We start from the raw sequence: 56506 nt of genomic DNA, 5'->3' as shown, positions 1-56506 counted from the left end.
AATATTCTGGGGGCGAATGAAGCCGGAGGGTGGCAGGCAGCGCCCTTTACTTGTAGTACTCGAAGAAGCGCATTTATATCTTAGCCCGCAGACAAAAAGCCGAGCTGCTACTGCCGCAAAACGTATTGCGAAAGAAGGGCGCAAGTATGGTGTAGGTTTAATGCTTGTTAGCCAGCGTCCATCTGAGGTGGATAGCACAATCCTCTCGCAGTGCGGTACTGTAATTTCCTTACGTTTAACAAATGACTCGGACCGATCACAGGTTACCTCGTGCGCATCTGATAATCTAAAAGGGCTATTTTCGATGCTTCCGGTTCTCCGTACTGGGGAGGCGTTGATAGTGGGCGAGGCCGTTAATATGCCGATACGAGCTATCATAGATCGCCCTCCTGAAGGGAGACGTCCTGAAAGCGACGATCCTTTAATCGTCGTACCGAAGGGAGAAGACGGTGAGCGTGTAAGAAGCGGTGGATGGACTGAGTCTGTCCAAAGTGAGAACTATAAGCCTCTGACCGAAGCTTGGCGCAAACAGGATCCTACTGCAGGTTAAGTACATCCAATAAAACAACTGGAGACACAAACGATGGAACGTACGCCTGTAATATCTAGTAATGTGAGTTCGATTGGTTATGATGCCGACGAGCAAATCCTTGAGGTGGAGTTCAATAATGGGGCTGTGTATCAGTATTCATCTGTTCCAGAACACGAGTATGCTGGATTAATAGATGCAGCCTCTAAAGGGTCGTATCTCCATTCGCAGATTAAAAATAGATATTCGTGTATCAAACTTTGAGCTGATTTTTCCGAATTCTACTGAATGAGCCAGTGGTACTCCCGCGACTCTAATCCACAGGATCAGAGGCGCGGGATTTAAGCAGGAAAGACGACTCATCTACTCCCGATTAAAAATGAGGTGTCGCGTGCAGTGACGTACACTTTAACGAAATATCTACTTTTAATGCTACCCCTGCGGTCGCCTCTGCATCCAAAAGCCTAACTTACGTTCCCAAGCGGTCTTAGTCTTGACATTCGACTGTTTGGAAATAGCCAATTCCAATATTTTTATAGCTTCATCTATGTTGCAGTCGAGCAAAATTTCTGCCTTGTCGTTTAAAAAGCTTGTTAAAAAATGCTCTACATTTTCTTCGGTCGCTAACTTATCAATTGCCAAATCAATTTGATTTGTCGCGAGCGTAAATTTTTTCTGCCCTCTCAACTGTTTAGCTCGAGCTTGATGGAAAAATGCATCACAATTTTCAACCTCGTCGAGCAATCGGCCTGCCTCGTCGAAATCGCCAATTTCAATATAGAATTTTGCTACCTTTACTCTGGCGTAATCATTGCCATCACGAAGTGCATGACTGTAGTAATGTTTGGCCAAGCCCGAAGCGTAATCAAGTTTAGCTTCCCTTCCTTCAAATTTTTTATATTTAAACAGACGATAGAGGGCGGCTTGAATATCTGCGTAGGCCATCATAAGTTTTTGATTAGTGTCAATATTGTCAGGTGGCGGCAACGCTTCGCTGAGTTCTTTAAAAGCGTCCGGCAACTCAAAACCGAGATAGCTAGACAATCGACTCAGTATCCGATATGGATGATCAAAAGATGATCTTAAATTTATTGATATATCTGACAAGAAATTATCAAGCCTTGCCTCTATGTATTTAGCCCGAAGATTCTTATACTTCGAGTTTGCCATTAAGTCGTAAAAAGATAGGATAATTGAGTAGGACGCTTCGTTCGCTCTTGAATCTAGCACCATGCTTACATAGCGCTCCACTTCGGCTAAATTTTTTGAATTGTCAGCGATTCTCGCCAATTGTAAGATACATTGCTCACTTCCCGGATAGTCCTTGAGAAGGTTTTCAAATAGCAGCTTGGCTCTCTCCGAATTACCATCCCAATACTCAAGCTTGGCAATATGATGTCTAACAAGAAGCATCGATGCGGTACCCTCTTGGAGACTTTTCTCAATACTTCCTAGCCTCTCAATAGAACGCCTTGCTTCAACGTGATAATCTTCAGGAGATGCGGGGCGATCAATAGAGATTAACTTAAGCTCCATCGACTCTATAAGTAGGAGAAGATCCTCTAGGGAATTGCCGCTTAAATCAAAGGAATCGATCTCACGAACAAGCGCACCTTTATGAACCAGGTTGTCTGTAACTTGAACAATTGCGTACAAAATGGCTTTTTTATGGCGCTCATTCAACGTTGAATAGTAAAGTGACTCTAAAGTCTGTCTGTGTAGTACGCAAAAGCTATAATAGCCGCTATTTTTAAACTCATTCTGCTCTAGAAGTAACTCGCCTATTTTGACTGTGAGTTTGTCAGTTTCGGGGCTGTTTGCAATTGCTTTCTTAACAGATAGTAGTACTATTGAGTGAATCGTAGAGTAATTTGGGTTAGATCTGACTACTAAGGCGGTCTTCTCCAAATTTCTTAAGGCCTTGCTTCCTAGTAGTTTATTAAATACGAAGTTGCTCACCATTTCAGCGTCTAAAAGCGCAATCAAAGAGAGTTCGGTTTTAAATTTATCGAGATATTTGCCGATTACCAAATCGGAGATCGTCTGCGAGCGCCCGGCTACGATTTCATCTGGAATCTGTTCGATCTCACCTAAAAACTCCTCAACCTCTTCGGGATCAAATTCTTCTTCTTTAATGATTTGGCATACCAACCCTAAACATAGAGGGTGCCCGCCCACTTGGCTGATGATTCGTTCGACAAAACTTTCATTTAAATCGATTAAACTCTTGATCAATTCTCGAGACTCGGCACCGCTCATCTCTGAGACCTGGTAAGATCGCGACTTATCCAGAACTCTCTCAATTGACGTTATAAGAAGCCGACTCCCTTCGCTTGCGAAAGCGTTGAATTTGTTTTCCAGTTCGCCTGCATCGCCGGAGATATTGTCGAGAATTACTAAAACTGAAAATTTTTCGCAAATATAAGCAAGATTTAGATTTTTATCATACCCGCTGACTTTTACAGATCCAAAGTCAAAAGCTTCAGCTGCTGATGCGTCTATCCAAACTACAGAATCAAATTTATTTTTCAAACGATGGCTAATAGATAGAGCTAACTTACTTTTGCCGATACCGCTCAAACCATACAGCGCTGTCGTTTTGCTTCCCTGTACCAGATCAATTATGTCCTCTTCAGGTTGGCGAGATATGTATTCTGCGGGAAGTACAGGAAGCTCGTTGGCTTTCGAAATGGCCGAATATAGGGCGGAGGCACGAGGTAAATAAGTTAGCACGTTTACGATAAATCTTTGGTCGCCTACATTGTCTGATACAATTTCGGCGATCTTCTCGGAGTCATAAACTTTTACTTGCCTGCCCAGCGCCAAATGCCGAATCAACTTGTTAACTTTATCAAGGCGCCCTGCTTTTGCCTCTTGATTTGCAAATAGATATATCTCTTGGCATTGGGTGCTGTTCTTAATTGCTGAGTTAATATCCTTGATAGGTTTGGTGATCTCGATTTTGAGTTTTAGAATCTCATCAAAATCACTAGCAAATGAATCGAAATATCCTTCATCAGTCCCGCATTGCCCCACGATATTAAAATTATCTGTAGAGAAATCGACCGTCCGACTGATCGGCTTTGCGTAAAGGTTACTCCCCTTGTGCGTCGCTACCTCTCCCACGAGTTTCTCAAATATAGGGAGGCAAAAATATTCGAACTCAGTTCCGTTCAGCGTTATCAGATCCTGAACTATACTGTTTATAAAAGCCCGCTTTAGCAGTTCCAAACTTACCCCCTTAATCTAGAAAACACAAACTTAATGTATTTATGATCCCGTTAGGATCAGTCGCAGATCGAGTCTTACGTCAGTTATACCGCAGAGTCGTCCCATGAGTAGAACAGAAAATGGTGCAAAGCGGGACCGCAGTCATTAACCCTCGATAGCAGATAGTCACTGCTTCGTTCATGGGTTATGGATCAGCAAAGAACGTACCGTGGTGATCATTTAGAGCTGTCCATCGCACAGCGCCATTCACGCTGCATTGGCAGACGCTTGAGTGGCGGCTACGGTCGTTTTCTGCCTCCTGCTTGGTGGTTGAAGCTCCATGATTTGTCTAATCGATGAGTGAGCAGTTGCACGGTTAGGAAATAGTAATAGCGCGTCGACTCACTGTGCCGGTTTAGGTGGTGATTGAGAAACCAAGCGAGGTGTTTTCTCTGCCAAGCCCAAGGGGTGTCGCGTTTCCAGCGCTCCGAAATTGCGGATTGGATAGCCTTCGCCTGATGCAGATGGCGTTGGCGCGTGGCATGTGACCCGGTCAAAACGCCCGTCAGAAATAGCTCCATATTGAATGGCTTGCTCATGCTCGACCACCAATGTATGCCGACACCACGTCAATACGACCGTGTCCCAGCTCATAGCTGACTTGCCTCCGGGCCTCACGATCTAGGTTCTTATCTACCTGGCAACATTGGCCGCCGTTGATAGGTGCACAGTGCTGGGTGATTTGCTTATAGCGCTCACATGCGTATGCAGCTCGTAGCTCATGGAAGCCTTTGAGGTTGTGTGCATGCAGGGTTTTCCGCGCAGGACTGACGATTTCTTGCAGAAGATGTAGGTAGCTTTCATTTGGCGCAATCAGGTTGCGACTACCGAAAGGCGACACCTGCCGTGCAAACCCAAGCGCCTCACGAACATAGTCGTCCACCGCAATCCAACGGGGCGCCGAAGCTCCAGCGCGGCCGCCTTTGGTGCCATCCTGAATATTTATCCTGTGTAGGTCGTTAGCCTCACGGCTTAGCCGTGGCAGGTCCGCCAAGATGGTCTCACGCAGGCGCATGCCGGTGGCTCGCGCCAATAGAACAATCGCGGCAGCCCGTTGCTGATGATGGCGGCAAAGTGCATCGACGATCTGCTTAACCTGTTCGCGATCTTGGGCCTGCGGCACTGAGTGTCGAACCCCGCTGCGCTGCATTCCCAACGCCTTGCTCGGGCTGGGCAATTTCACGTACTGATCACCGCGAAGCGCTGCCATGGTCCTGTTAACGCTGGATAGCCGGTTTTGTGCGGTGCTGACGGCGAGATCACCGCGCCCAACCAGGTCACGCAGATACGCCGCATAGTCTGCCAACAACTTCCGATCAACCCGCCGCGCATCATTGATACCGGGGCCCTGATCGGAGCGGCACCACTTCACGAATGCCTGCCACCGATCACTGTGCGCCTTGACCGTGCCGTAGTGGCCACCGCCGAACATGTCTTTCAGCGCCTGCGGCCCTGCATAGCTCAATTGCCTGCCGTACCCGAAATTGCGGCCGTCGCGTCTACCCACCAATGCCATATCGGTCACCTCATCTCTCGCTCTCCAGTCCTCGCCCCACGTCATCCCGCCAAGAATGTTGAGTGTTATCAGGGATCAAGGCCCCTGCGACCTGTGGGGATGTCCTCTAACGCGGGACTGGCGGCTCTTTACGACCAAGAGCAAGGGCATCTCATGATTTGGCCTCCTGAGCACCGTTACCGGTGGGCGGGTGGAGGCAGCATTGGCTGACGAGACCAGTGCCTGAAGATCCTGAGCCAGGTGCAAGTAGCAATGCGATGACCGGGGCATGCCTGACTGTCAGTCAGGTGCAGTCCATTCCTTGGTCTGCGGCACCATCATCTGCATGGCTGTTGCTGGTGACATCGGCGTTTGTCACGCCGATTGTCACGAGGGGGAATGCCGCAAAGCCTTGTGCGATCAGGGCTGCAGCAGTGGTAGAAGTGCCCGTCTCTTTCCAGAAGAAAGAGACGGGCACAGGTTGGCGCAATATTTCGGCCAAGCGGATAGGTTGCTGCAGGGCAGCGAGGTACGGAGTATCTGGCGCACGAGCGCTATATGTGTAAGAGCATTCATCACATGGGTAGTGACCGGGCGAGCTGCCGAATGCTAATCGCCCTTGGGGAGAACCACCGCGAGAGCGGCGTGGCCTTGAAGGTTCGGGCCACCTGGGGTGCTGTCATCGACAGCTCTTGCAACTCCCGGTCTACGCCTGTGGACAATATTCGTCAAGCAGAGCGATTTCAGGTATTTAGCGCCTGTGGATAAAACTATCCCCCGGTGGACATCAGTGGTTTTCCACAGACGTACTCTGTGCCAGCAGTTTTTTTCTAAGGTATGGTCCATTCAAACGGGGCGGCTATGCAGCCCCGTTTGAATGGACCCGCGCGGAGGAGCTTCATGCGGTGCTGTGGGTAACTTCACAGCGAGTTGAGGTGGTGGTGCGGCGGGTTACTCGGTCCTCTTGGCACTGCGAAGGCGCGTGACGTTCTCGCCCGCCTGCTTGGCAAACTCATGCGGCGTCACATGGTCCTCGCGGTTCGCCTCCAGAAACCGGCTCCACCAGGTCATGATCATCCGGCGCTCTTCGAGGAACTCGGCCTTATGGGTATAAGCGGCCCGTACGTTGTTGCGTTCCTTGTGACTCATCTGCCGCTCGATAGCCGTCTCCGACCACAACCCGGACTCGACCAGCGCACTGCACGCCATGGCCCGGAACCCGTGGCCGCAGATATCCACCTTGGTGTCGTAGCCCATCGTCCTGAGCGCCGCGTTCACCGTGTTCTCGGACATCGGTTTCCACGGCTTGGCATCCCCCGCGAACACCAGCTCGAACTTGCCGGTGATCGCGTGGATCTGCTCAAGCAAGGCCACTGCCTGCGGCGATAAGGGTACAACGTGGATATCCCCGGCCATTTTTGTACCCCTTGTGGAAAAGGGTACTCCGTCCAGCGCCGGGCGGGTGTCGGGGATCTCCCAGATGCCACGCTTGAGGTCAAACTCGTTCCAACGGGCGAAGCGCAGTTCACTGGAGCGCACGAACACGTGCAGCGATAGCATCACCGTGAGGCGCGTGAGCGGGCGACCTTTGTAGCCGTCGATACGCGCCTGTAGCTCAGGCAACCGCGATAAGGGTAGTGCGGGTCGATGTGTAACCCGTGGCGTTTTGATCGAGCCATCGAGATCGTGAGCCGGGTTCGCCGTGATCAGTCGCAGCCGTTTGGCTTCGCGCATGATGCTTTGCAGGTAGTTCTTGATCCTGAGCGCCACGTCGATGGTGCCGCGCTTCGTCACAGCCTCCAGTGGCTGCATGAGGTCGTGGGTGTCCAACTCAACGATTGCCCTGGCACCTAACAAAGGGAATACGTGAGTCTTCAACCGGCTGAGCACAGTCTTAGCGTGGCCCGGCGCCCACTTCGGCACCATCCCGGCATACCAATCGAGCGCAACGCTTTCGAAGGTTCGGCCATTGATCACGGCTTGCACCTTGGCCTGCTGCTTGGACTGGATAGGGTCAATGCCGTTGGCGAGCTGCTGTTTGAGCTCGAAGCGCTTGTGGCGAGCGTCAGCCAGCCCGACCACCGGGTAATTGCCGAGTGAGGTCAGGCCCTCGCGACCATCGGGCTTCACATACCTGAGCCGCCAGCCTTTGCGACCGTTGGGCTTCACGAGCAGGTAAAGGCCATCGCCGTCAAAAAGCTTGTACTCACGTTCGCGAGCCTTTGCAGTGCGGCAGGCGTTGTCGGTAAGGGGAGCTGTTGTGCGAGCCATAAGGGTACTTTCCAATGTCGAATTGGTAGGTATCCTTAAAAGTACCCTTATTAACGCTGGCTACCCTCGGAATCCGACGGAACGCCAAAACGAAAAAACCCGCCAGAAGGCGGGTTTTTCGGGGGTTCCAGAGATTTTGAAAGCCTTCTCTGGAACCTTGTATGGTGCCGGCACCAGGAATCGAACCCGGGACCTACTGATTACAAGTCAGTTGCTCTACCATCTGAGCTATACCGGCAATGGGGCGTCATTATAGCGATCGTTTGGCGCCTGTAAACCACTTCCTTGCGAATGTTCGCAAAAGACCTAAGTCACCGGCCTAAAAGAAGAATTTTCCTACCAGCCGCGGTGCATGGTGGTGACGCTAGGCTCGCTTTTACCCGGGTTGAAGAACAGCTTGTCGTTGTCGCAGCCGCGCTTGCGGCATGGGGCTTCTGTGCGCAGGGGCAGGCCTTTGTCGCCGCCTAGCTGCATGCCAGGGTGGTTCCAGCCCAGGTTGCTGTTGGGGTGGGGCGAGGTGCCGCCGGCGCAGCCGGTCAGGGCCAGGGCGAAGGTCAGCAGGGCAAGGGGGTTGGCTCGGGTCACGATGCTCAGGTCCGGTGGTCCATTGTCGGTTCTGGCGCAACGCCAGAAGGTCGCGGGGCTGGCGGGCAGCGCGCGACGTCACTTTTTAATGATTTGGGGGGCGGATGATACACCGTTGCGGCGGTGGAGCATTAGCCTTGTGTTGTCTGGTATGGCCTCTTCGCGGGTGAACCCGCTCCTACACGGGGGCGGGTAAGCCGGGTTATCTGTGTAAGGGAATTCTGAACCATGGGGTCAAAAGCTTCAGGGTTTGGATGCTTCGGAAGTATCCTACGCGCGCCGCCGAAGTAACGCTGTTGTCGGGGAAGTGGCTCACGGATACCGTTCTCGGGTCGCTCTGGCGACTGGGTGTGAGAACCCGACTTGAATAAGCGCTACCCGCCATGGTGGTCGTACGTGGGCAGACCTCGGTCTGGCCGGGCTTCCTTATTCACTCGGTTTCTCACCCTGCGTACGGCTGCCGCCCCAAATCCGTGAGAAAGATTTTTGGCAGTCTCCTTCCGTGAATAAGGATTTGCCATGAAAAAAGATGTTTCTGAGCCAATCACAACCGCAGGCGTGGAAACCTTCCTCGCAGCCGGTAACCCATCCCTCAATCTGCTACGCGTAGAGCCCGGCGTCCCTGTCGATGCTGCCTACGAGCATGTCTCGATCCTGATGGGCTACATCAAGCACCTGGTGCGCGAGGGGGATATGGAGGACGACCATAAATTTCTGGGTGCAGCCGATTACCTGTGCGACATGGCCAAGGCGCTGATGAACGATATCGAAATTGCCAAGGGCAAGGCGCATTAGGCATTGACGCGGTCATTTGTGGGAGCGGCCTTGCGTCGCGAAAGGGCTGCAAAGCAGCCCCGGCGATTTCAGAGATTGCGCCGAAAACGGGGGCCGCTTTGCGGCCCTTTCGCGACGCAAGGCCTCTCCCACAAAAGCCGCTTGCGCTAACCACAAGAAATGTTTATGCACAAGTGGCATCGGCGACCTGAGCGAAAGGCATGCCGGATCGCTACGCCGCTGGTCTTTGCGCAAACGCCTGTTTTTACTGGGCTGTAGCCGCAAGTAGGAATAAGCCAAGCGCTTGAAATAGCGCTTGGATCCAACAGGTAATCACAAGCTTGTTCACAGACTTATCCACAGGTTGTGCTGCGGCTAACCGTCGCGTTCCGCGAGAATGAGCAGGTTGCGCGGGGTCAGTGGGTAATCGCAGAACAGGCCCAGGCGCACGTCATAGCCTTGTTCTTCGAGGAACAGGGCGCGATCGAGTACCAGCCACAGCTCCAGTGGCCGACGGAACAGGTTGCGTACGCGCTCCAGGTTCCGAACCTCGGCCAGGCGTTGCCAGCCCGCAGCTTCCAACATTGCCCAGTCCGGGTTGCCGCTCACTGGCAATTGCTTCAGTTCAGCCAAGTCACGGCAGTATTGCTCGAAGGGCTTCTCCAGCCAGGCCACCGGCAGGGAAGGCGTCGGCAGGTATTCATCGCTCTGGCGCTGCTGGCGTTGCAGCAGGTCGAAGCCCAGGCGCCGGGCCATCGAGGTGTCGCGCTGGCGCCGCACGCGGGCGCCGGCAGTGACGGTTTCGCTCAAGGGCAGGCCCAGGTCGTCCAGCGACAGCTGCAGGCTCGACGCCTGCGCGGCTGTGGATAACGCCTGGTACTGCTGCGCCGCGATGCGGTTGTAGCAGCAGGGGGCTATGGCCAGTTGTCGGCAACCTTGCTGGCTGGCCAGTTGCATCAGGCGTACATGCAGATCGCCACAGGCATGCAGGGCAACCACGCTTTTACCGTCAGCCAGGTGGCGAGCGCTGTCGCTGGCCATCACATCCTGATGTACGTGCTGTGCTTGCAAGTGGTGGTGTGCACTCAGGGCCTGACCGGCAGCGACCAGTTCGGCGTCGTACTCCAGGCAGGTCAGGTGTTGCCCAGGTTGCAGCAGGCGACGGCCGAGGTGGCCTTTGCCAGAACACCAGTCCAGCCAGTGCCGGGGCTGCTCGCGGAAGGCCAGGTGGCTGGCGAAGGCTTCGATCTGCTGCCATTTGCGGCCGGGGACGGCGACGTCCAGGCGGTGGGCGGCAGGCGGTAGACTGGTTTGCGCAAGGCTGCCGAGCGTGGCGAGTTGTCGGGCTTGCTCGGTCAGTTGCGGGAATGGGGCAGGCAAGCGGTCAGCGGCGCTGTCGGCTTCGGCGTCTTCCAGGGAACATTGGCGCAGGTGGGCGGCAAGCGCTGGGTGGGTGGTTTCCCAAGGCAGTTGCAGGGTGGTGAAGGGGCGGGGTTTCCACAGCTGTTGGTGCTCGATCAGGAACTGGTCGAGGGCCTGGAAGCGGGTGCTTAGGTGGTGGCTGTGGAGGGGGCTGGGCATGGGGATGTGTGTTGGGGTTGAGGGCCTGTTCGCGGGTAAACCCGCTCCTACGAAGGTTCAGCATAGGCCTGTTGTAGGAGCGGGCGTGCCCGCGAAGATGGCTAGGAGATGTCAGCGGCCTTGGCAGGCATCCACGCGCAACCAGCGCTCCAGCAGCTTGAAGCCTTGCACCAGCATGAACGAGATCACCAGGTAGAACACGCCTGCAGCGAAGAAGATTTCCACCGGCAGGTAGGTGCGGGCGATGATGGTACGGGCCATGCCGGTCAGCTCCAGCAGGGTCACGGTACTGGCCAGGGCACTGGCCTTGAGCATCAGGATCACTTCGTTGCTGTACGCCGGCAGGCCGATGCGTGCGGCGCGTGGCAGCATGATGTAGAACAGCGCCTTGCCCCGCGACATGCCCAGCGCCCGCGCCGCCTCGATCTCACCTTTGGGGATCGACTGCAGTGCGCCGCGCAGGATCTCGGCAATGTAGGCGGCGGTGTGCAGGGTCATGGTCAGCACCGTGCACCAGAACGGGTCGCGCAGGTAGGGCCACAGCGAGCTGGAGCGCACCGCATCGAACTGCGCCAGGCCGTAGTAGACCAGGAACAACTGCACCAGCAGCGGCGTGCCGCGGAAGAAGAAGATGTAGCTGAACGGCACGGCGCGCACGTACCAGTGGCGCGAGGAACGGGCGATGCCCAGCGGGATGGCCAGGATCAACCCGGCAACCACGGCAATGGCCACCAGTTCCAGGGTCAGGACCGCACCCTCGGCCAGGCGTGGCAGCCATTTGAAGATGACTTCCCAATTCATTGTTCAGCCCTCGCAAAGCCGCGAGCGGCGCGTTTTTCCATGAAATGCATACCGGTCATGGCAATGACGGTCAGGCCCAGGTAGATGCAGGCTGCAACCATGTAGAAGGTGAACGGCTCTTTGGTCACGGTCACGCCGATTTGTGCGTGGCGCATGATTTCTTCCAGGCCGATTACCGACACCAGGGCGGTGTCCTTCATCAGGATCATGAACAGGTTGCCAAGGCCGGGCAGGGCGATGCGCCACATCTGCGGCAGGATGATCCGCGAGAGGATGCGGGCCTTGGACAGGCCTAGCGCCAGGCCAGCTTCACGGTGGCCTTTGGGGATCGCCAGGATGGCGCCACGGAACACTTCGGTGGCGTAGGCGCCAAAGCACAGGCCCAGGGCGATGACGCCCGCAGCGAAGGCGCTGAGCTCCAGGCCCGGCATGTTCAGGGCTTCGCCGAGGCTGCTCATGAGCCCGACGGTACCGAAATAGATAAGCAGCACCCAGAGCAGTTCGGGCACGCCGCGCACCAGGGTCGAGTAGAAGCCGCCAAGCCATTGCAGCGGCTTGAGCGGAGAGGTCTTGGCCAGGGCGCCGAGCAGGCCCAGGACCAGCCCCAGCAGCAAGGCGCAAAGCGCCAGTTTTACGGTCATCAGGGTGCCGGCCATCATGGCCGGACCGAATCCGTGCAGGTCGATATTCATGGGCAGGTCATTTTAGGGACTGGCGCGCCGCAAGGGCGCGCCGGTCAGGGCGGATCATTCGATGCTGAACGGGAAGTACTTGTCGTTGATTTTCTTGTACGTACCGTCGGCTTTGATTTCTGCCAGGGCTTTGTTCAGGTCGTCGCGCAGCTTGGTGTCACCTTTGCGCACGGCAATGCCGATCTTGTCGCTGTCCATCACCGGCTCGCCCTTGAACTCGAAGTTCGAGCCGTCTTTGCTTTTCAGCCACTCGTACTGCACGTACTTGTCGGCGAGGATGCCGTCGATACGACCGGAAACCAGGTCAAGGTAGGCGTTTTCCTGGGTGTCGTAGAGTTTGACATCGACATCCGGGTAGTTGTCTTCAAGGTAGGTGCCGGCCAGGGTGGCGCGCTGGGTGCCGATGACCTTGCCCTTAAGCGACGCTTTGTCGGTCTTGAAGTCGACGTTTTTCGGCGCGATGAACTGCAGCTTGTTGGAGTAGTACGGATCGGTGAAGTCCACAGCCTGCTTGCGTTCGTCGGTGATCGACAGCGACGACACCAGGAAGTCGAACTTCTTGGCGTTCAGGGCCGGGATGATGCCGTCCCAGTCGGAGGTAACGACCGAGCACTCGACTTTCATCTTGGCGCACAGGGCGTCGCCGATGTCTTTGTCGAAGCCAACCACGTTACCGCTGGCATCCTTGTTGTTGAACGGTGGGTAGGCGGCTTCGATGCCCATGCGCAGTTTTTCTGCGGCCATGGCGTTTGCCGACATCACCAGCGTGGCAGCAGCTGCCAGGAGAAACTTCTTGTAGGTGTGCATGTATTGCTCCGTTAGCGGTGGCTGGACATGAATTGCTTGCAACGCGCCGAGGTCGGGTTTTCGAAGACCTGCTGCGGCGATCCCTGCTCTTCGACCAAGCCCTGGTGCAGGAAGACGACTTCACTGGACACATGGCGGGCAAAGCTCATCTCGTGCGTCACCAGCAGCATGGTACGGCCTTCTTCGGCCAATGCGCGGATAACGTTAAGCACTTCCTGGACCATTTCCGGATCGAGGGCCGAAGTGGGCTCGTCGAACAGGATGACCTTGGGCTTCATGGCCAGGGTACGGGCAATGGCGGCGCGCTGTTGCTGGCCACCGGAAAGCTGGGCGGGGTAGCTGTGGCGTTTGTCGTAGATGCCGACCTTGTTCAGCAGCGCTTCGGCGGCTTCGATGGCCTCGGCCTTGCTTTGGCCGAGCACGCGGCGTGGCGCCTCGATGATGTTGTCGAGGATCGACATGTGTGGCCACAGGTTGAAATTCTGGAAGACAAAGCCGATTTCGCTGCGCAGGCGATTGATCTGGCGGTTGTCGGCAGCGATCAGGTCGCCATTCTTGGAGGCCTTGAGCTTGAGGGCTTCGCCGGCGACCAGGATTTCGCCCTGGTGCGGGTTCTCGAGCAGGTTGATGCAGCGCAGCAGGGTGGACTTGCCGGAGCCGGACGACCCCAGGATGGAGATCACGTCACCGTCGCGAGCGGTCAGCGAAATGCCCTTGAGAATTTCCTGCTCGCCGTAGCGTTTGTGCAAATTGCGGATTTCCAGCGCGGGCGTGGCCTGAGCCATGTGCGGTCCTCATGTGTTCGGGTGCGTTCCCAGCTGTTGGCGGCCTTCCTGGCGTGCGCCAAGCTAGCATAGCGGCATTATGACGGCCAACAGGGTCGCCGGGGACTGGGGGCACTGGTGGGGCAGTTTGTCGCATCGCTACAGCGTAACGTCGCGCAGATGTCCGCGAAGGTGTCGCCCAGCACCAGAGCCTTGATGAAAAAAGGCGCGATGGTGCCAGCTTTGGCCGGCTCATGGAAGCTGTTTTGGCCCATTGGAGGGGTAAACCCGACCTTTTGGCCGTAGGAACGGGTTATCCCGCGAATGCCTCTTTGAGATCATGAGGTTGTACCCATGGGTTGCACTTTTTGTATTGCGCTGGTGCAAAGGTGTTACCGAGGAGCACCTTTGGTGCGTTTGTAAGTGGGTATTTCAGTAATCCGCTGATTTGATGCCCTTTCGGTCAGGCATTGGCCGAAAGCCCTCCAAGCCCTCTCCTGAAAGGCCTGTAGAATTTTCTGACGAATGCATTTAGCACCTGGCGCGTTTATTGCCAGCAGGAAACCGCCGATTGCAGCGACGCCTAGGTCAACCCCTGGCGCGCTCTGTATTCGCAGTCGGCGTGGTCCACTCCTTACAAAGGTAGTTTCAATGAGCGGTAACAATTCCAATGACCTCGCTCAGGGGCTCAAGCAACGGCATGTGACCATGCTGTCCATCGCTGGCGTCATCGGTGCAGGCCTGTTCGTAGGCTCCGGCCACGCCATCGCAGCTGCCGGCCCTGCCGTGCTGCTGGCTTACGCTGCCGCCGGTACGCTGGTCGTGCTGGTGATGCGTATGCTGGGTGAAATGGCAGTCGCCTCGCCTGACACTGGTTCGTTCTCTACGTATGCCGACCGCGCCATCGGGCGCTGGGCCGGTTTCACCATTGGCTGGCTGTACTGGTGGTTCTGGGTGCTGGTGATTCCGCTGGAGGCCAACGCCGCCGCGGCCATTCTGCATGCCTGGTTCCCGGCGGTTGACCTGTGGGCGTTCTCCCTCATCATTACCCTGGCACTGACGCTTACCAACCTGTGCAGTGTGAAGAACTACGGTGAGTTCGAATTCTGGTTTGCCCTGCTCAAGGTGCTGGCGATCATCGGCTTCATCGCCGTGGGCTGTGCTGCCTTGTTCGGCTTTGTTCCGAACAGCCAGGTGAGCGGTGCCAGCCACCTGTTCGATACCCAGGGCTTCATGCCCAACGGCCTGGGCGCAGTGCTGGCAGCCATGCTGACCACGATGTTCTCGTTCATGGGTACTGAAATCGTCACCATTGCCGCTGCCGAGTCGAAGGACCCGGGCAAGCAGATCAGCCGTGCCACCAACTCGGTAATCTGGCGTATCTGCCTGTTCTACCTGGTGTCGATCTTCCTGGTTGTGGCCCTGGTGCCGTGGAACGACCCGGCCCTGGCCGAGGCTGGCTCTTACCAGACCGTGCTGAGCCGTATCGGTGTGCCGAATGCCAAGTTGATCGTCGACATCGTCGTGCTGATTGCCGTGACCAGCTGCCTGAACTCGGCGCTGTACACGTCTTCGCGCATGTTGTTCTCGCTGAGCAAGCGTGGCGACGCCCCGGCCATCGCCCAGCGCACCACCAAGGCGGCGACCCCGCATGTGGCGGTACTGCTGTCCACCGCAGCGGCATTCCTTTGCGTGTTCGCCAACTTCGTGGCACCGGCCCAGGTATTCGAGTTCCTGCTGGCCAGCTCTGGCGCCATTGCGCTGCTGGTGTACCTGGTGATCGCCGTGTCGCAACTGCGCATGCGCGCCCAGCGTGAAGCCCGTGGCGAAAAGATTACCTTCAAGATGTGGCTGTTCCCGGGGCTGACCTGGGCGACCATTGCATTCATCGTTGCCATTCTTGTGGTAATGGCGCTGCGTGAGGATCATCGTGTAGAGATCATTGCGACTGCGCTGCTGAGTATTGCTGTGGTGGCGGCTGGCTTGCTGGTGCACCGCAAGCGCGAGGCTGCCGGGCGGGCGGCGCTGGACAGCTGATCTGCGCTGGCTGAAATGAAAAGGCCGCGCCCAGTGAAGGGTGCGGCCTTTTTTGCCTGTACCGGCCCTTTCGCGGGCAAGCCCGCAGGTTCACCACAGGCCCGTAGGAGCGGGTTTACCCGCGAAAGGGCCGGGGCGGCTGGCCAATTTCCTTGGCTAATCACCGTTGCAGCCGCCATCGTATTCGCGGGTAAACCCGCTCCTTCAGGGGGCGCAACAGGTTACATGGCCCTGTCAGCCAAACTGCTTCTGCTGTTGCTGCTGTCTGGCCACGAGTTCGGAAGCGGCGATATAGGCTTCCTGGAACTCATCACTCTCCAGCCAGGCCATGGTGGTCTCTTCGTCAGCGCCGTCCAGCCATTTGCGGTAGGCGTTGAACACCAGCACGATGTAGTCGGTAGCGTGTTCTTCCTTGTGTCCCTTGAGCACCAGGGCGAGCAGCGGATCTACCAGGAACACCGAGATCATTGGCACCAGGCCGCCTTCCTGGGCTTCCTTCATCTTGTTGAACATCGCGTCGTAGCTGCCCGACTCCATGGCCTTGTTGTACACCTGCTCGACGCTTGCGCTGTCGCCGGCGCTGGCCTTGACCGCTTGGCCGCTGCGTACCATGCGGTTCTGCTTGGCCTTGCTGGCGGCGCGCTTGGCGCGTTTCTGTTGCTTGGTAGGGGTGGCCATGGGCAAATCCTTGGGTGTGTCTGAAAGTGCGCGTATTGAAGCGCAATTGCCCGATAAACCCAAGCAGTGCTCCCGGGCGCTGCCGCTTGAGATGTCTGTGGGATACATATCCAGATTATGCGAACCGTGGGCCCTGCGTAGCTTCTCTCCCGCTGCCAGCCATGCTGGCTGGCAGCCTGTCACCGCGCCAATTCGGCGTCTGTGAGTGATGCGCACGTTTGCGCTACAAAGGAGGAGTCATGAAGCACTTTTATCTGGTCACCCTGTACGGCTACACGGACGATGGCAGGGTTTACTATCCAACCGGTTTCGCCGGTTGCGACGAACAGAGGATTACAAAGGCTGACATCGCTGCTGTCATCGAAAAAGGCAAGCAACACGGCCACCTTCGGTTGCACAGCATCTCCTACCTCGGGCACATGACCGAGGATGCATTCGAGCATCTTCGTTCCATGTCGGACGAGTAAGGTTCGACCCGCAGTCTGCTTATGGCTGCGGGTTTCTCGATTGCATGGCGAGCCTTCAGGTTGCGTTGTGAAATCGGGTGTTCTTCGAAGCCGCGTGAAGTTAAAAAATCACAGGCAACAAAAAACCCGCACTAGGCGGGTTTCTTGTTGTCGCTTCGGGTAACTTTGCAACCACCAGAAGCTTGAAGGTGGTGCCCAGAGACGGAGTCGAACCGCCGACACGAGGATTTTCAATCCTCTGCTCTACCGACTGAGCTATCTGGGCGACGAGGTGAATTAAATAGATTTCCGGACCGCTCGTCAACGACTTTTTGAAAAAATTTTAAATTAATTCCGTCGCTTACGATTTTTGGGGTCATTCGGCCGGTGGAACGTAGCCTTCGGCCTGGGCGTATTCTTCGCCGGCGAAAAACTTGTCCATTTCGGCCTGGAGGAATTTGCGGTCCTCGGCGTTCATCATGTTCAGGCGCTTTTCGTTGATCAGCATGGTCTGGTGCTTCTGCCAGTCGGCCCAGGCTTTCTGCGAGATGTGTTCGAAGATGTCCTGGCCCTTGGCGCCGGGGTAGGGCGGGCGTTCCAGGCCGGGTAGTTCTTCTTGGTACTTGCGGCACATCACGGTGCGAGTCATCGGGCGTCTCCTGCAATCAGTTCGTCGGTCGCGCGTTCAAGCAGCTTTTTCACCGGGGCGGCGAGGCCCAGACGCGGCGGGGTGGCGAGGTTATACCAGAGCCAGTCGGCCTCGGCCACGTGCTCGCCGACCGGGTCGACGCGTACTAGCCAGGGTTCGATTGCCAGCTGGAAGTGGCTGAAGGTATGGGTCAGGCCGTCCATGGCGTGGCGGCCAGCCAGGCGCAGGCCATGCTGGTAGGCCAGGTCGTCGAGTTGGGCGATGTCGTCCAGTTCCGGGAGGCTCCACAAACCACCCCACAGGCCGCTGGAAGGACGGCGGTAAAGCAGGATGGCGCCTTCGTGGTTGGCCAGCAGTGGCATCAGTGTGCGCCGTTGCGGTAACGCCTTGCGCGGTTTGGGCTCGGGGTAGCGGGTTTCTTCGCCGTGCAGGTGCGCTTCGCAGCCGCGCTGCAACGGGCAGATCAGGCAGCTGGGCTTGCTGCGCGTGCACAGCGTGGCGCCCATGTCCATCATCGCCTGGGTGTAGTGGTTGGCGCGTTGTTGCGGGGTGAAACGCTCGGCGGTGGCCCATAGCTGGTTGGCAACTTTGGGTTCGCCGGGGTAGCCGGCCTGGGCGGTGTAGCGTGCCAGCACGCGCTTGACGTTGCCGTCGAGGATCGGTGCGCGGATGCCCATGCTGATGCTGGCGATCGCGCCGGCAGTCGAGCGGCCGATGCCGGGCAGCTCGGTAAGCTGCTCGACACTGCGCGGGAATTCGCCGCCATGTTGCTCGACGACGACCTTGGCGGCTTTTTGCAGGTTGCGTGCGCGGGTGTAGTAGCCCAGGCCCGTCCACAGGTGCAGCACTTCGTCCTCCGGTGCCTCGGCCAGGGCTTGCACGGTTGGCAGGGCCTGCATGAAGCGGTCGAAGTAGTTGAGCACGGTGCTGACCTGAGTCTGCTGCAACATGATTTCCGACACCCACACGCGGTACGGCGTGATGCCCTGTTGCCAGGGCAGGTCGTGCCGGCCGTGCTCGTCATACCAGTCCAGCACAGCGCTGGAGAACTGCTCGGGGCTCATCGGTTGAACAGCCCCTTGAGCGCGTCTTTCAGTTCCGGGCTCACTTTGTCTCCAAGTTTTTCATCAAGTTTTTCATCGATCTTGTCTTTCAGGCGGTTGCCGGCCAGCTTGGCGGCAACCTTGCCCAGGCCGTTCTGGTCCAGGCGGCAGGCCTTCGCGCCGAGTTCCAGCGGGCCACGGCAGCGCAGGGGCACTTCAACACCCACATAACGTTCGTTGACCTGGCAAGCCGGGTCCGGCATGGCACGCTGGTCGCCTTCGACGATTACGCCGATGTTGTAGTCCATGCCCAGCACGCGCAGGTCGAGGTCACCATGGCCGTTGACGGTCAGGCCTGGGATGCGCGCCTTGAGGTCCGGGTTGCTGGCGACGCCATTGCGCACCACCAGGCTGCCGCGCAGTTCCTGGAACGGGGTGTCCTTGCCACGTGGCTCGCTGCTCAGCGTCTTGCGATTGAGCGTGGCGATGGCCTGGCACAGCTGCTGTTCCAGGTTGGCATTGACCAGCACGCCGTCGTTGATGGTGAAGTTTGCGCTGCCGTTCAGGGTGTCGACCAGTGCCTTCTGGCTGTTACCGGTGGCTGTCATGTCACTGGTCAGGGTCAGCAGGCCCTTGACCGGTGGTGTCTGTTCCTTGCCTTCGGTCTTGATGAAGTGCTCCACCGGCACCCGCTGGATGTTGGTGCTCACACCCAGCTGTGGCACGGCAGGGCGTACGTCGACCGTGCCCTTGGCTTCGAAGGTGCCGTTGTACAGCTCTCCGCGCAGGGTTTGCAGGGTCAGCAGGCCGCCTTGGCCAACGGCCTTGAGCTGGGCGCCTTCGATCGGCAGCTTGTCCAGGGTCAACGAGCCGAAGGCCAGGTCAGCCTGCAGGTCGAGGGCGCGCAGCCGGTCGATCGGCAGCAGTTTGTCGTCGCTCCAGGCCACTTGCGTTGGGGCGTTGGGCAGTGGTGTGGTGCCGGCACTGGCTACGGCGCTGGCCTCTTGTTGCTTGACCTCGGCCTGGCGCGCAGCGGTGGCGCCCTTGGCCTCTTCGCTCTTGGCCGGCAGGTAGCGGTCGGCGTCGAAGGTGTCGCCCTTAAGCTGCAGGCGCAGGGCTTGTTTGGCGAAATCTTCGACGGCCACGCGGCCGCTGAAGGTGCTGTCGTCCAGCTTCACTGCCAGGTCTTCCAGGGCCAGGCTGCTGGGCGTGCCCTGCAGGCGAGTGACCAACTCCAGCTTGGCGAAGGCGGCCGGATCGTTGGTGGCCGGCAGCGGGCGACCAATGCTTTCAAGGAAGGCGCGCAGGTTGAACTGGGCGATGGACAGGCCGCCGCTCAGCTGGGGTGCCTTGTCCAGATCGCGCAGGTTCAGCTCCCCGAGGGCGCGCAGTTGGTTGGCCGAGACTTTCAGGCCGTTCCACGAGGCGACATTGGCGGCCAGGTCGACCAGCAATTGGCCTTGGGCGGCGAAGGTCACGGTCTTGCCGCCGGTAGGCTCCCCCGAGGTTTCGCCCGACAGGCGCATGTCTTCGAAGTTGTAGCGCTTGAGTTTGCGGTCGAAGCGCAATTCGCCGGCCAACTCGGTACGGGCCTTGATGCTCGGCTGGCTGGCGCTGATGAAGGCACTGGCCTTGAGCGGGATGTTTGCGCCTTCATGGATCGGGCCGGTGCTCAGCTGGATGCTTTCGGCGCTGTAGCTGTGGCCGGTCTTGGCATCGGTGTACTGCACGCGGGCGTTGTTCACGGTCAGGCTGTCGATGTCCAGCTTGATGGCGCGGTCGTTGCTTTCGGCGGTCGCAGGCTTCTGCTCGGCAGGAGCCTGTGCGGATGCATCGGTGCTTGCGCCGTTCTGCGCGGGCAGCGGCTTGCCGATGTCTTCCCAGTTGCCATGGCCCTGTTCGTCACGCGTCAGGGTCAGGTTCAGGCCTTCGACACGTACGTCGCTCATTTGCACTTCGCGGCGCAGCAGCGGCAGCACACGGACCGAAAGCCCAAGCATCTGCAGGTCGGCGAACGGCTCCTTGGGGTTGTTCAAGGTAGCGATGCTGGCTTCGTGCAGCTCCAGGCCCAGCCATGGGAACAGGCTCCAGCCGATGTCACCGTTGAGGGTCAGTTCGATGTGAGCCTTGTCGCGTGCCAGCTGGCGAATCTCGTCTTTGTAGTCGTTGGGATCAAAGAGGTGGGTCAGGGCGAAGCCCAGCGCCACGATGATCAGCAGTAACCCGAGAAGCCCCAGTCCCAGGATTTTGCCGAACGCTTTCATGGGCGAGTCCTTTTAGTCCGTTAGTGAGTTCAGGCGGCAGAGTATAACGCTGTAGCGGTTACCCCTGCTTGTACGACTAGAGATGTAGGAAATTCCTACGCCTGTATCAGATCGTACGGCTTTCGACAGCCTAGTATTGAGCGGGTGCCGGGAACATGACCGTTTCAGTCAGGCAAAATTGAACGATGGCAGATTGCTTTCATGCTGCTTGATGCTGCTACCCTTGCGCCGCTTCGCGAGCACCCTCCCAATAACAAGGATCAGATCCATGACCAGTACTGTCGCGACGGGAACCTCGGCCAGTGCGCCAGGCTTTCTGTCGAAGGAACGCATAATCGCCCGCCCAGGCTTCAACCGCTGGCTGGTTCCGCCAGCCGCCCTGGCCATTCATCTGTGCATCGGTATGGCCTACGGCTTTTCGGTATTCTGGCTGCCTTTGTCGCAAGCCCTTGGGATCACCGCCCCCGTCGCCTGTGCGGCAGACATGGGCTTCATGGCCCGAATGTTCAGCGCCGAATGCGACTGGCCAATCTCGATGCTGAGCTGGATCTACACCCTGTTCTTCGTATTCCTCGGCTGCTCGGCGGCGGTGCTGGGCGGTTGGCTGGAGCACGCCGGCCCGCGCAAGGCTGGCCTGGTCTCGGCCTTGTGCTGGTGCGGTGGCATGCTGCTTTCGGCGATAGGTGTGAAAACCCATCAGCTGTGGCTGATGTGGCTTGGCTCCGGCGTAATCGGCGGTATCGGCCTGGGCCTGGGCTACATCTCGCCGGTATCGACCTTGATCAAGTGGTTCCCGGACAAACGCGGCATGGCCACCGGTATGGCGATCATGGGCTTCGGCGGCGGGGCCATGGTAGGGGCGCCGCTGGCCACCGCGCTTATGGGGCATTTTGGCAATGAGCACGAAGTTGGCGTATGGCAGAGTTTTGTCGCCATGGCGGCGATCTACTTCGTGTTCATGACCGCTGGCGCACTGGCGTATCGCGTACCTCCGACCGGCTGGAAGCCTGAAGGTTGGGCTGCACCGTTGAAGAATGCCAGTAACGCCATGGTCACCGACCGCCACGTGCACGTCAGTGTGGCCTGGAAGACTCCGCAGTTCGCACTGATCTGGCTGGTGCTGTGCCTGAACGTGTCGGCGGGCATCGGCATTATCGGTATGGCTTCGCCGCTGCTGCAGGAAGTGTTCGCCGGTAAATTACTGGGCAACGAACTGACCTTCAGCCAGCTGAGCACTGCGCAGTTGGCGCAAATTGCCGCGATCGCCGCCGGCTTTACCGGCCTGCTGAGCCTGTTCAACATTGGCGGCCGGTTCTTCTGGGCATCGTTCTCCGACTACATAGGCCGCAAGAACACCTACTTTGCCTTCTTCGCCTTGGGTGTGGGCTTGTACAGCCTGGTGCCGAACATGGGGCACCTGGGCAACGTGGCACTTTTCGTGGCCGCGTTCTGCATCATTCTGTCGATGTATGGCGGTGGCTTTGCAACGGTGCCGGCCTACCTGGCTGACCTGTTCGGCACGCAGATGGTGGGTGCCATCCATGGTCGCCTGCTGACCGCTTGGGCGGCAGCGGGGGTGCTGGGGCCGGTGCTGATCACCTACCTGCGCGAGTATCAACTGGCGGCAGGTGTGGAGCGGGCAGCGGCTTATGACATGACCTTGTACATTCTCGCGGGTCTGCTGGTGCTGGGCTTTATCTGCAACATGCTGGTGCGCCCGGTGGCCGACAAGCACTTCATGAGTGATGCCGAACTGGCGGCCGAGCGCGCGTTGAGCCATGACAAGGGCGCCGATGGGGCGCGGTCGCTGGAGTGGAAAGCGGCGCCAGGCAGCCTGCCACTGGTGCTGCTGGCTTGGGCGGTGGTGGTTGTGCCGTTGGCCTGGGGTGTCTGGGTGACCTTGCAAAAGACCGCTGTGCTGTTCCATTGATCAGCAGGGGCGCGCGTTGCGCCCCTTTCGCAGATGCAGGAGCGGGCCGTTGTGGTTGTATAGACCTGTAGCGGTATCCAGTCCGCATAAATCCTGGCTTTGCCATATGTCATCCGCGTTTCAAGCTGGCGCGTTCTGGGCCTATAATGAACCCCTTTTCGCCCAATGATTTTGCGGAGCTGGTGATGGTTGAACGTAAGGCTTCCGTCGAGCGCAATACCCTGGAAACCCAGGTCAAGTGCTCGATCAACCTCGATGGCAGTGGCAAGGCCCGATTCGATATCGGTGTGCCCTTCCTTGAACACATGCTGGACCAGATCGCCCGCCATGGGCTGATCGATCTGGATATCGAGTGCAAGGGTGACACGCATATCGACGATCACCATACCGTCGAAGACGTCGGCATCACCCTGGGCATGGCATTCGCCCAAGCCATCGGTGACAAGAAAGGTATCTTCCGCTACGGCCACGCCTACGTGCCGCTGGACGAAGCGCTGTCACGCGTGGTCATCGACTTCTCTGGCCGCCCAGGCCTGCAGATGCATGTGCCGTATACCCGTGCCAGCGTTGGCGGCTTCGATGTCGACCTGTTCCAGGAGTTTTTCCAGGGCTTCGTCAACCACGCCCTGGTAACCCTGCACATCGACAACCTGCGTGGTCACAACACCCACCACCAGATCGAAACCGTATTCAAGGCTTTCGGCCGCGCCCTGCGCATGGCCATCACCCTCGACGAGCGTATGGCCGGGCAGATGCCTTCCACCAAAGGGTGCCTGTAAATGCAAACGGTAGCCGTAATCGACTATGGCATGGGTAACCTGCACTCGGTGGCCAAGGCACTTGAGCACGTAGGTGCCGGTAAAGTGCTGGTTACCAGCGATGCCTCAGTGATCCGCGAAGCCGACCGTGTGGTGTTCCCGGGCGTGGGCGCGATTCGCGACTGCATGGCCGAGATCCGCCGCCTGGGCTTCGACAGCCTGGTGCGCGAAGTCAGCCAGGACCGCCCGTTCCTCGGCATCTGCGTCGGTATGCAGGCGCTGCTCGAGCACAGTGAGGAAAACACCGGCGTCGACTGCATCGGCCTGTTCCCTGGCCAGGTGCGTTTTTTCGGCAAAGACCTGCAAGAAGACGGCGAGCACCTTAAGGTGCCGCACATGGGCTGGAACGAAGTCGCCCAGACCATCGACCACCCGCTGTGGCACGACATCCCTGACCGCGCACGTTTTTACTTCGTGCACAGCTACTACATCAATGCCGGCAAACCGGGCCAGGTGGTGGGGCGCGGTCACTATGGCGTCGACTTTGCCGCAGCGCTGGCCGACGGTTCGCGTTTTGCCGTGCAGTTCCACCCGGAGAAGAGCCATACCCATGGCCTGCAGCTGCTGCAGAACTTCATTGCCTGGGACGGACGCTGGTAAATGAGCAGGTCGAAGACCAAGGCCCCGAGCATCACCCTTGCCCCCGAGCAGGAGCGCGAAGCGCTCGACACCTTGAAGCGCTTCCTCGAAGACCGCTTCGAACTGCAGTTGGGGTCATTCGAGGTGGCCGAGGTCCTCGAGCTGTTCAGCAAAGAGATTGCACCCCATTACTACAACAGGGCGATTGCCGATGTTCAGCTGCACCTCAAGGAGCGGTTCGAGAGCATCGAAAGCGACCTGTGGGCACTCGAGAAGCCCTGAAACCCAACAAATAGACAGGTTCCCAAGATGCTGATTATCCCCGCTATCGATCTGAAGGACGGTGCTTGCGTGCGCCTGCGCCAGGGCCGCATGGAAGACTCTACGGTATTTTCCGACGACCCGGTGAGCATGGCTGCCAAGTGGGTCGAGGGTGGTTGCCGCCGCCTGCACCTGGTCGACCTCAACGGCGCCTTCGAAGGCCAGCCGGTCAATGGTGAAGTGGTTACCGCCATCGCCAAACGCTACCCGAACCTGCCGATCCAGATCGGCGGCGGTATCCGTTCGCTGGAAACCATCGAACACTACGTCAAGGCTGGCGTCAGCTACGTGATCATCGGCACCAAGGCCGTCAAGCAGCCCGAGTTCGTCGCTGAAGCGTGCAAAGCCTTCCCGGGCAAGGTCATCGTCGGCCTGGACGCCAAGGACGGCTTCGTCGCCACCGACGGTTGGGCCGAAGTCAGCTCGGTGCAGGTCATCGACCTGGCCAAGCGTTTCGAGGCCGATGGCGTCTCGGCGATCGTCTACACCGACATCGCCAAGGACGGCATGATGCAGGGCTGCAACGTGCCCTTCACCAAGGCACTGGCTGAAGCCACCCGTATCCCGGTGATCGCCTCGGGTGGCATTCACAACCTGGGCGACATCAAGGCCCTGCTGGACGCCAAGGCCCCGGGCATCATCGGCGCCATCACTGGCCGTGCCATCTACGAAGGCACCCTGGATGTCGCTGAGGCCCAGGCCTTCTGTGACAACTACCAAGGCTGAGGACTGAACCATGGCACTGGCCAAGCGCATTATCCCTTGCCTGGACGTGGACAACGGCCGGGTGGTCAAGGGCGTCAAGTTCGAGAACATCCGTGACGCCGGCGACCCGGTGGAAATCGCCCGTCGCTACGACGAGCAAGGTGCCGACGAAATCACCTTTCTCGACATCACCGCCAGCGTCGATGGCCGCGACACCACACTGCATACCGTCGAGCGCATGGCCAGCCAGGTGTTCATCCCGCTGACGGTAGGGGGTGGCGTGCGTACCGTGCAGGACATCCGCAACCTGCTCAACGCCGGTGCCGACAAGGTCTCGATCAACACCGCCGCGGTGTTCAACCCAGAGTTTGTCGGCGAGGCGGCGGACCGATTCGGTTCGCAGTGCATCGTTGTCGCCATCGATGCCAAGAAAGTGTCCGGGCCAGGTGAAGTGCCGCGCTGGGAGATTTTCACTCACGGCGGGCGCAAGCCGACCGGGCTGGATGCAGTCGAGTGGGCGAAGAAGATGGAAGGCCTGGGCGCTGGCGAGATCCTGCTGACCAGCATGGACCAGGACGGCATGAAGAACGGCTTCGACCTAGGGGTCACCCGCGCTATCAGTGATGCGCTGGGCATTCCGGTGATTGCCTCGGGGGGTGTGGGTAACCTGCAGCACCTGGCAGACGGCATTCTGGAAGGGCACGCCAGCGCGGTGCTGGCAGCCAGCATCTTCCACTTTGGCGAATACACCGTGCCTGAGGCCAAGGCCTACATGGCTTCGCGCGGGATTGTCGTTCGCTGATCCATTGATCGGGGCTGCTTTGCAGCCCTTCGCGGGCACGCCCGCTCCCACAGAGATCTCAGCAAACCTGTGGGAGCGGGCGTGCCCGCGAAGGGCCGCGAAGCGGCCCCAACTGCCTCAGCCGAGGGTCTTGCCGAGCAGCGCGTGGTAAAGCTCGGTATCCCCGAGAATCCCCACTACCTTGTCGTTATCCTGCAACACCAGCTTGTTGCCGGTTTGATAACGAATCTGCAGCGCATCACGCATGCCGATGTCGGCGTGCACCACGGTCGGCCTGCGTTCCAGCAGCTCCACGTCTTGCCCCGGTGCCCATTTCTGCATGTCCAGACCGTTCTGGCCCTGGCGTGCACGCTTGAGCGCGCCGCCTTCGCCAAGGTCCAGCCACGAATCGATACCTGGATCCAGGCACACCGAGCCATTGACCCGTTTGCAGTTGTCCAGGCTGCGCATCAGGCTGCGGCCGCACAGCACGTTCAGCGGGTTGGTATGGGCGACGAAGGTGCGCACGTATTCGTCGGCCGGGTTCAGCACGATCTCCTCCGGCTTGCTGTACTGGATGATCCGCCCGTCTTTCATGATCGCAATGCGGGTACCCAGTTTCAGCGCCTCGTCCAGGTCGTGGCTGACGAACACGATGGTTTTGCTCAACTTGGCCTGCAGGCCAAGCAGCTCATCTTGCAGGCCTTGGCGGATCAGTGGATCCAGGGCCGAGAACGGTTCGTCCATCAGCAAGATGTCGGCATCCATCGCCAGCGCCCGGGCCAGGCCCACGCGCTGTTGCATGCCGCCAGAAAGCTCATCCGGCCTCTTGTTGCGCCACTGGGTCAGGCCCACCAGCTCGAGCTTCTCGTCGACCAGCTTGCGCCGTTCCTTTTCCGGACGACCCTGCATTTCCAGGCCAAAGCTGATGTTCTCGCGCACCGTCAGCCAGGGCATCAGGGCAAATTTCTGGAACACCATGGCAATGCGCTTGGTACGCATCATCTTCAGCTCGGCCGCGGAGCAGTTGGCAATGTCGATGTGCTTGCCTTCGTGCTCGACGAACAACTTGCCGCGGCTGACGGTGTTGAGGCCGTTGATGCAGCGCAGCAGGCTCGACTTGCCCGAGCCGGACAAGCCCATCAGCACGCAGATCTCGCCTTTGTTGATATCGAGATTGGCCTTCTCGACACCCACCACCAGGCCGGTCTGCTTGAGGATCTGCTCGCGGGTCTGGCCTTGGTCCAGCAGCGACAGTGCCTCGCGCGGCTTGTTGGAGAAGATGACGTCGACGTCTTCGAAACGAATGATGCTCATGCCTCACCCCTTACCGGCAGTTCCGGTTGCTTGCAGATACGGTCGAGCATGATTGCCAGCAGCACGATCGCCAGGCCCGCTTCGAAGCCCAAGGAGATATCGGCGGTGTTCAGTGCGTTGACCACAGGTTTGCCCAGGCCGTCAGCGCCGACCAGAGCGGCAATTACCACCATCGACAGCGACAGCATGATGCATTGAGTGACACCGGCGGCGATGCTTGGCATCGCGTGCGGCAGTTCGATACGGGTAAGAAGCTGGCGACGCGAGCAGCCAAAGGCCTTGCCGGCGTCCATCAATTCTTGCGGCACGTCGCAGATACCCAGGTAGGTCAGGCGGATGGGCGCGGCAATGGCGAACACCACGGTGGAGATCAGCCCCGGTACCACGCCCAGGCCGAACAGGGTCAGGGTAGGGATCAGGTAAACGAAGGTGGGTACCGTCTGCATCAGGTCGAGCACTGGGCGCATGGCGGTATAGAACATCGGTTTGTGCGCGGCGAGGATGCCCAGTGGCACGCCGATCAACACACACACCACCGTGGCGAAGGTGACCTGCGCCAGGGTTTCCATGGTTTCCTGCCAGTAACCCAGGTTGAGGATCAGCAGGAACGACAGGGCAACGAACGCGGTCAGCGCCCACTTGCGCTGGATCAGGTGCGCCAGGGCGGCGAACAGGGCGATGAGAACGAGCGGGTTGAACCAGGTAAGGGTATTGGTGACCCCGTAGATCATGAACTCCAGGCCTTGCGCGATGGCGTCGAAGTAATTCGCGCCATGCTGGGTCAGCCATTCGACGAACGACGCGATGTACTGGCCCAAGGGTATTTTCTGATCGATAAGCATGATAGCGAGCTTCCACCTGCATAGATTGAAATCAACCCGAGGCAGGCACGGTCCTGCCCCGAGGTAGCGCTACTGCGTAGTTCGTTATTGCGTAAGCTTGGCCTTGGCCGCCTCCAGGCCGGGTTTGCCATCAAAGGTGGTAACGCCGGCCAGCCAGGCATCCAGCTTGCCTGGGTTGTCCTTGATCCATTTCCTGGCGGCGGCTTCGGGTTTCATCTTGTCGTCCAGGACATAGCCCATCATGGTGCTTTCATCCTTGAGCTCGAACGACAGGTTTTTAAGCAGTTGGCCAACGTTGCTGCATTCCTGCGTATACCCCTTGCGGGTGTTCGTCAGCACGGTGGCCTTGCCGAAGTCAGGGCCGAAGAATTCGTCCCCGCCGGTCAGGTACTGCATCTTGAAGCGGGTGTTCATCGGGTGTGGTTCCCAGCCCAGGAACACCATTGCCTCGCCGCGTTTCTGCGCGCGGTCAACCTGCGACAGCATGCCCGCCTCGCTGGACTGCACGATCTTGAAACCGGCGTCCTTCAAGCCAAAGGCGTTCTTGTCGATCATGCTCTGGATGGTGCGGTTGCCGTCGTTACCAGGTTCTATGCCGTAGATCTTGCCGTTCAGTTCCTTCTTGAACTTGGGGATGTCGCTGAAATCCTTCAGGCCCTTGTCATACAGCGCCTGGGGGACTGCCAGGGTGTACTTGGCGTTTTCCAGGTTGGCGCGCACGGTTTCTACCGTGCCGGCATCGCGGTACTGCTTGATGTCGTTTTCCATGGTCGGCATCCAGTTGCCGAGAAACACGTCCAGGTCCTTGCCGGTGGCCAGCGACTTGTAGGTCACCGGTACCGAGATCATGGTGGTGTGGGTCTTGTAACCCAGGGCTTCGAGCACAACGCTGGTGGTCGCGGTCGTGACTGTGATGTCGGTCCAGCCGACATCGGAGAAGCGTACAGTCTGACACTGCTCGGGTTCGGCTGCCTGGGCCAGCAATGGCGCGGACAGCAGCGCAACCAGCAACAGCGAGGGTGAACCTTTCATGGATGGACTCCTGAGATATTGTCTTCGGGTTCGCGTGGGTCGCCGGGCTTTCTGAGGGTCCGGTCGACCAGGCCTGCAGAGGGCAGGATGCGTGGCCGTGCTTTACGAGTCGCTTTCGATAATCCTCCAGCGCCGGGCAATCGCCTACTGGTGGGGTCGTATCCAGTACGGAACGGGTCGTATCCAGTATGGGCGATGTCGCTTATGGATTTTTCCACCCCCTCACACGCATTTTTGCGTCACCAGGCCGCTGGAAAACGGCGTGGTGGGCACAGTGCCTTGGCTGAAAACAGTGCGGCGCTGCTGGACAAAAGTACGTCGGTTGCAGACGGCGAGGTGGGCGGTAAAAGCCCGATGATGCTGGCATTCAAGGCGGCCCGCTGTTTGAGCCTAGCAGCTACCCCGCCCTGCGCATGGCGCGCAGAGACAAGCCCAGCAAGAGGTGATTCGACAATGGCCATCAGCGTGTTCGACCTGTTCAAGATCGGTGTCGGGCCCTCCAGCTCCCACACCGTCGGCCCCATGCGTGCTGGCGCCCTGTTCGTACAGGGCCTGCGAGAACGCGGCGAGCTGGAACGTGTAAAACGGATCGAAGTGCGCCTGTATGGCTCGCTGTCGGCCACCGGTATCGGTCATGGCACCGACAACGCCACCATCATGGGCCTGATGGGCGAGTGGCCTGACGCCATTGACCCGACCCAGATCGTGCCGCGTATCGCCGACCTGCGCGAAACCAACACCCTGCAACTGGATAGCCGCTTGCCCATCGAGTTCGTCTGGGCCCGCGACATGCTGCTGCTGGACGAGAACCTGCCGTATCACCCCAACGCCATGACCCTGATTGCCGAAGGCGAGCAGGGCGAGTTGCACCGCGACACCTATTACTCCGTGGGCGGCGGCTTTGTGGTCGATGCAGCCCAAGCCGCCAGCGGTGTGCTGGATGCTGACCAGACGGTGCTGCCGTACGACTTCAACAGCGCCGCCGAACTGCTGCGCCTGTGCAAGCAAAACGACCTCAGCGTGTCGCAATTGATGATGGCCAACGAGAAGGTCTGGCGCAGCGAGGAAGAAATTCGCGCTGGCCTGCACAAGCTCTGGGAGGCCATGCAGGAATGCGTCAACAACGGCCTCAAGTACGAGGGCACGCTACCCGGCGGGCTTAACGTGCGCCGCCGCGCCGCCAAGCTGCACCGCAGCCTGCAGGAAATCGGCAAGCCCAACGTGATCGGCTCGACCATGAGTGCCATGGAATGGGTCAACCTGTTCGCCTTGGCGGTCAATGAAGAAAACGCCGCCGGTGGGCGCATGGTGACCGCGCCTACCAACGGCGCGGCGGGTATCATCCCGGCGGTGCTGCATTACTACATGCGATTCAGCGATGCGGTTGATGAATCCAGCGTTGTCGATTACTTCCTGGCCGCCGCCGCCGTGGGCATCCTGTGCAAGAAGAACGCCTCGATCTCTGGTGCCGAAGTGGGCTGCCAGGGGGAAGTCGGCTCGGCCTGCGCGATGGCAGCAGCGGGTCTTGCCGAAGTGCTTGGTGCCACCCCGCCACAGGTTGAGAACGCCGCTGAAATTGCCCTGGAACACAACCTTGGCCTGACCTGCGACCCGGTTGGCGGGTTGGTGCAAGTGCCCTGCATCGAGCGCAACGCAATTGCTGCGGTGAAGGCCATCAACGCGGTGCAGATGGCGTTGCGTGGTGATGGTGAGCACTTCATCTCCCTCGACCAGGTAATTCGCACCATGCGTGATACCGGGGCCGATATGCACGACAAGTACAAAGAGACCTCGCGCGGCGGCCTGGCGGTCAGCGCTATCGAGTGCTGATTTGCAGATCTGATCTCCAGGGCATCTTCGCGGGCTTGCCCGCGAAGACGCACTGGAGGCTGATGCGGGTGCAACACAACCGCCAATGCCTCTTTATGGTGCAGTGATGAGCGCCCCGTCTACCGTTCGTCGGATGTCGCGATCAGTGTTGGCGTTGTCGGTGACACTTAAGGGTGTCGCTTCTGGGAAACCCACGCGGCGCGTGTCACTAAACTGCTCAACCGTTACAGGCAATGCGCTAGCTCGCCTGTTCTGGACGATTGGCCAACACGTTGCAAGTACTTGAAATGCCCAATAAAGGCGTCGTTTTCAGGTTTTTTTGGATGGCCGTTCAAGTTTAGGCACGGCGTTTGCGTTGAGATTGGCAAGCCTACCCCCGGAAAATGACCGAGGGGTCATAACAAGAAGTAAGTGCCCGCCTGAGGCACACCCTGCATTTGTGTGAGGAGAAATCGCGATGACGTCGTACAACTCCGGGAATCCAACCCAGAACCGCACAACACCCCAGTCCATCGGGTTTCTTCTATTGGACAATTTCACCCTGATTTCCCTGGCCTCGGCAGTCGAGCCGCTGCGTATGGCCAACCAGCTGTCTGGCCGCGAGCTGTATCGCTGGCACACGCTGACGGTCGATGGCGGTCAGGTGTGGGCCAGCGATGGCCTGCAAATCACACCGGATGCCGCAATCAGCAATGCTCCGCCCATCGACACCGTGATTGTCTGTGGTGGTGTTGGCATCCAGCGTTCCGTCACCCGTGAGCACGTCACCTGGTTGCAAGCCCAGGCCCGTCAGTCGCGCAGGTTGGGCGCCGTGTGCACCGGCAGTTGGGCACTGGCCTGCGCTGGCCTGCTCGATGGCTTCGATTGCAGCGTGCACTGGGAATGCCTGGCCGCAATGCAGGAAGCCTTCCCGCGGGTGAACATGAGCACCCGTCTGTTCACCCTTGACCGCAACCGCTTCACCAGCTCCGGTGGCACCGCGCCGCTGGACATGATGCTGCACCTGATCAGCCGTGATCACGGCCGCGAGCTGTCGGCGGCGATCTCCGAGATGTTCGTCTACGAGCGTATTCGCAACGAGCAGGACCACCAGCGTGTGCCGCTCAAGCACATGCTTGGCACCAACCAGCCGAAGTTGCAGGAAATCGTCGCGCTGATGGAGGCCAATCTGGAGGAACCGATCGACCTGGACGAACTGGCGGTGTATGTGTCGGTTTCGCGACGCCAGCTGGAGCGCCTGTTCCAGAAGTACCTGCACTGCTCGCCGTCGCGCTACTACCTGAAGTTGCGCCTGATCCGTGCGCGGCAGTTGCTGAAGCAGACGCCGATGTCGATCATCGAAGTGGCATCGGTGTGCGGCTTCGTGTCGACCCCGCACTTCTCCAAGTGCTATCGCGAGTACTTTGGCATTCCGCCGCGTGACGAGCGCGTGGGCTCCAACACCGCGCAGCAGGTGGCCATGATGCCGATTCCGCAGGCCATGACCCTGTCGCCGCACAGCGGGCCGATGGCGGCCCTGAGCCAAGCGCGCAACGAGTCGACATTTGCCAGTGTAAGGCTCTGATACCGAGTCGACTTTTTCGCGGGACAAGCCCGCCCCCACAGGTCACCCGCTGAGCTTGAGCCAGCGGTGATCTGTGGGGGCGGGCTTGTCCCGCGAAGGGGCCGGGCCTGGGTAAAAGAATTACGCGCGTTTGTTGAACTGCGCCAACGCTGGCAACAGTTGCTTGTCGATGGCTTGGCGCACCGCAGGCAGGATCGTCGCACTACCGGTGTACATCTGCTCCACCATCCCCTTCAGCGCCCGCGCATTGGGCTCGGTCAGCCCACGAACCACCGCTTCACACGCCTGTTCGGCACTGGCCCCGGCAGGAATATCGAAACCGCGCGCGCGCAAATGGCCGGCGAGGTCGTCCTGATCAATCAAATCCGCATGCATCATGGCTGTTGTCCCTTTTATCGCTAAGAGAGTGCTGCTGTGATTTACGACCGATTCTGTGACGTGCGCGACAGCCTCGCAAGGACAGAATGTCGCCATGGCTGCTTTGGCTAAGAACAGGTCGTTTACGACTAAATCCCCTGCCAGGCAAGCACGCACACTGAAGCCATTCACGGTACAGAGGGTTTGGTCACCCTCGCTCACACGCAGTGGATGTTGCTCGCTCTTGGCCCCGGTAGCTCACGGCTTTCCGGGGTTATTTTTTTGCAACTGTTATTTATGTCAGTTGTTGGGAATCGATGCCCGTGGTCCAGTAAAGCTCCGATATCTGGAGCATGAACATGAACCGGAAACAATTGAAATTCTGCTTGCTTGGTGCTGTGTTTCTTTTTGCAGGATGCACAGATTCGGACCCTAAAAACTATCTCGACAGTTCGGCGGATACGCTGTTTCAGATCAAGCCAGACCAGAACCTCGCCGCCCTTGAGCGGCAATCGGGTACTGACCAGTATTTGAAGCTTTTGTTGAGTGTGGCAGAAGACGCTGAAGTTAAAGAAGTGCAGGTCAAGCCTGGGCTTGTATCGAAAGATACGGCGATTCTATCAATGCCTCTGACTGACGGCCGAACGGTGAGTTTCAAGTTGTCAAGAAGCGATAGTGTTGCTTCGGGAATGCTAGGATGGGTTGGCGATATGCCTTCCAATCGCAGACAACTCTACCCCTCACCCGCGGAAATCGATATGGATCCGCTCAACTGGGTTTCGTTGGTGAGCGACGGCAACCTGGTCGTTGGGGATATTCGGGTGGATGGGCAGCTCTACCGGTTAACGGCGGTTGGCAAAGGCCAGCAAGTCTTGGTCAAGGTTGATGAATCAAAATTACCACCAGAAGCAGCGCCGATAGCTGTTCCTGTGCAAGCGCAGGCAAAAAATAGGTCACTCAGTACGTCTCAGTCGCCAAAAAGCACTATTAGGGTGCTATTCGTTACAACGCAGCAGTCGAGGGCCATGTTTCCGAGTTACAAGATCGAATTGGTTCAAGCTTTACAGAACGCCAACCAATACTTGATCAATAGCAAAGTCGATGCCGTGTACGAGCTGTCTGGAATTTACGATTCTGACTACGATGAGACAGGCAAGTCTCCACAGACTCAGCTCAACGATATGATAGCTGATAGACCGTTAGGGGCTAAAATCCACATTGAACGTGAAAAATGGCGCGCCGATCTGGTATCAATGCTTTCGACATTTAGTATTTACTGTGGTATAGCGAAAACGCCAGCGTCCAAGGAGACCGCTTTCTCGTCCTTTAGTTGCTTTGGTGCGTTAGGCCACGAATTAGGACATAACATGGGGGCCTCTCATAACGATGAGGATCCAGGTGAGTCCCTACCCCCTTACGCTTATGGCTACAAGCATACAGCGCCAAATTTTCATACGCAGATGCGAACGTCGCATGGCGCCATTCCCTATCATTCAAACCCGCGGTTGCAGTATCAAGGGGCTCCTATGGGTACGGTAGATAAAAATGATGTGGCGCGGACTTTCAATGAAAATCGGGACACTGTTGCCAATTTTTATCCGGACCCTGCCCATCCCGTTCGTTTGTGGTTGTACGGGTCGAACCGGGGTTGCTTCATTGACTTGAGGCCGGGTGAACAAGCCCTGCTCTCATGGTATACCGAATGCAGGGATAATGATGTCGATCCCGTACGGGTTCAGGTAAAAGACTTCTACAGTGGTTCGACTCCGAGAAAATTATGCTTCGCCAACATTCTATACACGGTAAAGAGCTGCTATACGGGAAGTAACTTTTCTGGGGATTTCCTGATCACGAGTGTACATTCTGGCGGTGGTAAACCAGAAGGGTTCAAATTTACAAGAAGGCTGATAGGGCCAGTCTATAGAGTGTCATACGAGTGATCGTCATGGTTGTCCGCTTCTGTTCTGTCTGATAGTTGCGAGTGAAGGCGCCAGGGTGCTTCGTATCTATGGAGACCTTGGCGCCGGCTCCCTGATCATTCAAGAAGGAAGTTTTAGGGTGCGCCCGATGTATTGCGGCGCCGGCGCCCCCTCCTGTTGCTCTACCAAGTGGTTCAATTGGCAAACAGTCGTGTGCCCAAAAGGCGCTGACTGCGGCCCCGCCAGGTCCACGTGCAGTAACATCTGTTCGCTCGCCGCCAGCACCTCGTCGAACCCTGCCCGGTGCAGGCTGTGATACACGTGAAGACGCTTGCGATCAAAGCCGATGATCTGCGTCTGCACCCACACCTCGGTACCCAGCTTCACCTCGTGCAAATAATTGATATGCGCCTCCAGCGTGAACAGTGAATTACCGCTTTGCCCGCGGCTGTCGGCGTCCAGGCCAATGCGCTCCATCAGGGCATCGGTCGCGTAGCTGAAGATCAGCAGGTAGAAGGCATCGCGCAGGTGCCCGTTGTAATCGACCCAGTCCTCCTGGACCGTGGTGCGGTAGGTGATCAGAGCGGGCATCGTGGCCTCCTTAATCGCTGAATGACAGGCCGTGGCTGGCCTTGCTGGTTTTCACCGCTTCCAGTACCGCCAGCAGGGTGTCGTCACGGTAGCGCTCCAGTGCAGCGATGCTGCGCTCGCCCTGTTGCTCAGCGGTGCCGCTCACCACATCGTCGATCAGCTTGTCGGTCAGTTCCGGTGCTGGCAGGTACGTCCAGGGCAGCTTCAGGGCAGGGCCGAACTGTGACATGAAGTGGCGCATGCCGGCATCGCCACCTGCCAGGGTATAGGTCAGAAACGTGCCCATGAACGACCAGCGCAAGCCTGCGCCGAAGCGAATCGCGTCGTCGATTTCGCCCGTGGTGGCAACCCCGTCGTTGACCAGGTGCAGGGCCTCGCGCCATAGCGCTTCGAGCAGGCGGTCGGCGATGAAGCCTGGCACTTCCTTGCGCACATGCAGCGGGCGCATGCCGAGCGCGGTGTAGATGGTTTTGGCAGCTTCAATGGCCTCGGGTGAGGTGCGGCTACCGCCGACGATCTCCACCAGCGGCAGCAGGTAAACCGGGTTGAACGGGTGGCCGACGACGCAGCGTTCAGGGTGAGTCGACGACTCGTAGAACTCGCTGGGCAACAGGCCCGAAGTGCTTGAGCCGATGAGTGCATCAGGCTTGGCTGCGGCGCTGATTTTTGCGTGCAGGTCGAGCTTGAGGTCCAGACGCTCTGGTGCGCTTTCCTGGATGAAATCGGCGTTGCGCACGCATTCCTCGATGGTTGCCACGAACTTCAGGCGGTCTTGCGATGCGCCAGGGGCCAGGCCTTGTTTTTCCAGTGCCGGCCAGGCGTTGGCGACACGTTTGCGCAGTGCCTGTTCGGCGCCGGGCGCCGGGTCCCAGGCCACCACATCCAGGCCATGGGCCAGGGCGCGGGCGACCCAGCCGCTGCCGATCACGCCGCTACCCAGGGCGGCGAAGGTTTTGATTTCAGTGATAAAGGGCATAGCTAGTCCTCAGGGTAAAACACAGTCATCAGGGTTCATGGCTAACCCTGTGGGAGCGGGCATGCCCGCGAACACCGGCGCGGCCGGTGCCATCCATCGCGTTGCCTGCTTCGCGGGCACGCCCGCTCCCACAGGGTCTTCGGCGCATTTGCCATCGTTGAAAGGATCAGCGGCGCTTGAGGTTCATTTTTTCCCGACCTTCTGCCGGGCTGAGCACGCGGCCACCCATGCGGGTGATGATCTCGCTGGCGCGTTCCACCAGTTGGCCATTGCTGGCCAGCACGCCACGGTCCAGATACAAGTTGTCTTCCAGGCCCACCCGCACATTGCCGCCGAGCAACACGGCCTGCGCGGCCATGGGCATCTGCATGCGGCCGATGCCGAAGCCGGCCCAAGTGACGTTGGCCGGCAGGTTGTCGACCATGGCCTTCATGGTGGTGGTGTCGGCCGGTGCGCCCCACGGGATGCCCAGGCACAGCTGGAACAACGGGTCTTCGAGCAGGCCTTCCTTCATCATTTGCTTGGCGAACCACAGGTGGCCGGTGTCGAAGATTTCCAGCTCGGCCTTCACCCCCAGTTCGGTAATGCGCTTGGCGCCGGCGCGCAGTTGGGCCGGGGTGGACACGTAGATCGAGTTGCCGTCACCGAAATTGAGGGTGCCGCAATCGAGGGTGCAGATTTCCGGCAACAGTGCTTCGACATGGGCCAGGCGCTCCAGCGGGCCGATCAGGTCGGTGCCCGGGCCGAACGCCAGCGGCGTTTCACCCGGGCCGATTTCCAGGTCGCCGCCCATGCCGGCGGTGAGGTTGACGATGATGTCCACGTCGGCTTCGCGGATACGCTCCATGACTTCGCGGTACAGCGCCACATCGCGGCTGAAACGGCCGGTCTGCGGGTCGCGGACGTGGCAGTGGACCACGGTGGCACCTGCTTTGGCGGCTTCCACGGCGGCTTCGGCGATCTGCTTGGGGGTAACCGGGACCAGGTGGCTTTTCGAGGCGGTGTCGCCGGCGCCGGTGAGGGCGCAGGTGATGATGACGTCGTGGTTCATGGTGCAGTTCCTTGTAATGTCGGTGTTGGCTTTTTCGCGGGCATGCCCGCTCCCACAGGATCAATGTGATCCCGAGTGTGGCGCTGTACCTGTGGGAGCGGGCGTGCCCGCGAAAGGGCCCTGTCAGTTGGCGGTAAGCTTGAGGTTGTCCGCGGCCGGCTTGCCATCGAAGGTGGTCACACCCTCAAGCCAGCGGGCCTTGTCCTCTGGGTGGTCCTTGAGCCACTGGCGGGCTGATTCCAGCGCGTCCTTGTGGTCGAGCAGTGGCTGCATCATGCGGCTCTCGTCCTCGGCGCTGAACTTAAGGTTGGCCAGCAGGCGGTGGGCATTGGGGCAGCGTTCGGCGTAGTCCGGCGCCGTCACTGTCCACACCGTCGCACGGCCTTCGTCAGGGCCGAGCGCATCCCGGCTGTCACCCAGGTAGGCCATGTCGATGTTCACGTTCATCGGGTGCGGCGCCCAACCGAAGAACACCACGGCCTCCTTGCGCCGCACCGCGCGGTCGACGGCGGCGAGCATGCCGGCCTCGCTGGACTCGACCAGCTGGAACTTGCCCAGGTCGAACTGGTTCTTGGTGATCATTGCCTTGATCTGCGTGTTGGCGCCGGAACCCGGTTCGATGCCATAGATCTTGCCGCCCAGCTCTTTCTCGAACTTGTGGATGTCGGCGAAGGTCTTCAAGCCCTTGTCGTAGAGGTATTTCGGCACGGCCAAGGTGGCGCGCGCGTCCTCCAGGCTTGGCTTGTCCAGCACTTTGACCTGGTTGGCATCGACGAACGGGGTGATGGTCTGGGTCATGATCGGGTTCCAGTAACCCAGGAACATGTCCAGGCGTTTGTCGCGTATGCCGGCGAAGATGATCTGTTGCGAGGCACTGGTCTGTTTGGTCTGGTACCCCAGGCCGTCGAGCAGTACCTGGGCCATGGCGCTGGTGGCAATGACGTCGGTCCAGTTGACCACGCCAAGGCGCACGTTTTTGCAGGCGGCGGGCTCGGCGGCGAAAAGCGGGGTGGCGACGATGCTGCTCAGGGCAAGGGGCAACAGGCTGCGGCGGATCAAGCTGTGCATGGTGGCTCTCCATCGGCAGTGCATATTGTTATTGAGGGCGGCCTCTGCGGACCGTGTGAATACGCTACGCTGGCGCCACCTTGCCCAAGCGCACGCTAGCGACAGGAATTAGCACCGGGGCGACCAGTTTTCTGTGGAGGAGGGGATGATGGAGACGATAGCCTTTCTGTTGGTGCCCGGCTTTTCCGCCATGGGGTTCATTTCGGCGGTGGAGCCACTGCGGGTTGCCAATCGTTTTGGTGGGCAGTTGTATCGGTGGCAGGTGCTTAGCCTGGACGGTGAGGCGGTGCTGGCGAGCAATGGCATGTCGATCAATGCCGATGCCGCCCTGGGGGAGGGGGAGCCAGCCAACATTCTGCTGGTGGTTGCAGGCTTCGAACCGCTGGCCAATGTCGCACCCAAACTGCTGCATGCGCTGCGCCGGCTCAACCACGAAGCGGTCATGCTCGGTGGCATCGATACGGGCGCGATGGTGCTGGCCGAGGCAGGGCTGCTCGAGGGCTACCGGGCGACACTGCATTGGGAGGCCCTTGAGGCATTCAAGGAGCGCTATCCAGGCCTTCAAGCCACCCAGGAGCTGTTCGAGATCGACCGCAGCCGCATCACCTGTGCCGGCGGAACGGCCTCGATCGATCTGATGCTGTACTTGATTGCCCAGTCCCACGGCAGCGAACTGGCGGTCAAGGTGTCCGAGCAGTTCGTGCTGGGTCGTATCCGTCAGCGCCAGGACCACCAGCGCATGCAGATCGGTGCGCGTTATGGCATCAGCAACAAGAAGCTGATCCATGCCATTGGCGAAATGGAAAAACACATCGAACCACCGCTGAGCACGCTGGATCTGGCTGCCGCGATCAAGGTGACCAGGCGTCAACTGGAGCGTTTGTTTCGCATGCACCTTGATGCAACACCGAGCAGTTTCTATCTCGCGTTACGGCTGGACAAGGCGCGCCAGTTGCTGGCTCAGACCGACATGTCGGTGACTGAGATCAGCCTTGCGTGTGGGTTTGAACTGCCTTCGTATTTCACGCGGCGCTACAAGCTGAGGTTTGGGCGGTGCCCGCGGGAGGAACGTAGGCCTGGCGGTGCAAAGTGAGCTTCAATCCAGCTCGCGCTCGAGAATCGCCCTCAGTTTTTCGCGGTTCCTCGCTTGCAGGTCCTTGCGAAGCGGGGCGAAGCCCGCTGCATTGAAGCGTGCACCCAGATGGTCGAATATCAGGTTCAACTTTCTGGTGGGCTCGATCGGGTCGGTAATGCAGTAGGCATAAAACAGGATCGCAACCGGGACTTGGTCCCCTTCATGGTCCATTTCGATACTGAGATGTGAAGAGGCGTTCATGACGGTGAAGGTACGCGTACCTGCCGACTGCAGAGCGGCTTGAACATTTTCGTCGAGGCTCTTGAACCAAGGCCCTTTCTCGCGGGGTGGGGGTAGATAGCCACTGTAAACATCGCTTAATGCAAGCAAGTGCGGCTCATACACGATGGTTTTATGAGTATGTTCGAACAGGGTGAATTTCAGTGATTGCAAGGTGGCGAGAGCGACAGTGAACCATTGCTGAGGCTGGGTTTCCATCGAGTATTTTTCATTGGCCACTGCTTGTGAATAACGCAGGCATAGCTGCAAATCTTCCCATGTATCGAGTGTCAGCCAGGGCGCAGGCTTGATGCTTAGCCGCTCCTCGAATATTCGGGTGTCCAGGCTCGTATCGTCCATGTGGCATTGCTCCTTGATGGATGCAGATGACCAGAACCGGGTACCAGCGCGCGCTGGTACCCGGCCTCGCTAATCAGATAGCGAGAAACGCGCCGAGGTCGCCTTTGATCTTCTCATTCACAAGATCACGTGCAGCGTCGAAGTGACGAACGCTGAACGTGCCTTGTTGCGAAGCGCGATAAACGCGGGTAGAGGTTTTGTCGACCTTGCGGGTCAGGGCGCCTTCACGCTCGACTTTCGAGTCGTAGCTGGCCTGGAAGCTGGTCATGTGCATCGCAGGCAGGCCTTGTGGCGTCATTTCGCACTGGGCGACCACGAAGTTGCTCGATTTGCCGGTTTCGCTATGGCTGTGCTTTTCCAGGTGCGCCTTGACTTCCGGTTTCTGCACGACAATTTGCAGAACACGCCGGGCGCAGGCGGCGCGACGAGGGTCCGCGGAGACGCTGATGGTGACGGACTTGGTAATCAGCTCTGCCAGGGTCAGGTTGTCCTCATCAATGGCATCTTCGGCATGTGCTGCGCCCGTCATGGTCCAGCCGAACTTGATCAGGCCATCGTTGTAGAAGTTGTACCACTCGCGCTGCTGGGTTTCCTTGTCGAACTTCTTGTTGGCCAGTTCGGTCATCAAGCGCATGCCGGCCAGGATGTCTTCCGCAATGTTGGCAGGCACATTGTCAGCGAAGATGCAGATGGTCTGGCCGGTAGCGGCTACGCGCTCTTGACCCTCTTTGCGGATTTTTTCCATTTCAACTTTGATGTCAGCCACTTTGTAATTCCTTGATAGTTGTGAGTTCCAAGACGCACATGGGGAGCACGTGGTCTGAGGGCACTATCGAGCAATCAAGCAGGGGGCATCAGCGGCATGTTGTTCCTCTGGAGCTGATCCTTCACTCGCGCGAGCTGATCAATCTTCGGGTGCCAGCTCGTCACTGTTTTGCAGGCCCAGGCTGCGCAAGTACTCCGCTCGCTCATCGCTGCGCTGTGCAATGCAGCTGTTCCAGGCGATCTGGTAGGTCTTGCTGCCTGGTTGTTCAGCATGGGTTTCGACCTTGCAGTCTGCATCGCGCAGTTGGCTCCAGACTTGCTCGGCTGCGTCAATTCGCGACATCAGGCCAGCCTCGTCGCCAAACTGATCACGCATGCGCTCGATCAGGTCGTCGTAGGCCGACTGCAGTTCACGCTCGGCGATCTGCTTGTTGAATGCTGCGCAGGCGAAGGTCTGCTGGTCGGTCTCCACATTGTCGCAAGGTGTGCTTTCTTCCTCGCTGGCCTGGGCTCCGCTCACGATGGCCAGCAGCACCAGCCATGCCATTGATTTCATCCGTTTTCTCCTCAACAGGCTGTCGAATCGCAGGGATTCTCGCTCAGCCTGAGGTCCGGTGGTAGCTCCCTGGTCAAATGTTCATGTACCGGCCGCAAATGGCGTTATCGAGACTGTCTCTCATCCCCGGAACACGCGCCAGACGCGCTCTTGTCGCGCATTGACGCTTTCGGCAAACCCCCTGTCGTTTTTGCACCGGGGCGCCTCGGGGCACAGGCATATGCTGGCCTCAAAGCGCCGGCAGAAGGTTTGGCGCGACCCAACTCTATAAAAGGGGACAGCCTGATGAGCCCAGCCGAATTACACGCCGACAGCATCGTCATCGATGGCCTGATCATCGCCAAATGGAACCGCGAGCTGTTCGAAGACATGCGCAAAGGCGGCCTCACTGCGGCCAACTGCACGGTGTCGGTCTGGGAAGGGTTCAAGGCTACCGTCGACAACATTGCGTCCAGCCAGAAGCTGATCCGCGACAACAGCGACCTGGTGATGCCGGTGCGCACCACCGCCGACATCCGCAAGGCCAAGGAGCTGGGCAAGACCGGCATCCTCTTCGGCTTCCAGAACGCCCATGCGTTCGAGGACCAGATCGCTTATGTGGACGTGTTCAAGCAGCTGGGCGTGGGCATCGTGCAGATGTGCTACAACACCCAGAACCTGGTTGGCACCGGCTGCTACGAGCGTGACGGCGGGCTGTCCGGCTTCGGTCGCGAGATCGTTGCCGAGATGAACCGTGTCGGCATCATGTGCGACCTGTCCCACGTCGGCTCCAAGACTTCCGAAGAAGTCATCCTCGAATCGAAAAAGCCGGTGTGCTACTCGCACTGCCTGCCCTCGGGCCTGAAAGAGCACCCGCGCAACAAGTCGGACGAAGAGCTGAAGTTCATCGCCGATCACGGCGGTTTCGTCGGCGTCACCATGTTCGCGCCGTTCCTGGCCAAAGGCATTGATTCGACCATCGATGACTACGCCGAAGCCATCGAGTACACCATGAACATCGTCGGTGAAGACGCCATCGGTATCGGTACTGACTTCACCCAGGGTCACGGCCAGGACTTCTTCGAATACCTGACCCATGACAAGGGCTACGCCCGCCGCCTGACCAACTTCGGCAAGATCATCAACCCGCTGGGCATTCGCACCGTCGGCGAATTCCCCAACCTCACCGAGACCTTGCTCAAGCGCGGCCACTCCGAGCGTGTGGTGCGCAAGATCATGGGCGAGAACTGGGTAAACGTCCTCAAGGATGTCTGGGGCGAGTAAGCCGCTCTCCAAGCCTGATAGCCCCTGCCAGCAACGCCGGGGCACCCACAAAAAATTTTTATGGAGTTGAGTTTCCATGGCCAAAATCGCCCCGCAATTGCCAATCGAAGTCGACAGCGAGACCGGTGTCTGGACCAGCGACGCCTTGCCGATGCTGTATGTGCCTCGTCATTTCTTCGTCAATAACCATATGGGCATCGAGGAAGTGCTGGGCGCCGACGCCTATGCCGAAATCCTCTACAAGGCTGGCTACAAGTCCGCCTGGCACTGGTGTGAAAAAGAGGCCGAGTGCCATGGCCTGGAAGGCGTAGCGGTGTTCGAGCACTACATGAAGCGCCTGAGCCAGCGTGGCTGGGGCCTGTTCGAGATCCAGGATATCGACCTGGATAAAGGTACCTGCAGCGTCAAGCTCAAGCACTCTGCGTTCGTGTACGTCTATGGCAAGTGCGGCCGCAAGGTCGACTACATGTTCACCGGCTGGTTCGCCGGCGCGATGGACCAGATTCTCGCTGCCCGCGGCAGCAAGATCCGCACCGTGGCCGAACAGGTCTATGGTGGGTCGGAAGAAGGCCACGAAGATGGCCTGTTCGTTACAAAGCCGTTGTAAGCCGGAGATAGCGTCATGGCATTCGAAGCAATGTTCCAGCCGATTCAGATCGGCAAACTGACCATCCGCAACCGTGTGCTCAGCACCGCGCACGCCGAGGTCTACGCCACTGACGGCGGCATGACGACCGACCGCTATGTGAAGTACTACGAAGAGAAGGCCAAGGGCGGCATCGGCCTGGCCATCTGTGGCGGCTCGTCGGTGGTGGCCATCGACAGCCCGCAGGAATGGTGGGCATCGGTCAACCTGTCGACCGACCGCATCATCCCGCACTTCCAGAACCTTGCCGACGCCATGCACAAGCATGGCGCCAAGATCATGATCCAGATTACCCACATGGGCCGTCGCTCGCGTTGGGACGGCTTCAACTGGCCGACGCTGATGTCGCCATCGGGTATTCGCGAACCTGTGCACCGCGCCACCTGCAAAACCATCGAGGTGGAAGAGATCTGGCGGGTAATCGGCAACTACGCGCAGGCTGCGCGTCGCGCCAAAGAGGGCGGCCTGGACGGCGTGGAATTGTCGGCGGTGCACCAGCACATGATCGACCAGTTCTGGAGCCCGCGGGTCAACAAGCGTACCGACGAATGGGGCGGCACCTTTGAAGGCCGCATGAAATTCGGCCTGGAAGTACTGAAAGCCGTGCGCGCCGAAGTGGGTGACGACTTCTGTGTGGGCATGCGTATCTGTGGTGACGAGTTCCACCCCGATGGCCTCAGCCACGAGGACATGAAGCAGATCGCCGCCTACTACGACGCCACCGGCATGCTCGACTTCATCGGTGTGGTCGGCTCGGGTTGCGATACTCACAACACCCTGGCCAACGTCATCCCCAACATGAGCTACCCGCCGGAGCCGTTCCTGCACCTGGCGGCCGGTATCAAGGAAGTGGTCAAGGTCCCGGTGCTGCACGCGCAGAACATCAAAGACCCGAACCAGGCCACGCGCATCCTTGAAGGCGGCTACGTGGACATGGTCGGCATGACCCGTGCGCACATGGCAGACCCGCACCTGATCGCCAAGATCAAGATGGGCCAGATCGACCAGATCAAGCAGTGCGTCGGTGCCAACTACTGCATCGACCGCCAGTACCAGGGCCTCGATGTGCTGTGCATCCAGAACGCCGCGACCTCCCGTGAATACATGGGTGTGCCGCACATCATCGAGAAGACCACCGGCGTCAAGCGCAAGGTGGTGGTGGTTGGCGCAGGCCCTGCGGGCATGGAAGCGGCCCGTGTGGCTGCTGAACGCGGCCACGATGTGACCCTGTTCGAGAAGAGGGACCAGATCGGCGGGCAGATCACCATTGCCGCCAAGGCCCCGCAGCGTGACCAGATTGCCGGTATCACCCGCTGGTACCAGCTTGAGCTGGCTCGCCTGAAAGTCGACTTGCGCCTGGGCACTGCCGCTGATGTGGCCGCCATCCAGGACCTGCGCCCGGACGTCATCGTGCTGGCCGTAGGTGGGCACTCGTTCCTGGAGCAGAACGAGCACTGGGGCGCCGCTGAAGGGCTGGTGGTCAGCAGCTGGGATGTGCTCGATGGCAAGGTAGCGCCGGGCAAGAACGTGCTGGTGTACGACACCATCTGCGAATTCACCGGTATGTCGGTGGCCGACTTCATCGCCGACAAAGGTAGCCAGGTCGAGATCGTCACCGACGACATCAAGCCAGGCGTGGCCATGGGTGGTACCACTTTCCCCACCTACTACCGCAGCATGTACCCCAAAGAAGTGATCATGACCGGCGACATGATGCTGGAAAAGGTCTACCGCGAAGGCGACAAGCTGGTGGCGGTACTGGAGAACGAATACACCGGCGCCAAGGAAGAGCGCGTGGTCGATCAGGTAGTGGTCGAGAACGGCGTGCGCCCTGACGAAGAGCTGTACTACGCGCTCAAGGAAGGTTCGCGCAACAAGGGCCAGATCGACGTGGAGGCGCTGTTCGCCATCAAGCCACAGCCGATCCTGAGCCAGCCGGGCGAAGGCTACCTGCTGTATCGCATCGGCGACTGCGTGGCCCAGCGCAACGTGCATGCGGCGATCTACGACGCCTTGCGCCTCTGCAAGGACTTCTGATCGTTAACAGTCGCCGCCATCGGGCGCGATCCCTGTAGGAGCGGGTTCACCCGCGAATGCGTCAGCACTGACAACACTGTTGCCTGACCGGATGCATTCGCGGGTGGACCCGCTCCTACATGGGGCCAGTCTCGCCCTCTGGTCGGCGCAAGAATCCAGCTGTTTGTGGGGAGTCTCCCATGTTGAACACCCTTCTACCCATCCTGCTGTTCGCTGCCCTTGGCCTGGCAGTGCTCGGTGCCTTGCGCCGGGTGCGCATGTGGCGCCGTGGCCGGCCGTCCAAGGTCAACCTGATCGGCGGCCTGCTGGCCATGCCGCGCCGCTACCTGGTGGACCTGCACCATGTGGTTGAGCGCGACAAATACATGTCCAAGACCCACGTGGCCACTGCGGGCGGCTTTGTGCTGTCTGCCGCCCTGGCCATTCTGGTGCATGGTTTTGGCCTGCAGAGCAAGATCCTCGGCTACGCACTGCTGGTAGCCACGGTGATCATGTTCACCGGTGCCATCTTTGTCTTCAAACGCCGCCTCAACCCGCCCTCTCGCCTGTCCAAGGGCCCGTGGATGCGCCTGCCGAAGAGTTTGCTGGCGTTCGCCGTGAGCTTCTTCATTGCCACCCTGCCGGTCGCCGGTATCCTGCCGGCCAACACCGGTGGCTGGGTGATGGTCGCCATTCTGGGCCTGGGCGTGCTGTGGGGTGTGTCGGAGCTGTTCTTTGGCATGACCTGGGGCGGCCCGATGAAGCACGCCTTCGCCGGTGCCTTGCACCTGGCCTGGCACCGCCGTGCCGATCGCTTCGGCGGCGGCCGCTCCACCGGCCTAAAGCCGCTGGATCTGGAAGACCCGAACGCCCCTCTGGGTGTGGAAAAACCGGTGGACTTCACCTGGAACCAGCTGCTTGGCTTTGATGCCTGCGTGCAGTGCGGTAAATGTGAAGCCATGTGCCCGGCCTTTGCCGCTGGCCAGCCGCTGAACCCGAAAAAACTCATCCAGGACATGGTTATCGGCCTTGCCGGTGGCACTGACGCGCAATTCGCCGGCAGCCCGTACCCTGGCAAACCGATCGGCGAACACGGCGGCAATCCGCACCAGCCGATCGTCAATGGCCTGGTCGACGCCGAAACGCTGTGGTCCTGCACCACCTGCCGTGCCTGCGTCGAAGAGTGCCCGATGATGATCGAGCACGTCGATGCCATCGTCGACATGCGCCGCCACCTCACTCTGGAAAAGGGCGCTACCCCGAACAAGGGCGCCGAGGTGCTGGACAACCTGATCGCTACCGACAACCCCGGCGGCTTCGCCCCTGGCGGGCGCATGAACTGGGCTGCCGACCTTAACCTGCAACTGCTGTCTGAAGTCAAAGCGACCGAAGTGTTGTTCTGGGTTGGCGATGGTGCCTTCGACATGCGTAACCAGCGCACTTTGCGTTCGTTTGTCAAAGTGTTGAAAGCCTCGGGTGTGGATTTTGCCGTACTCGGCCTGGAAGAGCGCGACAGCGGCGACGTGGCGCGTCGCCTGGGCGATGAGGCGACCTTCCAGCAACTGGCCAAGCGCAACATCCAGACCTTGGCGAAATACAAGTTCCAGCGCATCGTTACCTGCGATCCGCACAGCTTCCATGTGCTGAAGAACGAATACGGCGCCTTGGGCGGTGACTACCAGGTGCAGCACCACAGTACCTACATCGCCGAACTGATCGCGGCCAAGAAGCTCAATCTCGGCCAGCACAAGGGCGGCAGCGTCACCTACCATGATCCGTGCTACCTGGGCCGCTACAACGGCGAGTACGAAGCCCCGCGCGAAGTGCTCAAGGCGCTGGGAATCGAGGTGCGCGAGATGCAGCGCTCGGGCTTCCGTTCCCGTTGCTGCGGTGGTGGTGGCGGTGCGCCGATCACTGACATCCCTGGCAAGCAGCGTATTCCCGATATGCGCATGGACGACATCCGTGAGACCGAGGCCGAGCTGGTAGCTGTGGGGTGCCCACAGTGCACCGCCATGCTTGAAGGCGTGGTCGAACCGCGCCCGCAGATCAAGGATTTGGCTGAACTGGTGGCCGACGTGCTGATCGAGGAGGACGGCTCCACTGTCCCAAAGCCGCAAACGGCTAAACGTGAACCTGCGGAGGTGCACTGATGAGCGACATTATCCGCCGCGACCCACGCGCCGAGTGGATCGCCCGTAACCGTCTGCACCCGCTGCATGCTGCGATGCAGACGCAACAGACCAGCTGGATGGGGCCCAACGGCATCATCCGCAAGAACCCGCATGCGATTGCCGCGGGCTTTGTCGGCCCGGCCGGCATCAAGCGTATCGATCGCAGCGGCGCCCAGCAGGGCACCGGTGCGGGTGGACGGCGCACGGCAGCGGTCGAGGTCAAGTTGCCACTGCACCAGGTGCCGGAGCCGGCGTTCTACATTGCCGTTGTGCCGGACATGGTTGGTGGCCGCCTGAGCAGCCACGACCGCGACCTGCTCGGCCTGGCTCACAGCCTGGCCGGCAGCGACGGGGCAGTGCTGGCCGTGGTGTTCAACGAGCACAAGGAAAGCAACTTTTCCACAGCCGGTGTCGACCGCCTGCTGGTTATCGAAGGCGAGGCCTTTGAAGGTTATGCACCGGAGCAACTGGTGCAAGGCCTGCGGACTGTGGATAACCAGTTCACGCCGCGCCACTGGCTGCTGCCCGACAGCCGCACCGGTGGCGGTGAACTGGGTCGGCGCCTGGGCGCAGCGCTGGGCGAGCGCCCGGCAACGCGGGTATGGCAGGTCAAGGACGGCCAGTGCATCGGCCGCGCCGGTGCCGGCCAGCAAGACCTGCAACGCGCCGTGCCGCGTCTGATCCTGGCGGCGGCCGAGTGCGCCGAACCGGTCAGCGAAACCCGTCACGAAGCCTTGCCGGTGGAGTTGTCCACAGGTGTGGTGCGCAGCCTGCCGCGCATCGAAGACCTTGGTTCGGTGGCCGTCGACCCGGCCACCATTGCCATGGCCGAAGCCGAGTTCATCGTCTCGGGCGGCAACGGCGTCAAGGACTGGGACCTGTACCACAAGGCCACTGCAGCCCTCGGCGCTACCGAAGGTGCCTCGCGGGTGGCAGTGGACGACGGCTTCATGCCGCGTAACCGCCAAGTGGGGGCTACCGGCACCTGGGTTACCGCGCGTGTCTACGTGGCTGTGGGTATCTCGGGTGCGATCCAGCACCTGCAGGGTATCGGTGCCTGCGACAAGGTGGTGGCGATCAACATGGATCCGGGCTGCGACATGATCAAACGGGCTGACCTGTCGGTGATTGGCGACAGCTCGGCGATTCTCAAGGCGTTGATCGAGGCTGTGGAAAACTTCCGCAGCGGCGGCCAACGCGACGCGGCATAAGGGCACGAGCATGAGTACGAAAGTGATCAGCCTGGTTTCCATTGGTGCCCACCCCAGCTCCGGCCGCGCCCGCCGCGCCGAGCAGGATGCCCGCGCCGTGGAGCTGGGTTTGCAGCTGGCTGGGGATAACTTGCAGGTGGTGCATGCTGGCGATCCACAGGAAGAGGCCTTGCGCGCTTACCTGGGCATGGGCCTGGACCACCTCGACGTGCTGGAGCAACCGGCCGGGGCCGATGTGCTGGGCGTGCTGGGCGATTATCTGCGCGACGCCGGAGCCCAACTGGTGCTGACCGGCAGCCAGGCCGAGACTGGCGAGGGTTCGGGCATGTTGCCGTTCCTGCTGGCCGAAAAGCTCGGCTGGCCGCTGATTGTCGGGTTGGCTGAGGTGGAGTCGATCGACAACGGCACCGCGCAGGTGTTGCAGGCTTTGCCGCGTGGTCAGCGGCGTCGCTTGAAGGTGCGTTTGCCATTGCTGGCGACTGTGGATAACGCGGCGCCCAAGCCGCGCCAGAGCGCTTTTGGGCCTGCGCGCCGGGGGGTATTGGCGGCGCGTAATGTGGCCATTGTCGAAGATGAGCTGTTGGCTGAAGCCGAGTTGCAACCGGCCCGTCCAAGGCCCAAGCGCTTGAAGGTGATCAAGGCCAAGAGTGGCGCCGACCGGATGAAGGCCGCAACGGCCAAGGCCAGCGGCGGTGGGGGTAAGGTGTTGAAGGACGTTTCGCCACAGGAAGGCGCCGAAGCCATCCTCAAGCTGTTGGTGGAAGAGGGCGTGCTGCGCTAAAGGCTCATGCACTCCCCGGCAAGGCGTTCTCCTGGAGCAACGCTAAATTACTGATTTTCCAGTGACCGAGTGCGGGCGGGCATGCCCCGCCAACACCGGCGCAGCCGGTGCCAGGCACTGGGTCTCCTGCTCCACGGGACAAGCCCGCTTCCACAAGGGCGTCCCGATCTGCCAGACGCACATTCTATCTGTGCATAAGTCCCTGCCGGACCCATCACACTGCTCGTCAGGCACGGATATGCATGCCTCCAGCTCGTATTGCCCACAATCGCTGTTAGCTGCTCTGTGGATAATCTGTTGGGCACTAGCTGGAGTACGCGTAGGGCGTGGCTTGCGAAGAAATGATTAAAAAACGATCAAGGTGGGTCAGAAGTCTCGAATTCTTGATTATCAGAGCTTTGAACCGCTTATCCACAGAACTACAGTTGTCGGCTCCGTGTTTTGCTCACAAAGTCTGTTAGTGTCTCTGTGGACAAGTTGTACGGAGTGCACTGTAGCCCTTTAAAAACAAGGGCTCCGTTGTTTTGATCAAAAATTGATCATCTGCTTGAATCCGATTGATACCTGTGGGCACTGACAGAATTGCCAGTGTTTGAGTACGCGGCGGCTGGATATCCTCCATAGAACCATTCCAGGAGTTATCCACATGACCCTCATGCCTGCAGTTGTCAACGGATACTCACCCTATGGCTATCGAACGCATCGCGGAGCTTGTGTACTTGCGTTCAACGGCGAGCGGCGAGACCCGTTCACGGGTTGCTATCACTTGGGTAACGGTTATCGTGCCTACAATCCGGCATTGATGCGGTTTCAAGCCCAAGACTCCTTCAGTCCTTTTGGGGCAGGGGGGTTGAACGGTTATGCATATTGCGCTGGCGATCCGGTTAACCGAGTCGATCCCAGTGGCCATAGTTTTGATGTTGGGGGCTTGCTGCTGCGTGGTTTAGGTATGCTGTCGAACGGAGCGACGATTGCTTATAACTTTCTCGGACCTACGCCTGAAACCTGGATAGGCCTTAATGCCACACGAGTGAGCACCTTCGGTTCCATACTGAGCTTAGGAAGCTCCGCGGCATTGTACGCAGGGGTGCCGAGCGCTATTTTTGGCGCGAACGTGGGTACGGCAATCAGTGCTGCAGCAACGCTCACGCGAGCGATCAACGCAGCGATTGGGCCGGGGAGCCGCCCATTGAATCAGATCAAGACGAATTGGAATTTGATGACGGGAGGCTTACCCGAGGCGCCAATGCCGCACGAGTTCGTGCTGGAAGTTGTCACTCCAACTGGTAGGCCACCCGTGACCCCTTCGAATCAGAATGTCGTGTATGACATCAATGAAAGAATACGGCAGCGGAGAATTGCTGGTGCTTCGCCGCCTTCACAAGCGTTGGATATACGGCGACCGCGTAGTCAGTCAAAGTGAGCCGATTGCTATGAGGTTACGCCCTGCCGCAAAGTGCATCTTTTGCGGCAGGGCTTTTTTGTTTACTGAGCCTGCACTTCTTTCAGGTAGGCCGCCGGCTCTGCTCCCAGGTTGTTGAGCATCCGCCCGCTGTACCAGTCAATGAAGTTCACCACACCAAACTCGTAAGTCTTCGAATACGGGCCGGGTTGGTACGCGGTGGAGTTGATCCCACGCTGGTTCTCTTCCGCCAGACGACGGTCCTGGTCGTTGGTGGCGTCCCACACCTTGCGCATGTTCTCGGGGTTGTAGTCCACGCCTTCCACAGCATCCTTGTGCACCAGCCACTTGGTGGTGACCATGGTTTCCTGTGCACTGATCGGCCACACGGTGAACACGATCATGTGGTCGCCCATGCAGTGGTTCCAGGAGTGCGGCAGGTGCAGGATGCGCATCGAGCCAAGGTCCGGGTTCTTGATGCGACCCATCAGCTTCTGGCAGGCCTGCTTGCCGTCCATGGTCATCGACACGGTGCCCTTGAGCAGTGGCATGCGCACGATACGGTTACGCAGGCCGTGGCTCTTGTGCAGATACGGGATCTTCTCGGCTTCCCAGGCAGCGGCGGAGGCGGCCACGTGGTCCTTGAATTCCTGGCTGGCGCGCGGGTCGTTGGTGTCGTCCCACTCCAACAGGGTTTGCAGCAGTTCCGGGTGCGAACCGTTGCAGTGGTAGCACTCGCGGTTGTTTTCCAGCACCAGCTTCCAGTTAGCTTTTTCCATCAAGGTGGTTTGCACCGCCACCTTGGTGTTCTCCATGTCGTACGGTTCCATGTAATGGTCCAGCGTGGCCAGGAACTCGTCGATGGCAGGCGGGTTTTCCGCCAGGCTGATGAAGATGTAGCCGCCGGCAACCTTCACGTTCACGGGCTTGAGGCCATACTGGTTCATATCGAAGTCAGCACCCATCTCGGTGCCGGCGAACAGCAGGCGGCCGTCCAGCTCGTAAGTCCACTGGTGATATGGGCACACCAGTTTGGCCACCTTGCCTTTCTCGCTGACGCACAGGCGCGAACCGCGGTGGCGGCAGACGTTGTGGAACGCATGTACCTTGCCTTCGGCACCGCGCACTACAATGATCGGGTTCTTGCCGATCTGCAGGGTGATGTAGTTGCCCTTGGCCGGGATCTCGCAGGTCATGCCGGCGATCAACCATTCTTTATGGAAGATTTCCTGCATGTCGATCTGGAACAGACGCTCGTCGGTGTAGAAAGGCTGGGGTAGCGAGTAGGTGCGCTCGCGGGTCTGCAACATCTCGGCGGTGGCCTTGCGTGCAGGTTCAAGTGGATCGCCCAGGCTCAGGGTTGCGGTGACGTCCATCGTGTATTCCTCGGGGCCGTATGCGGCCGGCAAAAGGTGGCTAATCGTTGTTGTGGTGCCGCAAGGCTGTTTCAGACAAAACAGCGAGTTCTTTTGCCGTGGAGTGTGCGTCCGAAGACGCCGCGAACCGTATCCACGGGCGACATGGCCGATTTGAATAACGACGCGCCAGCCCTTGTGCCACGGGGCTGGTCGCGATAAGCACGTCGATGTCGCAGGCAGGAATGTACGTCGTCTTCAGCTTGCGCATTATCGCAGCCATGAAAAGGGCCATAGTCGGCCGCTGGAGATGAACATGTCCGATACCTTCCTCAATCCGGTCACTACCCAGACCTGGGCCAACGGCCGCCACATCGTGCGCTGCGTCAAGGTCATCCAGGAGACCTGGGACGTGCGCACCTTCTGCTTCATGGCCGACCAGCCGATCATGTTCTTCTTCAAGCCGGGGCAGTTCGTCACCCTGGAGCTGGAGATCGAAGGCAAGCCCGTGATGCGGTCCTACACCATCTCCAGTTCGCCGTCAGTGCCCTACAGCTTCTCGATCACCGTCAAGCGTGTGCCGGGCGGCCTGGTCTCCAACTTCCTGCACGACACCATGTACGAAGGCCTCGAGCTGCCGGTGCACGGCCCTGTGGGCCTGTTCAACGCCATCGACTTCCCGTCGAGCAAGGTGCTGTACCTGTCGGGCGGTGTGGGTATTACCCCGGTGATGTCGATGGCGCGCTGGTTCTACGACACCAACGCCAATGTCGACATGGTGTTCGTGCACAGCGCCCGTTCGCCGAAGGACATCATCTACCACCGCGAGCTGGAGCAGATGGCTTCGCGCATCCCCAACTTCAGCCTGCACATCATTTGCGAAAAGCATGGCCTGGGCGAGCCGTGGGCGGGGTACCGCGGTTACCTGAACCAGCGGCTGATGGAGCTGATCGCGCCGGACTACATGGAGCGCGTGGTGTTCTGCTGCGGCCCGACGCCGTACATGACAGCGGTCAAGCGCCTGCTCGAAGCGGTCGGCTTCGACATGGCGAATTACCATGAGGAATCGTTCGGCGCGACGCCGGCAGAAGCCAAGGCCGATGCCGTGGAGCACGCCGAGCAGGCGGCCGATGCACCGGAACTGGACGTGTCCGACCTCAATCTGGTGGAGTTCATCGGCAGCGAGAAGAGCATCCGCATCGCTCCGGGCGAGACCGTGCATGCGGCGGCAGCCAAGGTTGGCCTGATGATCCCGAAAGCCTGCGGCATGGGTATCTGCGGCACCTGCAAGGTGCTCAAGCTGGGCGGCGAGGTGGAGATGGAGCACAACGGCGGCATCACCGAAGAGGACGAAGCCGAGGGTTACATCCTGTCGTGCTGCAGCGTGCCGAAAGGGGATGTGCGGATCGATTACTGATCCAGTGGCCAGTCTGGATTCTTCGCGGGCACGCCCGCTCCCACAGGGTCATCGCTATCTTCAGGACTGCGGTGAACCTTGCGGGAGCGGGCGTGCCCGCGAATGCTTCTAGGTGCGGAACCGGGCTACCAGGCCATTGAGGTCTACCGCCAGGCGCGACAGCTCGGCACTCGCCGCGCTGGTCTGATGCGCCCCAGTAGCGCTCTGCACCGACAGGTCGTTGATGTTCACCAGGTTGCGGTCCACTTCCCGCGCTACCTGAGCCTGCTCTTCCGCCGCACTGGCAATCACCAGGTTGCGCTCGTTGATCTGCGCCACCGCGCCGGCGATGGTGTCCAGTGCCATGCCCGCGCCACGGGCGATGTTCAATGTCGACTCGGCACGCTCGGTGCTGGTGCGCATCGATTCTACCGCCTCTTCCGTGCCGCCTTGGATGCTGCCGATCATGCGCTCGATTTCGCTGGTCGACTGTTGGGTACGGTGAGCCAGTGCCCGCACCTCATCCGCCACCACGGCAAAACCACGGCCCGCTTCACCGGCGCGCGCCGCTTCGATGGCTGCGTTGAGCGCCAGCAGGTTGGTCTGGTCGGCCAGGCCTCGGATCACGTCGAGCACCTTGCCAATGTCGCGCGACTGCTCGGCCAGGTGGGTGATCAGCTTGGCGGTAGCTTGCACATCACCGCTCATGCGCTCGATTGCACCCACGGTTTCCATCACCAGGTCACGACCATCACCGGTGGAGCGGCTGGCTTCACTGGACGCTTCTGAGGTGCTCACGGCATTGCGCGCCACTTCTTCCACTGCGCTGGTCATTTCGGTGACTGCAGTGGCGGCCTGTTCAATCTCATTGTTCTGCTGCTGCAGGCCACGGGCACTTTCGTCGGTGACGGAATTCAACTCTTCTGCTGCCGAGGCCAGCTGGGTGGCGGAGCCGGCGATCTGCTGCAAGGTGTCGCGCAGCTTGTCCTGCATGCGCGCCATGGCGCGCAACAACCGGGCGGCTTCGTCGGTGCCCTCTGCGCGGATGACGTGGGTCAGGTCGCCGTCGGCGACTTGTTCGGCGCTTTTGAGCGCTTCTTCGATCGGTTTGACGATGCTGCGGGTCAGCAGGAAGGCGCAGGCGAAGGTCAGTACGGTGGCGGCAACCAGCAGGCCGATCACCAGGGCGAAAGCGCTGGCATACTGGCTGGCGGCTTTCTCGTTGGTGGCGCGAGTCTGATCAGTGTTGATGCGTACCAAGGTGTCCATGACCTTGTTGATCTGCTCGGAGTTGGCCAGCAGGTCGCGGTTAAGCAGGTCCTGCAGTTCATCCAGGCGGTCGGCCTGGCTCAGTGTGCGCATGCGTGATTCCAGTTGGCGGTACTGGTTGAGCAACTGACCGTACTGGTCGAATGCTGCCTGTTCGTCGGCGGCGATGATCATTGGCAGGTAGGCCTGGCGTGCCCGGTCGATCTGGCTGTTGCGCTGGTCCAGAAGATTGAGGGTATCGCGTTGGGTTGCCGGCTCGCGGTTGAGCAGCAGGCGATAGGAAAGCGTGCGCATGCGCAGGTTCAGCGCGGTGAGTTCGTCGAGGATCTTGATGCTGGGCACGCTGACTTGCTCGATGGCAACGCCCGCCTGGCGGATGTTGCCCATCTGCACCAGGGAGAAGATACCAAGGCCGAGCATCAGCAGGCCGATGAGCGCGAAGCCGAGAAGCGCGCGCGGGGCGATATTCATGTTGCGTAGGGACATGGAGAGGAGGATCCAGGCAAGTGGGAAAAGAGCGACAAAACATGACTTGCCGGGCTATCGGTCGTGACTGGCCAGTCTTGAATGCGTTCGGGGAAAATTGTGCAACCGCTGGCCTTTTCCTGACCGGCGGTTGATCCAGGTCGGAACAAGGGGTCGATTACCCTGTCAATCTGCGGGTCAGACACCTTATGAATCCGATATTTAATGGCGATAGGGCGCACTTTTCTTTATCGTGTGTGCCCCTCGCAACAACCTGAGATAGACCCATGCTGGAAGCTTCCCTGAATCAAATCGAGCAACTGGTCAGCGACCTGATGCAGAAAAACGCTCAACTCATCGAGCAGAACACCGCCCTTGGCCAGGAACTGGCCCAGGCCAAGGAAGAGAACGAAACCCTGCAGCTGTCGCTGATGGAGCAGGAAGAGAAGAACGGCGCTACCGCAGCACGCATCCAGGCCCTGGTCGAGCGCGCCAGCGCGGGCGTTGTTGGCGCATGAGACTGCAGGAGCAGCCGATCAATGTCGTGTCGATTCTCGGCATCGACTATTCGATCAAGGCGCCCGAAGGCCAGGAAGAAACCCTGGCCCAGGCGGTACGGATGCTCAACAAAGCCCTTAACGAGACCAAGCGTCAGTACCCGACCTTGATCGGTGACAAACTGCTGGTGCTGGCTGCCCTTAACCTGTGCTCCAAACAGGTCGAACTGCAGAAAGAGCATCAGCAGACCCTTGCGCGTACTCAAGCGCAGATCGATGCCACAGTGGATGCCATCGTGCGTACCATCGCTGAGCAATAAGGCCGTACACCGTCCCCCGTAGGAGCGGGTTCACCCGCGAATGCGTCAGTGGCTTCAACATCGCATTCGCGGGTAAACCCGCTCCTACAGGCATCAGCAGACCCTTGCGCGTACTCAAGCGCAGATCGATGCCACAGTGGATGCCATCGTGCGTACCATCGCTGAGCAATAAGGCCGTACATCGTCCCCCGTAGGAGCGGGTTCACCCGCGAATGCGTCAGTGGCTTCAACATCGCATTCGCGGGTAAACCCGCTCCTACAGGCATCAGCAGACCCTTGCGCGTACTCAAGCGCAGATCGATGCCACAG

The 56506-nt window shown here is 59.4% G+C and carries 52 protein-coding genes, 2 tRNA genes and 1 pseudogene (1 of these 55 cut by a window edge); 25 read left to right on the top strand and 30 right to left on the bottom strand.

Features of this window, described 5'->3' with window-relative positions; all coding sequences use genetic code 11:
- Both ACYCCG_RS15700 and ACYCCG_RS15695 read left to right on the top strand, forming a co-directional pair.
- Positions 1-550 carry the 3' portion of an ATP-binding protein gene (locus ACYCCG_RS15700; protein ID WP_459671056.1) on the top strand. Its footprint begins 1382 nt before the window's first position, so only the last 550 of its 1932 coding nucleotides appear in the window; its start codon lies beyond the left edge, outside the window; it ends in the stop codon at positions 548-550.
- Between the two features lie 33 nt (positions 551-583).
- The gene (locus ACYCCG_RS15695) at positions 584-793 is read left to right on the top strand and encodes a KTSC domain-containing protein (RefSeq protein ID WP_312407260.1); all 210 of its coding nucleotides are present in this window, start codon (positions 584-586) and stop codon (positions 791-793) included.
- A gap of 168 nt (positions 794-961) precedes the next feature.
- On the opposite strand, the gene ACYCCG_RS15690 is transcribed toward ACYCCG_RS15695, so the two are convergent.
- From ACYCCG_RS15690 to ACYCCG_RS15665, 6 genes are all read right to left on the bottom strand, one after another.
- Positions 962-3760, bottom strand: a complete 2799-nt coding sequence (locus ACYCCG_RS15690; protein ID WP_312407257.1) for a tetratricopeptide repeat protein — start codon at positions 3758-3760, stop codon at positions 962-964.
- A 278-nt stretch (positions 3761-4038) separates the two neighbouring features.
- On the bottom strand, positions 4039-4338 hold the full coding sequence (locus tag ACYCCG_RS15685; protein ID WP_312407255.1) for a hypothetical protein: 300 nt from the start codon (positions 4336-4338) through the stop codon (positions 4039-4041).
- The gene (locus tag ACYCCG_RS15680) at positions 4335-5315 is read right to left on the bottom strand and encodes an integrase domain-containing protein (protein WP_459671126.1); all 981 of its coding nucleotides are present in this window, start codon (positions 5313-5315) and stop codon (positions 4335-4337) included. Before ACYCCG_RS15680 ends, ACYCCG_RS15685 begins: the two co-directional genes overlap by 4 nt.
- Positions 5316-6245: 930 nt before the next feature.
- The gene (locus ACYCCG_RS15675) at positions 6246-7565 is read right to left on the bottom strand and encodes a tyrosine-type recombinase/integrase (protein WP_312407251.1); all 1320 of its coding nucleotides are present in this window, start codon (positions 7563-7565) and stop codon (positions 6246-6248) included.
- Positions 7566-7727: 162 nt separating this feature from the next.
- Positions 7728-7803: transfer RNA gene (locus ACYCCG_RS15670), tRNA-Thr, on the bottom strand.
- A 98-nt stretch (positions 7804-7901) separates the two neighbouring features.
- Positions 7902-8150: a hypothetical protein gene (locus ACYCCG_RS15665; protein ID WP_010951646.1), complete on the bottom strand. Its 249-nt coding sequence runs from the start codon at positions 8148-8150 to the stop codon at positions 7902-7904.
- A gap of 519 nt (positions 8151-8669) precedes the next feature.
- On the opposite strand from ACYCCG_RS15665, the gene ACYCCG_RS15660 reads away from it, so the two are divergent.
- Positions 8670-8945 carry a DUF3077 domain-containing protein gene (locus tag ACYCCG_RS15660; RefSeq protein WP_019439071.1) on the top strand — a complete coding sequence of 92 codons (276 nt, stop codon included), beginning with the start codon at positions 8670-8672 and terminating at the stop codon, positions 8943-8945.
- Between the two features lie 354 nt (positions 8946-9299).
- Here ACYCCG_RS15660 and ACYCCG_RS15655 read toward each other — a convergent pair whose 3' ends face one another.
- The 5 genes from ACYCCG_RS15655 to ACYCCG_RS15635 form a co-directional block, all read right to left on the bottom strand.
- Complete coding sequence (locus tag ACYCCG_RS15655; protein ID WP_459671051.1) at positions 9300-10505, bottom strand: adenovirus L4-33K/L4-22K family protein; 1206 nt, start codon at positions 10503-10505, stop codon at positions 9300-9302.
- Positions 10506-10616: 111 nt separating this feature from the next.
- Positions 10617-11306 (bottom strand): ABC transporter permease, encoded by a 690-nt coding sequence (locus tag ACYCCG_RS15650; protein WP_014589362.1) that lies wholly within the window; start codon positions 11304-11306, stop codon positions 10617-10619.
- Positions 11303-11998: an ABC transporter permease gene (locus ACYCCG_RS15645; protein ID WP_103443351.1), complete on the bottom strand. Its 696-nt coding sequence runs from the start codon at positions 11996-11998 to the stop codon at positions 11303-11305. The genes ACYCCG_RS15650 and ACYCCG_RS15645 overlap by 4 nt, the downstream gene beginning before the upstream one ends.
- A 54-nt stretch (positions 11999-12052) precedes the next feature.
- On the bottom strand, positions 12053-12805 hold the full coding sequence (locus tag ACYCCG_RS15640; protein ID WP_176683587.1) for an ABC transporter substrate-binding protein: 753 nt from the start codon (positions 12803-12805) through the stop codon (positions 12053-12055).
- 11 nt (positions 12806-12816) lie between these two features.
- The gene (locus tag ACYCCG_RS15635; RefSeq protein ID WP_176683586.1) at positions 12817-13590 is read right to left on the bottom strand and encodes an ABC transporter ATP-binding protein; all 774 of its coding nucleotides are present in this window, start codon (positions 13588-13590) and stop codon (positions 12817-12819) included.
- Positions 13591-14220: 630 nt separating this feature from the next.
- On the opposite strand from ACYCCG_RS15635, the gene gabP reads away from it, so the two are divergent.
- Positions 14221-15606 (top strand): GABA permease, encoded by a 1386-nt coding sequence (gabP, locus tag ACYCCG_RS15630; RefSeq protein WP_209968700.1) that lies wholly within the window; start codon positions 14221-14223, stop codon positions 15604-15606.
- Positions 15607-15840: 234 nt separating this feature from the next.
- Here the strand turns inward: gabP and ACYCCG_RS15625 are convergent, their stop codons facing one another.
- Entirely contained in the window at positions 15841-16284 is a 444-nt protein-coding gene (locus ACYCCG_RS15625; protein WP_209968696.1) for a hypothetical protein, read from the bottom strand.
- Between the two features lie 239 nt (positions 16285-16523).
- Here ACYCCG_RS15625 and ACYCCG_RS15620 point away from each other — a divergent pair, with 239 nt between their 5' ends.
- A complete protein-coding gene (locus tag ACYCCG_RS15620; protein ID WP_176683584.1) occupies positions 16524-16751 on the top strand; it encodes a hypothetical protein in 228 nt (75 codons plus the stop codon).
- 189 nt (positions 16752-16940) lie between these two features.
- On the opposite strand, the gene ACYCCG_RS15615 is transcribed toward ACYCCG_RS15620, so the two are convergent.
- From ACYCCG_RS15615 to ACYCCG_RS15600, 4 genes are all read right to left on the bottom strand, one after another.
- Positions 16941-17016 (bottom strand) — tRNA-Phe (locus ACYCCG_RS15615).
- 90 nt (positions 17017-17106) lie between these two features.
- Entirely contained in the window at positions 17107-17379 is a 273-nt protein-coding gene (locus ACYCCG_RS15610) for an oxidative damage protection protein (RefSeq protein WP_003255742.1), read from the bottom strand.
- Entirely contained in the window at positions 17376-18443 is a 1068-nt protein-coding gene (gene mutY, locus ACYCCG_RS15605; protein ID WP_064615102.1) for an A/G-specific adenine glycosylase, read from the bottom strand. Before mutY ends, ACYCCG_RS15610 begins: the two co-directional genes overlap by 4 nt.
- Positions 18440-20686 carry an AsmA family protein gene (locus ACYCCG_RS15600; protein ID WP_339443460.1) on the bottom strand — a complete coding sequence of 749 codons (2247 nt, stop codon included), beginning with the start codon at positions 20684-20686 and terminating at the stop codon, positions 18440-18442. The genes mutY and ACYCCG_RS15600 overlap by 4 nt, the downstream gene beginning before the upstream one ends.
- Before the next feature lie 268 nt (positions 20687-20954).
- Here ACYCCG_RS15600 and ACYCCG_RS15595 point away from each other — a divergent pair, with 268 nt between their 5' ends.
- The 6 genes from ACYCCG_RS15595 to hisF all read left to right on the top strand — a co-directional run bounded on the left by ACYCCG_RS15595 (position 20955) and on the right by hisF (position 25841).
- Positions 20955-22616: an OFA family MFS transporter gene (locus tag ACYCCG_RS15595; protein WP_021782632.1), complete on the top strand. Its 1662-nt coding sequence runs from the start codon at positions 20955-20957 to the stop codon at positions 22614-22616.
- A 185-nt stretch (positions 22617-22801) separates the two neighbouring features.
- Entirely contained in the window at positions 22802-23395 is a 594-nt protein-coding gene (gene hisB / locus ACYCCG_RS15590) for an imidazoleglycerol-phosphate dehydratase HisB (protein ID WP_003255736.1), read from the top strand.
- Positions 23396-24034: an imidazole glycerol phosphate synthase subunit HisH gene (gene hisH, locus ACYCCG_RS15585; RefSeq protein ID WP_176683582.1), complete on the top strand. Its 639-nt coding sequence runs from the start codon at positions 23396-23398 to the stop codon at positions 24032-24034.
- Positions 24035-24295 carry a DUF2164 domain-containing protein gene (locus ACYCCG_RS15580; RefSeq protein ID WP_021782634.1) on the top strand — a complete coding sequence of 87 codons (261 nt, stop codon included), beginning with the start codon at positions 24035-24037 and terminating at the stop codon, positions 24293-24295.
- A gap of 27 nt (positions 24296-24322) precedes the next feature.
- The gene (hisA, locus tag ACYCCG_RS15575) at positions 24323-25060 is read left to right on the top strand and encodes a 1-(5-phosphoribosyl)-5-[(5-phosphoribosylamino)methylideneamino]imidazole-4-carboxamide isomerase (protein ID WP_003255731.1); all 738 of its coding nucleotides are present in this window, start codon (positions 24323-24325) and stop codon (positions 25058-25060) included.
- 10 nt (positions 25061-25070) lie between these two features.
- Complete coding sequence (gene hisF / locus ACYCCG_RS15570; protein WP_176683581.1) at positions 25071-25841, top strand: imidazole glycerol phosphate synthase subunit HisF; 771 nt, start codon at positions 25071-25073, stop codon at positions 25839-25841.
- A 117-nt stretch (positions 25842-25958) separates the two neighbouring features.
- On the opposite strand, the gene choV is transcribed toward hisF, so the two are convergent.
- From choV to ACYCCG_RS15555, 3 genes are all read right to left on the bottom strand, one after another.
- A complete protein-coding gene (choV, locus tag ACYCCG_RS15565; RefSeq protein WP_209968686.1) occupies positions 25959-27137 on the bottom strand; it encodes a choline ABC transporter ATP-binding protein in 1179 nt (392 codons plus the stop codon).
- Complete coding sequence (choW, locus tag ACYCCG_RS15560) at positions 27134-27982, bottom strand: choline ABC transporter permease subunit (protein WP_176683648.1); 849 nt, start codon at positions 27980-27982, stop codon at positions 27134-27136. The genes choV and choW overlap by 4 nt, the downstream gene beginning before the upstream one ends.
- An 81-nt stretch (positions 27983-28063) precedes the next feature.
- Complete coding sequence (locus ACYCCG_RS15555) at positions 28064-29011, bottom strand: choline ABC transporter substrate-binding protein (protein WP_176683579.1); 948 nt, start codon at positions 29009-29011, stop codon at positions 28064-28066.
- Between the two features lie 453 nt (positions 29012-29464).
- Between ACYCCG_RS15555 and ACYCCG_RS15550 the strand changes: the two genes are divergently transcribed.
- Together ACYCCG_RS15550 and gbdR are read left to right on the top strand one after the other, a co-directional pair.
- On the top strand, positions 29465-30841 hold the full coding sequence (locus tag ACYCCG_RS15550) for an L-serine ammonia-lyase (RefSeq protein ID WP_176683578.1): 1377 nt from the start codon (positions 29465-29467) through the stop codon (positions 30839-30841).
- Between the two features lie 457 nt (positions 30842-31298).
- Positions 31299-32405: a choline metabolism transcriptional regulator GbdR gene (gbdR, locus tag ACYCCG_RS15545; protein WP_176683577.1), complete on the top strand. Its 1107-nt coding sequence runs from the start codon at positions 31299-31301 to the stop codon at positions 32403-32405.
- Between the two features lie 120 nt (positions 32406-32525).
- On the opposite strand, the gene ACYCCG_RS15540 is transcribed toward gbdR, so the two are convergent.
- Positions 32526-32783, bottom strand: coding sequence for a hypothetical protein (locus ACYCCG_RS15540; protein WP_003255717.1), 258 nt, complete (start codon positions 32781-32783; stop codon positions 32526-32528).
- Between the two features lie 338 nt (positions 32784-33121).
- Between ACYCCG_RS15540 and ACYCCG_RS15535 the strand changes: the two genes are divergently transcribed.
- Positions 33122-34702, top strand: coding sequence for a zinc-dependent metalloprotease family protein (locus ACYCCG_RS15535; RefSeq protein WP_459671040.1), 1581 nt, complete (start codon positions 33122-33124; stop codon positions 34700-34702).
- A gap of 99 nt (positions 34703-34801) precedes the next feature.
- Here ACYCCG_RS15535 and ACYCCG_RS15530 read toward each other — a convergent pair whose 3' ends face one another.
- The 4 genes from ACYCCG_RS15530 to choX all read right to left on the bottom strand — a co-directional run bounded on the left by ACYCCG_RS15530 (position 34802) and on the right by choX (position 38367).
- The gene (locus ACYCCG_RS15530; protein WP_176683575.1) at positions 34802-35272 is read right to left on the bottom strand and encodes a thioesterase family protein; all 471 of its coding nucleotides are present in this window, start codon (positions 35270-35272) and stop codon (positions 34802-34804) included.
- Positions 35273-35282: 10 nt separating this feature from the next.
- A complete protein-coding gene (locus ACYCCG_RS15525) occupies positions 35283-36248 on the bottom strand; it encodes an L-carnitine dehydrogenase (RefSeq protein ID WP_459671038.1) in 966 nt (321 codons plus the stop codon).
- A gap of 166 nt (positions 36249-36414) precedes the next feature.
- Positions 36415-37299, bottom strand: coding sequence for a beta-keto acid cleavage family enzyme (locus ACYCCG_RS15520; protein ID WP_339444654.1), 885 nt, complete (start codon positions 37297-37299; stop codon positions 36415-36417).
- Positions 37300-37422: 123 nt separating this feature from the next.
- Entirely contained in the window at positions 37423-38367 is a 945-nt protein-coding gene (choX, locus tag ACYCCG_RS15515; protein ID WP_209968666.1) for a choline ABC transporter substrate-binding protein, read from the bottom strand.
- 145 nt (positions 38368-38512) lie between these two features.
- Here choX and ACYCCG_RS15510 point away from each other — a divergent pair, with 145 nt between their 5' ends.
- On the top strand, positions 38513-39460 hold the full coding sequence (locus tag ACYCCG_RS15510; protein ID WP_209968662.1) for a GlxA family transcriptional regulator: 948 nt from the start codon (positions 38513-38515) through the stop codon (positions 39458-39460).
- Between the two features lie 3 nt (positions 39461-39463).
- On the opposite strand, the gene ACYCCG_RS15505 is transcribed toward ACYCCG_RS15510, so the two are convergent.
- The 3 genes from ACYCCG_RS15505 to ACYCCG_RS15495 all read right to left on the bottom strand — a co-directional run bounded on the left by ACYCCG_RS15505 (position 39464) and on the right by ACYCCG_RS15495 (position 41402).
- Positions 39464-40081 carry a hypothetical protein gene (locus tag ACYCCG_RS15505; protein WP_176683572.1) on the bottom strand — a complete coding sequence of 206 codons (618 nt, stop codon included), beginning with the start codon at positions 40079-40081 and terminating at the stop codon, positions 39464-39466.
- Between the two features lie 73 nt (positions 40082-40154).
- Entirely contained in the window at positions 40155-40847 is a 693-nt protein-coding gene (locus ACYCCG_RS15500) for a hypothetical protein (protein WP_020193117.1), read from the bottom strand.
- 138 nt (positions 40848-40985) lie between these two features.
- On the bottom strand, positions 40986-41402 hold the full coding sequence (locus tag ACYCCG_RS15495; RefSeq protein ID WP_209968659.1) for a lysozyme inhibitor LprI family protein: 417 nt from the start codon (positions 41400-41402) through the stop codon (positions 40986-40988).
- Between the two features lie 285 nt (positions 41403-41687).
- On the opposite strand from ACYCCG_RS15495, the gene ACYCCG_RS15490 reads away from it, so the two are divergent.
- From ACYCCG_RS15490 to ACYCCG_RS15460, 7 genes are all read left to right on the top strand, one after another.
- Positions 41688-42665 carry a dipeptidase gene (locus ACYCCG_RS15490; protein WP_003255700.1) on the top strand — a complete coding sequence of 326 codons (978 nt, stop codon included), beginning with the start codon at positions 41688-41690 and terminating at the stop codon, positions 42663-42665.
- Positions 42666-42741: 76 nt separating this feature from the next.
- Complete coding sequence (locus ACYCCG_RS15485) at positions 42742-43272, top strand: DUF5943 domain-containing protein (protein WP_003255698.1); 531 nt, start codon at positions 42742-42744, stop codon at positions 43270-43272.
- A gap of 15 nt (positions 43273-43287) precedes the next feature.
- A complete protein-coding gene (gene dgcA, locus ACYCCG_RS15480; protein WP_003255697.1) occupies positions 43288-45348 on the top strand; it encodes a dimethylglycine demethylation protein DgcA in 2061 nt (686 codons plus the stop codon).
- A 179-nt stretch (positions 45349-45527) separates the two neighbouring features.
- Positions 45528-47480, top strand: a complete 1953-nt coding sequence (gene dgcB, locus ACYCCG_RS15475; RefSeq protein ID WP_021782649.1) for a dimethylglycine demethylation protein DgcB — start codon at positions 45528-45530, stop codon at positions 47478-47480.
- Complete coding sequence (gene etfA, locus ACYCCG_RS15470) at positions 47480-48712, top strand: electron transfer flavoprotein subunit alpha (RefSeq protein WP_459671032.1); 1233 nt, start codon at positions 47480-47482, stop codon at positions 48710-48712. The genes dgcB and etfA overlap by 1 nt, the downstream gene beginning before the upstream one ends.
- 10 nt (positions 48713-48722) lie before the next feature.
- Complete coding sequence (gene etfB, locus ACYCCG_RS15465; RefSeq protein WP_003255694.1) at positions 48723-49493, top strand: electron transfer flavoprotein subunit beta; 771 nt, start codon at positions 48723-48725, stop codon at positions 49491-49493.
- 646 nt (positions 49494-50139) lie between these two features.
- The gene (locus tag ACYCCG_RS15460) at positions 50140-50916 is read left to right on the top strand and encodes an RHS repeat-associated core domain-containing protein (protein ID WP_209968648.1); all 777 of its coding nucleotides are present in this window, start codon (positions 50140-50142) and stop codon (positions 50914-50916) included.
- A 62-nt stretch (positions 50917-50978) separates the two neighbouring features.
- On the opposite strand, the gene gbcA is transcribed toward ACYCCG_RS15460, so the two are convergent.
- Entirely contained in the window at positions 50979-52271 is a 1293-nt protein-coding gene (gbcA, locus tag ACYCCG_RS15455; RefSeq protein ID WP_021782651.1) for a glycine-betaine demethylase subunit GbcA, read from the bottom strand.
- Positions 52272-52566: 295 nt separating this feature from the next.
- Here gbcA and gbcB point away from each other — a divergent pair, with 295 nt between their 5' ends.
- On the top strand, positions 52567-53667 hold the full coding sequence (gene gbcB, locus ACYCCG_RS15450) for an FAD-binding oxidoreductase (RefSeq protein WP_209968644.1): 1101 nt from the start codon (positions 52567-52569) through the stop codon (positions 53665-53667).
- Between the two features lie 108 nt (positions 53668-53775).
- Here the strand turns inward: gbcB and ACYCCG_RS15445 are convergent, their stop codons facing one another.
- Both ACYCCG_RS15445 and ACYCCG_RS15440 read right to left on the bottom strand, forming a co-directional pair.
- Entirely contained in the window at positions 53776-54639 is an 864-nt protein-coding gene (locus tag ACYCCG_RS15445; protein ID WP_370844219.1) for a methyl-accepting chemotaxis protein, read from the bottom strand.
- A pseudogene (locus ACYCCG_RS15440) lies at positions 54631-55386 on the bottom strand (MCP four helix bundle domain-containing protein); the annotation flags it as partial. The gene ACYCCG_RS15445 and the pseudogene ACYCCG_RS15440, both read right to left, overlap by 9 nt.
- 281 nt (positions 55387-55667) lie before the next feature.
- Between ACYCCG_RS15440 and ACYCCG_RS15435 the strand changes: the two are divergent.
- Together ACYCCG_RS15435 and ACYCCG_RS15430 are read left to right on the top strand one after the other, a co-directional pair.
- Entirely contained in the window at positions 55668-55898 is a 231-nt protein-coding gene (locus ACYCCG_RS15435) for a hypothetical protein (protein ID WP_003255686.1), read from the top strand.
- Positions 55895-56197, top strand: coding sequence for a cell division protein ZapA (locus ACYCCG_RS15430; RefSeq protein WP_003255684.1), 303 nt, complete (start codon positions 55895-55897; stop codon positions 56195-56197). The genes ACYCCG_RS15435 and ACYCCG_RS15430 overlap by 4 nt, the downstream gene beginning before the upstream one ends.
- Positions 56198-56506: the final 309 nt, after the last annotated feature.

The organism is Pseudomonas sp. VEM90, from assembly GCF_054611535.1.
This window is presented reverse-complemented; position numbering and strand designations above follow the sequence as displayed.

Excerpts from the sequence above, each read along its gene's own strand:
- ACYCCG_RS15695 (WP_312407260.1), top strand. The coding sequence starts at position 584 with ATGGAACGTACGCCTGTAATATCTAGTAATGTGAGTTCGATTGGTTAT.
- ACYCCG_RS15685 (WP_312407255.1), bottom strand. The coding sequence starts at position 4,338 with ATGAGCAAGCCATTCAATATGGAGCTATTTCTGACGGGCGTTTTGACC.
- ACYCCG_RS15680 (WP_459671126.1), bottom strand. The coding sequence starts at position 5,315 with ATGGCATTGGTGGGTAGACGCGACGGCCGCAATTTCGGGTACGGCAGG.
- ACYCCG_RS15675 (WP_312407251.1), bottom strand. The coding sequence starts at position 7,565 with ATGGCTCGCACAACAGCTCCCCTTACCGACAACGCCTGCCGCACTGCA.
- ACYCCG_RS15660 (WP_019439071.1), top strand. The coding sequence starts at position 8,670 with ATGAAAAAAGATGTTTCTGAGCCAATCACAACCGCAGGCGTGGAAACC.
- ACYCCG_RS15655 (WP_459671051.1), bottom strand. The coding sequence starts at position 10,505 with ATGCCCAGCCCCCTCCACAGCCACCACCTAAGCACCCGCTTCCAGGCC.
- ACYCCG_RS15650 (WP_014589362.1), bottom strand. The coding sequence starts at position 11,306 with ATGAATTGGGAAGTCATCTTCAAATGGCTGCCACGCCTGGCCGAGGGT.
- ACYCCG_RS15645 (WP_103443351.1), bottom strand. The coding sequence starts at position 11,998 with ATGAATATCGACCTGCACGGATTCGGTCCGGCCATGATGGCCGGCACC.
- ACYCCG_RS15640 (WP_176683587.1), bottom strand. The coding sequence starts at position 12,805 with ATGCACACCTACAAGAAGTTTCTCCTGGCAGCTGCTGCCACGCTGGTG.
- ACYCCG_RS15635 (WP_176683586.1), bottom strand. The coding sequence starts at position 13,590 with ATGGCTCAGGCCACGCCCGCGCTGGAAATCCGCAATTTGCACAAACGC.
- gabP (WP_209968700.1), top strand. The coding sequence starts at position 14,221 with ATGAGCGGTAACAATTCCAATGACCTCGCTCAGGGGCTCAAGCAACGG.
- ACYCCG_RS15625 (WP_209968696.1), bottom strand. The coding sequence starts at position 16,284 with ATGGCCACCCCTACCAAGCAACAGAAACGCGCCAAGCGCGCCGCCAGC.
- ACYCCG_RS15620 (WP_176683584.1), top strand. The coding sequence starts at position 16,524 with ATGAAGCACTTTTATCTGGTCACCCTGTACGGCTACACGGACGATGGC.
- ACYCCG_RS15610 (WP_003255742.1), bottom strand. The coding sequence starts at position 17,379 with ATGACTCGCACCGTGATGTGCCGCAAGTACCAAGAAGAACTACCCGGC.
- mutY (WP_064615102.1), bottom strand. The coding sequence starts at position 18,443 with ATGAGCCCCGAGCAGTTCTCCAGCGCTGTGCTGGACTGGTATGACGAG.
- ACYCCG_RS15600 (WP_339443460.1), bottom strand. The coding sequence starts at position 20,686 with ATGAAAGCGTTCGGCAAAATCCTGGGACTGGGGCTTCTCGGGTTACTG.
- ACYCCG_RS15595 (WP_021782632.1), top strand. The coding sequence starts at position 20,955 with ATGACCAGTACTGTCGCGACGGGAACCTCGGCCAGTGCGCCAGGCTTT.
- hisB (WP_003255736.1), top strand. The coding sequence starts at position 22,802 with ATGGTTGAACGTAAGGCTTCCGTCGAGCGCAATACCCTGGAAACCCAG.
- hisH (WP_176683582.1), top strand. The coding sequence starts at position 23,396 with ATGCAAACGGTAGCCGTAATCGACTATGGCATGGGTAACCTGCACTCG.
- ACYCCG_RS15580 (WP_021782634.1), top strand. The coding sequence starts at position 24,035 with ATGAGCAGGTCGAAGACCAAGGCCCCGAGCATCACCCTTGCCCCCGAG.
- hisA (WP_003255731.1), top strand. The coding sequence starts at position 24,323 with ATGCTGATTATCCCCGCTATCGATCTGAAGGACGGTGCTTGCGTGCGC.
- hisF (WP_176683581.1), top strand. The coding sequence starts at position 25,071 with ATGGCACTGGCCAAGCGCATTATCCCTTGCCTGGACGTGGACAACGGC.
- choV (WP_209968686.1), bottom strand. The coding sequence starts at position 27,137 with ATGAGCATCATTCGTTTCGAAGACGTCGACGTCATCTTCTCCAACAAG.
- ACYCCG_RS15555 (WP_176683579.1), bottom strand. The coding sequence starts at position 29,011 with ATGAAAGGTTCACCCTCGCTGTTGCTGGTTGCGCTGCTGTCCGCGCCA.
- ACYCCG_RS15550 (WP_176683578.1), top strand. The coding sequence starts at position 29,465 with ATGGCCATCAGCGTGTTCGACCTGTTCAAGATCGGTGTCGGGCCCTCC.
- gbdR (WP_176683577.1), top strand. The coding sequence starts at position 31,299 with ATGACGTCGTACAACTCCGGGAATCCAACCCAGAACCGCACAACACCC.
- ACYCCG_RS15540 (WP_003255717.1), bottom strand. The coding sequence starts at position 32,783 with ATGATGCATGCGGATTTGATTGATCAGGACGACCTCGCCGGCCATTTG.
- ACYCCG_RS15535 (WP_459671040.1), top strand. The coding sequence starts at position 33,122 with ATGAACCGGAAACAATTGAAATTCTGCTTGCTTGGTGCTGTGTTTCTT.
- ACYCCG_RS15530 (WP_176683575.1), bottom strand. The coding sequence starts at position 35,272 with ATGCCCGCTCTGATCACCTACCGCACCACGGTCCAGGAGGACTGGGTC.
- ACYCCG_RS15525 (WP_459671038.1), bottom strand. The coding sequence starts at position 36,248 with ATGCCCTTTATCACTGAAATCAAAACCTTCGCCGCCCTGGGTAGCGGC.
- ACYCCG_RS15520 (WP_339444654.1), bottom strand. The coding sequence starts at position 37,299 with ATGAACCACGACGTCATCATCACCTGCGCCCTCACCGGCGCCGGCGAC.
- choX (WP_209968666.1), bottom strand. The coding sequence starts at position 38,367 with ATGCACAGCTTGATCCGCCGCAGCCTGTTGCCCCTTGCCCTGAGCAGC.
- ACYCCG_RS15510 (WP_209968662.1), top strand. The coding sequence starts at position 38,513 with ATGATGGAGACGATAGCCTTTCTGTTGGTGCCCGGCTTTTCCGCCATG.
- ACYCCG_RS15505 (WP_176683572.1), bottom strand. The coding sequence starts at position 40,081 with ATGGACGATACGAGCCTGGACACCCGAATATTCGAGGAGCGGCTAAGC.
- ACYCCG_RS15495 (WP_209968659.1), bottom strand. The coding sequence starts at position 41,402 with ATGAAATCAATGGCATGGCTGGTGCTGCTGGCCATCGTGAGCGGAGCC.
- ACYCCG_RS15490 (WP_003255700.1), top strand. The coding sequence starts at position 41,688 with ATGAGCCCAGCCGAATTACACGCCGACAGCATCGTCATCGATGGCCTG.
- ACYCCG_RS15485 (WP_003255698.1), top strand. The coding sequence starts at position 42,742 with ATGGCCAAAATCGCCCCGCAATTGCCAATCGAAGTCGACAGCGAGACC.
- dgcA (WP_003255697.1), top strand. The coding sequence starts at position 43,288 with ATGGCATTCGAAGCAATGTTCCAGCCGATTCAGATCGGCAAACTGACC.
- dgcB (WP_021782649.1), top strand. The coding sequence starts at position 45,528 with ATGTTGAACACCCTTCTACCCATCCTGCTGTTCGCTGCCCTTGGCCTG.
- etfA (WP_459671032.1), top strand. The coding sequence starts at position 47,480 with ATGAGCGACATTATCCGCCGCGACCCACGCGCCGAGTGGATCGCCCGT.
- etfB (WP_003255694.1), top strand. The coding sequence starts at position 48,723 with ATGAGTACGAAAGTGATCAGCCTGGTTTCCATTGGTGCCCACCCCAGC.
- ACYCCG_RS15460 (WP_209968648.1), top strand. The coding sequence starts at position 50,140 with ATGACCCTCATGCCTGCAGTTGTCAACGGATACTCACCCTATGGCTAT.
- gbcA (WP_021782651.1), bottom strand. The coding sequence starts at position 52,271 with ATGGACGTCACCGCAACCCTGAGCCTGGGCGATCCACTTGAACCTGCA.
- gbcB (WP_209968644.1), top strand. The coding sequence starts at position 52,567 with ATGTCCGATACCTTCCTCAATCCGGTCACTACCCAGACCTGGGCCAAC.
- ACYCCG_RS15445 (WP_370844219.1), bottom strand. The coding sequence starts at position 54,639 with ATGCAGGACAAGCTGCGCGACACCTTGCAGCAGATCGCCGGCTCCGCC.
- ACYCCG_RS15435 (WP_003255686.1), top strand. The coding sequence starts at position 55,668 with ATGCTGGAAGCTTCCCTGAATCAAATCGAGCAACTGGTCAGCGACCTG.
- ACYCCG_RS15430 (WP_003255684.1), top strand. The coding sequence starts at position 55,895 with ATGAGACTGCAGGAGCAGCCGATCAATGTCGTGTCGATTCTCGGCATC.